Raw genomic sequence first — 47732 nt, forward strand, 5'->3', positions numbered from 1 at the left:
ACAAAGTTACAAAGTTACAAAGTTACAAAGGGTTACGATGATATTGAAGCAGCGTAACCTAACAAAATGAATTAAAAAACTTGTCTATCGGCGAAAAAAACGCTGATCTGACAAGTTTTTTTCGTGTCAAGGACAAAAAATATTTGTCAAAGGAATTTCCGTCTGTTACAATAAATCTAGATTTATTACAACTTTGTCATGAAAGCGGCACTAACTCTTGCAAAATTGTTACTATCGCACGCAGCAATACATAATCCCAAAACCAGAATGCCGAGTTTCCGGGCGGACCGGAAAGCGGGGGAACCAGTTTTTACGGGTGAATTGATCTTGGAACACAGGGATCATAGGGGTCCTTCAACCGAACCCTCCAGCTAACCTCGCAGGCACGGAAGGAGCTTTCCCTTTGAAGAAGAAGCTAGTTACAGCGGTGCTCGGACTGAGCGTTCTGTTTACTTCGTTCAGTGCAGGCAGCACATTCGCAGCATCCAAAATGGACAACACGATTGAAGGTTTGCTTGGCATTTCGTACAAGTATGGTGGTACAACAACGAAAGGCTTTGACTGCTCCGGATTTACGAAGTACGTGTTCAACAAGTTCGAAATTGATCTTCCTCGCACATCTTCGTCGCAATTTGACTCTGGTGAGAAAGTTAGCAAAGACGAGCTTCGTCCAGGAGACCTGGTCTTCTTTGACACAAGCGGCGGCAACGGTGTATCGCATGTCGGCATTTACGTAGGCGACAACAAATTCGCACACGCTTCGACAAGCAAGGGTACACGCATCGACAGCCTTAGCATGGACTACTACGAGAAGCGCTATGTAGGTGCTCGTCGTGTAATGAACGAGAATGATTTTTCTTCTATCGCTACTGAAAATCAATAATATCAATAGTTTGATTGTTTACTGCACTCTTATAATGATATGAACGACTACATAACCCGATGAGAAGCGCTACGCGCCTTTTCGTCGGGTTGTTTCATGTTACCCTCATTATCCGCGCAAATCCAACTTCTTTATCCTATGCATCTCTGCATGTCAACGATTCGTGCTTTTATCTATCTTTACGAAATATTTCTTTTTCGGTTTCAACCTTTCTCATCGCCATTAACGACACAAGGACATGCGCTTGTGCGCATGTCCCGATATCTTGTCTGGATATTCACTATTTTCGCATAGACGCTTCTGATTTACTTGACTGACCCATTCGATTCTTGGAATTTCGCCTTAATCTCTTCTGGTGTGAGCCCATCCGCCTCCGCTCGATGCTTTTCTTCCTCGTGCTGAAGCTGAGTCTGACGATCCTCGACATGCTTCCCATTATTATGATGTTTCTCGTGGAACAGTCGTCCTTTTATGCCTAATTTCTCGCGTAATTCCTGGTGAATTTGCTTGTTGCTCTTGCCTTCTGTCGAAATTCCATGTTTCTTAGCGAGCAATTGAAGTTTCTTCTCGCGCAGCTGCTTCATTTCTGCACGAAGCTCCTTCATTTGTGCCTGTACTTGTTCTAATTGCTTATCCGTCTCCGTGCTCTGCTGATTCGGCTGTACAGCCTGAGATGAAGTGACCACTCGTACAGCAGCTTGCTCTTTGCTCTTATCTGCCGCAGCATCTAGCGAAGTTCTGCTTTGCGCTGCTGCAGGTGAAGCCATCAAGAGAAGCATTAGGCACGTCCACGCTGCTACGGTTGAATTGCGTTTCATAGGTTCCACCTCCTTATGTAAGGGATGGCTATAGTATGTTCGTAATTCCTGAAATGAAACTGAAAATAAGCTAAATATTCACTTAGAGAGTATGGAGCACTTACCCATTTATTTTCTGGATGCTAATTGATCCGACAATTCTCCATCAAGTATCTTCTGCATATATTCCAGCAGCAGTTCTTAATCCAGCCAGCCCTTCTCCCTGGCAGTTCGAATCGCCTCAATGCGCGTACCCGCTCCTACTTTGCTAATCGCATCCGACATATAGTTGCGCACCGTTCCATAGGATAAGAACAATTTGGCGCTAATATCCTGCATGGACAGTCCGTTCTCAGCAAGCAACAGCACTTCCTTCTCCCTCGGGGATAACGGACAAGGGTCTTCCCACGCAGCCAACGTTAATTCGGGACTCATCACCCGCTTGCCTGCATATACCTGGCGAATGGCATCCGACAATTCGTCGCTTGGGCTGTCCTTGAGTAAATAACCGCCTACACTGGATGCCATTGCACGCTGGAGATAGCCTGAGCGAGCAAAGGTCGTCAGCATAATAATCCGACAGTCCAGCCCCTTCTTCTTGACTGCATCCGCGACATCCAGCCCCGTCATAAGCGGCATCTCAATATCCAATACCGCGATATCCGGCTGAAGTTCCTCTATAAGCGACAGCGCTACACTGCCATTCTCGGCCTGTCCAATCACTTCGATATCATCCTCAAGCGACAACAAGGTGGCGAGTGCACTTCGCAGCATCTGTTGGTCCTCTCCTAATATCACTCGAATCATGATGTACCTTTCCCCTTCCCATCGCGGATTACACGCGGAATGATTAACGATAATGCCGTTCCCTTGTGGGCACCAGACTCTATAGCAAGCGTCCCATCCACAAGCTGAAGCCGCTGTTTCAGTCCAGCCATGCCCGTCCCACTTGATTGCTTAAGCTGGTGCTCATCAATTCCGATCCCATCATCTGCAATCTCCAATCGAACCCTTGCCTCTTCCACCTCAACCCGAACCGTGCAATGCTTCGCTCGGCTGTGCCTGACAACATTCGTTAAGGTCTCCCGGAAGCACATGGCGAGAATTGTCTCCTGCAATGCTGATAACGGCAATCGGTTCACAATGCTTGGGCCTGCTGCTGAAGGGCTAATTCCCTCGCTGCGTTCCTGAAATTCCAGCTCAATTCCTGCGGCAGCGCATAGCTGCCTTCCATGCTCATATTCCTCTGCAAGCTTGACGATCTTCATTTCAGTTACGAGTTGACGCATCTGCTTCAGCGCAGCACGCGAGGTTTCCCGAATTTCCCTCGCTTCAGCAATTGCCCGTTCCGGATTACGTGTAATCAGCTTTTCTGTCACTTCACTCTTAAGCGTGATCAAAGACAATGTATGTCCAAGCGTATCATGCAATTCACGTGCAATGCGCTGGCGCTCTTCCTGCTGGGCCATCCGCTCAAGCTGAGAGGTCGCTGCCTGCAATCGTTCCGCCATCTGCTTGTACTGCCCAGCAGCACGCATGATGAATGGCATGACGAGCACACCGAATAATGGAGGGAGAAGCAGCGTATGAAGGGATGACCATACGGTTACTGTATCCAAGCGTTGAGACAATCCAATTACGATACCTACCGCCATAACGGCAGCTGTTCCTAAAATGATTGAGGTCTTCTGCCTGCTTATCATCTGCGCGATCATGAACACCATATAAGCATACATAGGGTGATAGAAAAGGATGAATACGAGAATAATTACAGCCTGAGCAGCCAACCACAGCAATGCCTGCTTCTCGTGCCGATACTGCATCCAAAATGCAATCACTAGAAACAGAAGCAGCGTGAACCCCACCAATAACTTGGTCGGAGTCTCACGCAGCAGGAAAAAGATAGGCACGCATAAGTTGACGAGGGAGATGTAAGGCTCAGCTCCCTCTTTTTCGGGAAATAATCTCTTCTTGACTACGTTCACTTACATCGCTTCCCGTCTGTTAAAGATATAACTCGATATTACCATGAAGATCATGCCACAGCCCAGAAGAATTACCCAATCCAGCAGGGCAGGACTTCCCCCAGCGAGCATATTCCATGCACCATGTGCATAGCGGTAGGATGGCAGCCATTCTCCAATAACTTGCATCCAGCTTGGCAATGTCTTCAGCGGCATCCACAAGCCTCCCATGATGGCAAATCCCATGAGCAAAATGTTCGCGACCGCAATGGAGGCATCCGCGCTCTTCATCGTTCCTAAAATAGAGCCAATCGCTAGGAATGGAATGCTTCCAAGCCACAGCCACAATCCGCATGTCACCCATTGTACAGCCGTCAGCTCAATGTGATAGGCAAAGTAGGCTGCAGGGAAAATGATGAGAATGACAAGCAAATGAACCAACATATGCGATACGATCTTAGCGCCAATCCATACCGACGGAGATAGTGGTGTCAGGCGAAGCAGACGTGTCCATCCATCACGACGCTCGTAAGCAAGGCGAATACCGAACTGGCTCATTGCCGTGCCGATCAGGCTGAAAGCTGTCATAGACATAAGTGAGAAGGCGCCATAGGTGGTCGATTCAATTGACTTAGATGCGCCATTTAAACTAGCGAATAAGAAATAGAAAGCGATTGGCATGACGAGTGAGAACAACAAGAAGAAAGGACTGCGCATAATTCGTAAACTTTCTGCTTTGATTTGTGCTTGTAACATCGATCAGTTCCCCCTAATATGTGATGATTAAGGCACTCTCTGCCTCTATCTTTTATTTTCAGTCCTCAACTATACGCTTGCTTGAGTACGTGCAGCTTCATGAGATTTTGTTATTGATCGGAAAGCATCCTCAAGCCTAGCGGATTGGATATCAATATCGCTGACTCCCCAACCAGATTGCAAGAGTACGGACAACACTTCGTCTGTACTGCGGACGTGAAGTCGAATCCGACCTGATGCACGTTCGACCTTTACGACTCCCGGAAGCTGCATCAGCGCTTCGTCCTGCTGTTCGACTTGAAGACGGAAGGACACCGTCCGCAGCGCTGTTTGTGACTTGAGCTCCTGTGAGGTTCCACTGGCCGCTACCGTACCTGCCGCAATGATCGCGATATAATCCGCCACTGCATCTGCTTCCTCCAAGTCATGTGTCGTAAGCACAACCGTCCGTCCATCGTTCGACAGAGCGCGAACCGTATCCCAGAAGCGACCACGCGCTTCCACATCCATGCCGACCGTCGGCTCATCAAGCAGGACAAGCTCTGGATTGCCAGCTAAGCTCTGCGCGAAGGCCAATCTGCGCCGTTGTCCACCGGATAACGATGTTGCGCGCCGCTTCGCTTCTCCGTGCAGACCTGATAGGTCAAGCAGTCTGGACAGTGGGAGTGGGTTGCGATAGTAGCTGCGGAACAGATTCAATACCTCTGCAACATTCAAGCCATCAGGAGCTTTCACATCCTGCATGAGCGCCCCTACTCTGTGCCGCAGTTCCCTTGTGCCTGCGGGCTGGCCAAGCACCTTAATCTCGCCTGATGTCGGCTTTTGCAACCCAAGGATCATGGAAATCGTCGTTGTCTTACCCGCACCGTTCGGGCCGAGCAGCGCGCTGATCTGTCCGCGCTCGAAGCGAAGATCGATATGGTTCACGGCGTGGAAGTTGCCGAATTGCTTGACTAGGTTCGTACATTCGATTGCGTATGTCATCTATAATCATCCTTCGTCATTAAATTAGGAATCGTATGTGGTTCTGTGATGTGGTCATTCTGTTATGTACAGCTTTCGGCTAATTAGTTCAATCTTTCGAGATAAGCTGAACGATGCTGCGCTGCTCAATCTCGGTTGTCCGTTGCCGTATCGCTTATGTTTGTATTGTACGGCAGGCACGCTTGAGCCAGTTAGTGTACGATGTCACCAACTACATATGACAAATGTCAGAAATGAGGTGGCAGTATTCGAATTGCTGCGAGCCTCATTTTCTTCAAGGCCACTTTATAAAGCAACCATTTATCCTGTGCCATAATTTTTGCAGCCCCGTCACAAAACGGCATGTCTGTCCGTTGTATAGGCAGAAAAGGAGAGATAGCATGAAAAAGATGTGGAAGCTAGGAATTACACTGATACTGATCATTCCTTTGCTTAGCGGTTGTTACGGGGAACAACAACAAAATGAGAACTTGGAAAGTGGAAAAATCAAAGTCATGTACCATGATGAACCGTCGTTCTATAACGATTACGGGAATCTCTTCAAGATGAAGAACCCAAAAATCGAATTCGATATCATTAGCATGAATAACGTGCTCGCAAATCGCGAGCAAAATGGCGCTTGGGACGATCATGCAGAATTGAAAAAATTAATTGAGACATACAAACCTGATGTGCTGCTGCTAAACGAGAATTTGTTCGAAGATTATGCGCGGCAGGGACGGCTGTACGACATCGAAACTATGATTGCGAAGGACAAATTCGATATCGACGCAATTTCTCCCGGACTTATCGAAATGATTAGAGGGAAAGGAGATGGCAAGTTATACGGATTAGCTCCGTCTTTTTATGCGGATGTCCTATATTTCAACCGCGATTTGTTCAAGCAGCATCATATTGATATGCCGACGAACAAGATGACCTGGAAGCAATTGTTTGAACTGTCGAGAAGATTCACCAACACGGGCACTGGCGAAAAGAAAATAGTTGGATTATATCAGGACTACGGTGTGGAGCAGATGTTACAGGAGATCGCGTCTTCCTCCGGGTTACGATTACTCGATGCAAAGGCAGACAGGCTGCTTATCAACTCAAACGGTTGGAAAGAAGCAATCAAACTCGTAACAAATGCCGTACGCGATAAATTTATCTACCTGCAGGCTTCAAATCAAAATAGTGAGGAGATGGCTGAAGCCTTTTATAGAGATCAGGCTACGATGACAATCAATGGGCCTTGGCTTACAAAAGAATTGAAAGCACGAGCTCTCTTCGACAGTGCATCGAAATCGTTCGAATGGGATATCGTCACAATGCCTGTTGACCCTTCCTCCCCAGATGAATCGGCAAATGTACATGTCTCGGAAATTTATGCGGTATCCGAAGACTCACCAAATAAGCAGGCGGCCTGGGAGTTCGTCAAGTTCGTAAATAGCGCGGACATGGCTTCGGCCGCTTCACGGACGGCAAATGGAAAATTGCCTGCACGCCCTGGTGTGCTCAAAGATATTGAAGGCAAAAGCACAGAACCTTTCTATCTGCTTACGCCCAAAACAACGCCTTCTTTTGAGGAATCTCTAGGCAGTACAGCCGCTTCTAAAGAGTTCAATCAATTATTCCAACCTGTCTTATCAGAGGAACTGCAAGCGATTATTGATGATAAGCAGACCGTCGAGGAAGCGATAGCCGTGTTGGAAGTGAAGGGACAAGAAGCACTGCAGAAAGCAAAAAGCAAAAAAGCCGAAAAATAATGTACTGAAAAAGTGCTCTTATCACCCGAAAGTGAAGTTATACAATAAAAAGGTGTTATTAAGCCGGGCTGTATGAAAGGAGGATCCATACGGCTATGCCATCCAGCTCAGAATATCAAACTGTTGGGACTTTAGAACATGCCATTGCTCAAGTCAAGTGCGGAGATAAAGAAGCGTACACCTTTATCATCCATCGATTTCAGAAACAAATTTATTTATATTGCTACTATTTGTTGGGCAGCAAGGAAGAAGCCGAGGACGCTGTTCAGGACATATTTATTAAAGGCTTTCAACGTATACACCTTTTCGAGCCTCAGGTATCTTTTTCAGCCTGGATATATAAGATCGCCTACAATCATTGCTTGGATATTTTGAACCGTAGAAGCAGGCTCCGAAAAATACTGTCCCTGCTGAAACGAGATCAAATCAATGATCAAGAACTTCCGTATGGAGATCTGGTTTATCAATTGCTGGACAAGCTTTCTGCAGAAGAGCGGCATATTTTGTTGTTAAGGGCCGTGGAAGAATATAGCTTCGATGAAATTAGCGAGATTATGGATTTAAAGCCATCGACAATTCGCAAAAAATATGAACGTTTGCGGAAAAAGCTGCTTCGCTATCAAGCCAATCCATTCACAGAGGAAGGAGGTCTTCATAAGCATGTCATCAAGCCATCGTAACGGTGTAGATAGTGAACAATTAGAGGCATGGATTCGCCAGACGCCGACAAATCCTGATTTTACGGGGCAAATTATGAGCCGATTGGACACTGGGTCTCTATTTGTTGATGCCTCACGTACAACACGTCGTAGTACAGCAGTTCGTTCCATTGTCACATCGATTGCTGCAGCAGCCGCAGCATTCGTCTTATTAATAGGGGGCTCCTTTCTGTCTCCCACGGTAGCCGAGTCAATGAGACATGTGCCGGGCGTGAGCAGTCTTTTTCGTTTTGCGGGAGATTTAGGTCTGCAGGCGGCCGACGAAAAAGGACTTGTCACCTCATCTGAGCAGAGCCTAACCCATCATGGTTTGACACTTTCGATTCCGGTAGCAGCCTATGACGGAGTACGAGTGGCAGTTGGTATTGAACGATCGAGCCTATCAGGGTTGCAGGAGAGCAGTAGCCGCAATACCTTGATGGAATCTTTGAGTGATATTCAACTCCTTATTGATGGAAAAAGTATTGCCGACTATGCATACAACCAGCACTCGGTTGGCATCATTACTGTCCCAGGGGAAAATGAAAATTCGGCAATCCTTATGTTCTCTGATATGCGAAATCAAGAAGGAATATCCTTGCCCGACAAGTTCGATTTAACGGTAAAGCTTACCGTGTCAGACATACAGGAGCCCTATCAAATGACGATTCCCGTTTCCATGCAAACAAATGATTCAGTCGTCATGAAGCCAAACATTTCGAAATCTAGCAGTCCATTCACCATTAAGTACAATAAAGTAGAATTGACGCCGGTTACGACGAGTCTTGCTGCAAGGCTGGAAATATCGAAAGACGATCCGCTTACGGCCAACGATCTACCGTTTGGATTCGAAATCTACGATGATAAGGGGCGCACAGTCAAATTGCTAAACGGTTCAGGACTGCATGAGGATAACGGGAAAACGATCCTGTTCAATTTGCTTTATCAGCCGTACGACCCTATTCCTACGTCTATTACGATCAAACCTTATATAAGTCTTATCAACCACCATGATAAACCCCAATTCAAGCTTGGAGCAGACGGCCAACCACTCATCAAATATATCCCCGAGCTCGAAGTTACATTACCCGTTGAAATTTCAAAATAAAAAAGGAGAGAGCCCCACTGCTCTCTCCTTCCATCCTTATTTCATCCATTTATTCGGATTTCGAGTTTTCATTCCAATAATGACTGTCTGGATAAATACGTTTGCCGAAAATTGCAGAGCCCACACGTACCAGCGTTGAACCTTCCTCGATTGCCGTCTCGAAGTCTCCGGACATCCCCATCGACATAACTTCCATGCTGACATTCGGCAATGCAAGCTCCTCTGCTTCACGACGGATATTTTGCAGCAGCTTGAAGCATTTGCGCACCTTGTCTTGATCGTCAGTGAACAGCCCAATTGTCATGAGCCCCTTAATGCGGAGCGTGTCCAACTTGGCTACCTCTTGAATTAATGCGAGTGCATCCTCTGGGGCAGCACCGAACTTGCTATCCTCATACGACGTATTCACTTGGATAAGGATATCTATCGTGCGGCCTTCCTTTTGCAGCCGCTCATGGAGTGCCGTAGCCAGCTTCATGCGGTCAACGGATTGAACGCATGTTGCGAATTTGAGCACATCCTTGACCTTGTTTGTTTGCAAATGGCCGATAAAGTGGAAGTCTAGCGACGGATTAGCCGAGGTAAGCGGCTCCCGCTTCTGCAGCCCTTCCTGCACTTTATTTTCCCCAATTAAGTTCTCCCCTGCATCCAATGCCATCTGAATTCGTTCAACCGGAACTGTCTTCGTAACGAGCATCAGCTTCACTTCCTCGGGATTGCGCCCACTGCGCTTGCACGCCTGCTCGATACGCTCACGAATCACTCGTATGTTATGTTCAATATCGTTTAGTTGCATCGTTATCACCACATTATTTTAGTATTTATGTCCATTCTAGCATACCTGTTCGGGTAAGGCTGTCACCTTCTGCACAATATAACGCTGAATCCGGCACCTCCCTTTCCATTTATTAGTTTCAACCTCTTGTGTTGATTTTATTTCCCTTATATATTAATATCGTAATATAACGATATAACGATTTATTAAGTGCATGAGGATTTATTAAGTGCATGAATTCATGCACAACATGAACCATTCCATCTGTTCACTTTCCTACAAATCAAAGGAGACATGATATGAATAACGACTATGAACGTTTTAATGATACTGCCGAGCTGTTAAAGGCTCTGGCACATCCTGTTCGCCTCTGTATCGTGAAGGGGCTGCTGGATAAGGGAAGCTGCAATGTATCCTTCATGCAGGACTGCCTAGGCTTGCCGCAATCGACGGTATCCCAACACCTGCAGAAGCTGCGCAGCATGGGCATTGTAACCACACATCGCAACGGCCTAGAAGTGAACTATCGGGTAGAGAACGAGAAGGTAAAACAGCTCGTTGAAGCTTTTTTCGGGGAGGAGACATCATGAGCAAAAAGGTACTGATCGTTGGAGGAGTAGCTGGAGGGGCTTCTGCCGCAGCACGTCTGCGCAGACTGGATGAGGATGCCCACATCGTCATGTTCGAGAGGGATGCTTATGTATCATTCGCCAACTGCGGGCTTCCCTACTATATCGGAGATACGATTCAAGACCGCAACAAGCTGTTCGTACAAACACCAGAAGCAATGCACCGCCGGTTCAATATCGATGTGCGCGTGCACAGCGAAGTCATCGGCATTGATACGCAAGCAAAAAAGGTACGGGTACGCAGCAAAGAGAAAGGGGAGTACGAAGAAACGTATGATTCCCTAATTCTGTCCCCTGGTGCGAAGCCGGTACGTCCGCCGCTTCCGGGTATTGAGAGCGAGCGAATTTATACGCTTCGCAACATTCCGGATACGGATCGCGTGAAGACGCGCGTCACAGAAGAAGGCGCACGTTCTGCTGTCGTCATTGGCGGTGGATTCATCGGGGTGGAGATGGCCGAGAATTTGCGCGAAATTGGGCTGGATGTCACGTTGGTGGAGGCTGGACCAGCGATTCTTGCTCCATTTGACACAGAAATGTCCGGTATTCTGTCTAAGGAGATGGAGCAGCACGGTACATCACTTATTGTGAATGACCGCGTTCAATCATTCCGTGATACGAACGGCGGGATTGAAACGCAGCTGGCCAGCGGCAAAGTGCTCACAAGCGACATGGTCATTCTTGCAATCGGGGTAGTGCCTGACACGGGCTTTATTCGGGACAGCGGCATTGAACTGGGACCACGAGGTCATATCATCGTGAATGATTTTTTGCAGACCAATGTAAAGGACATTTATGCCGTAGGAGACGCGGTTGAGGTTGTCGATTTCGTCAATGGGACGAAGACAGTGATCCCGCTCGCAGGGCCAGCCAACAAGCAAGGGCGCATCGCAGCAGACAATGTGAGCGGAATTGGCACTGCCTATAAAGGCTCGCAAGGCACATCTATCCTGAAGGTGTTCGGATTAACGGGTGCTGCAACAGGGAATAACGAAAAAACATTGCAACGATTAGGGTTGCCATACAAAGTTACCTATGTGCATCCAAATTCCCATGCCGGGTACTATCCAGGTGCCAAGCCAATGACAATAAAGCTGATCTTTAATGAGGAAGGCAACGTACTAGGCAGCCAGATTGTCGGCTATGACGGCGTTGACAAACGGATGGACGTCATTGCTACGGTTATACGCTTAGGCGGCACCGTCACCGATCTTACGGAGCTTGAATTGTCCTATGCACCACCGTATTCTTCCGCTAAAGATCCCGTGAACATGGCCGGGTATACTGCCGAGAATATATGGACAGGAGCTGTGAACGCGTTTACGCCTGCCGATCTGGAACAGCGCGACCCACAAACTACGATGCTTGTTGACGTGCGTACGGATATGGAGCATCAGAACGGTCATATTCCTAACTCCCTGTCTATTCCTGTAGATGAACTAAGAAGCCGTCTGAATGAGCTCGATCGGGAGAAAGAAATATGGGTCTACTGCCAAGTTGGTTTGCGCGGTTATACGGCGTCACGCATTCTAAGTCAGCATGGCTTCAAGGTGAAAAACTTAACGGGTGGATATAAGACATACCAGCATGCACAATATACCCCTGGACAGGTTATGCCGCCTGCCAGGCCAGACCAAGACACGACTGGCAATCCAGTAAAAGAGAGCAACGAACCGAAAGATGCGTATTATTCCTTCGATCGCACCCTGGACGCATGTGGATTATGCTGCCCGGGGCCGCTCATGCAAGTCAAGCAGCAGATGGATGTGATGCAGGAAGGTCAAGTGCTGAAAGTAAATGCATCCGATCCCGGCTTCTATGAGGATATTCAAGCTTGGGCGGGCATGAGCAAGCAGGAGCTGCTGCATGTTCAGAAACACACGGATGGGACGATTGAAGCCCATATACGCAAGCTGCCGCCTACCTCCCCCACGGAGGATTTGCAACAACCAGACAATCGCAGTGTGTCATCGGATCGCAGTACCATGGTCGTGTTCAGCGGCGATCTCGATAAAGCAATTGCTTCCTTCATTATTGCGAACGGAGCTGCTGCTTCGGGAAAGAAAGTGACTCTGTTCTTCACCTTCTGGGGTCTGAATATTTTGCGCAAGCCGAACAAGGTTCCCGTTAACAAGAGCTTCATCGGCAAAATGTTCGGTGCGATGATGCCACGAGGAAGCAAGAAGCTGGGCTTGTCGAAGATGAACATGATGGGCATCGGGCCAAAAATGATTCGCTCGGTGATGAACAATAACAATGTATCTTCGCTAGAAGAGTTGATTGAATCTGCGATCCAGCAGGGTGTCGAAATCGTCGCTTGCCAGATGTCGATGGATGTCATGGGCATCGCCCATGAGGAGCTTATCGACGGCGTTACCATCGGCGGCGTAGGCTACTATTTAGGCAAGGCTGATCAATCAGGCATTAATTTGTTTATTTAAAAATAAATACACAACATCAAAAAGCCATAGAGCGCTGCCTTCCCACAGGCAACCACTCTATGGCTTTCCTCATTTATCTTTAATCGTACCTATTCGGTGACCAGGTTCATCCCTGCATCGCATCGTATTCACTGCGCACTAAGCCATAAATGAGTTCATCGTGATACTTCCCCTTCGTAAAGACCATATCTCTCAGTCTTCCTTCCTGCTGGAACCCTAGGAGCTCGTGCAGCGCAATTGATGCCTCGTTGTACGCATATACATGCGCAATCACCTTGTGATAACGCAGCTCTTCGAAATAGTAACGCAGCAAAACCTGAACCGCATCCGATGCATAACCTTTGCGCCAATGCTCCCGGAAGATCGATACGCCGTACTTGAACGTGCCATTCCGCTTATCTACGCCATGCGTGTTCATTCCGCCTACCATTTCACCCGCAATCGTCTCAATGGCAAACCGAAACTGATCGCCTTCCGGCACTGCAGCCGCCCGCTGTTCCGTCCATATCCGCGCACCCTCTTCGGATCTTGGAAAATGAACCTCATCGCATAATCGTGCAGTTTCCGTATCATAGTCATTGTTGTGGAATTTCTCCCAATCGCTTGAGACTATGGCGCGCAATCTTACTTTTTTTCCTTCCCAAATATGAAATACCATATTCGCTCCCCCTCAATATGTGGTGTTCACTTACTCCCTCATACGAGGGCGGAGATCTTGAGCGCGGATCGACCGTATCCCTCTCGACAACTACATCGTTCTCATTCCTTTCTTAGTCATGGATTATATCATGCCCTTGCGTATTTGGTAAATTAATGAAATGTAATATCTTTGATATCTCATCCTTACAGTGGGATGTGAACAGCATCGCTTATCTAAGGGAGCGCCCATTACGGGAACTACCTCCTCATCATCTTGTTTTTGTACGTGCTGCTTCGGTCTGTCTTAGCCTCTCTCCAGTGTAAATTCCGGATTGTCCCCAAGATTTTGTTCCATCTTCTCGAAAGGTTGCCCCTTTAAGTAATGGTTAAAGAAATCAAGCGAGTATTCGTTAATGAGGCGATGTACAGGGCGTAAATTTACCCCTTCAGCCTTCTCGAGTAGAGGCGATAGCAGATAGAAGTCGCAGAAGGCTAAATGATCCATGTTTTTAATTTTCATCCAGTAGTTCCCGCCTGCTGCAACATGCTTGTATCGTTCAAATATGTCACCAAAGTACTTGTATAAAGCTTTTCTCGTTGTACCTTGGGCGGCTGCTAGCTGGTTTGCACCGGCAAGCGTTCTATCCGCACTCATCATCAACAGCGGCTTCTTCACCCCGCCTTCCGGAATCCGGAGCTGACCAAATAAGCCGCCGTCCAAATTAATAGCTGCCTTAATTCTTGCGTCTGACATCAGCATTTGAACACTCGTTGCTCCACCGTAGGAATGACCGAACATACCGACGTTCTTCATATCCATTCTTCCTGTAAAGCGATGGTCTGGATCACCTTTCGTCAGCTTCTCCACTTGATTGAGTACGAATTTGGCGTCCTCCACCCATACCTTGTTCAGTTCATCCAAGTGCTCAACTGACGGATCCTGGGGAATAAAATTCGCAACGCGGCCATCATCGAACACCGATGCAATGCTATTATATGTGTGATCAATACCCACAACGATATACCCATAACTGACTAATTGTTCGATCTGGAAGGTGTTATGGCTCTTGTGCCCACCCATTCCGTGAGAAAACAGAAGTACTGGATAAGCAGCTTCTTTACCAGATATCTCGGCATTTCCGATCGCATGTGTCCTGACGAATTTCATGCTTGTAAAAAACATTTTAGGCATATCGAAAGTTTGGCTGTACGCATTTACGAACACATCTGGATTAGGTACATAGGGTGCGGTTTTCCCCTGTGCACTCGAACTAGCTGGATACCAAATTTGCACCATCAGTTCGCGCTTGTCGCCCTTTGCTGGGGTAAGTGTTTCTTCACGCCGCTCATCCTTCCAATCATACGTTACTGTCCCAATCTTATACGGACCTGTAGGTTCTTCGAATGTGAACACCGGGAACAAGAGAGGCAGAAACACAGTGATGAGGGAATATAGCACTGCCAGCATAGTTAGAAGAATTTGCTGAACCTTGGATTTATCCCCCTTAACTTCCTTCGATCTGAAGAGATATCGTGCTGCAAGGATACAGATCGGCAGAAACGTTATCACATAGGCCGGAACCATCTGCCAACGCAGTCCCTCAACGAGTCCATGCAGCAGCACGAATACGGCAGATATGATGAAACTAATGAACAGCATTTGCTTTGTCTTGTTCCTTGCAAATAGCAGCCAACCAAGCAACAACATATTAATAACGACTGACAACAGTTCAAACGATCTCATAAGAATTGAACCTCCCCATTTATAGCTTACAGCGGTTAATTTCAACATTAGATCCGTCTGTAAGGAGACATTCAAAACTTATTAATTTATTCGTCATCCTTAACAAAATGAACTCTGCTCGGATTCTTAATGATACATAAATTTGAAATAATGGTGAATCTTATTTAATTTTCTGTCATGTTTGCCCTTCGGACTTTCCATATTCCCGAATTCAAAGAACTTCACTTTTTTGATACCCACATACTGAAACAAAGCCCTTTTCATCAACACTTTATGTACATTGCGATAAAAGAAAAACGGATACAGGGTAGGACCCTTCATTGTAGATATACAAACAACCGATTTCCCTTTCAGCAGCCCTTCAGGCAGTAAGCCCCCGTTGTCTCGATAGGCGAAGTCAGAAGCAAATAACTGATCAATGTAGCCGAGCAGCATCGCAGGCGGACGCAGCCACCAGATCGGATACACAAACACCAACTTATCCGCCCAGCGTATCTGCTCACGATACTTCTCCAGGGTCGGATCGAGGTGCATATCTCTCCTCCGCTTCGTCTTGTGGAACACAAGTACTGGATCAAAGTCCTCTTCATATAAATCAAGAACCTGAATTTCTTCCACGTTCTTATTCTCTGTACATCCTTGTATGACTTGTTGTAAAAAGGCGTAACTCAAACTACTATGATTCGGATGCGTATATACGATTAACACCTTCATCTTCCCACCACCATTTAGTTATCATTTGATAACTAAATGATACCAACCTGCCCATATAGTTGTCAAATGATAATTGTTTATTGATAATTGATTTGTTATCGTGTTCAGGTAAGAGGTGATTTTGTGGACAAGAAAGCTCTGTTTCATCAATTCGTGAGCTTTACAACCTCCGTGCACGAAGTGACGCATGAATTAACGAGGGACATTAAGCCAGAGGATATTACACCCGTTCAATATCGTATTTTGGAATATATCGCGGTCAGCCAACCTGTTACCTTAAGCCAAATTAGCGATTGCATGCACATGTCTATGCCAAATACGAGCCGAGAACTGAAGAAATTAACGGAAAAGAACCTATGTGAAAAGCTAGAGTCCACGGATGATCGACGCAAGCAGCTGATCCAACTTTCGGAAGCTGGACAAGCCATGATGGATGAGGCTTTTGGGCGGATTAGCGAGCGTTTCTTCGAGCGAATTAAGAATTCCTCAGAAGAAGACTTGAAGGACATACAGCGGGCATTAGAGATTCTCCAATCCCATGTGTTCGATGTCAAGATGTAAGCCACAACACAGCTTTTGTGAATAGGAGCAGATACAAACTTGGTTTCTAGTATAGAAAAAGACGAAGGAACACGCCATGTAGCGCCTGCCTTCGTCTTTTCCTTTTCAATCACCTAAAATTGTATCCTTGTACATATTCACCTGCTCGATCATATGACCGATATTGCCTTCTCCTGCATACAAGGTCATATCGAAGAAATCGTGGGTCAGCTCCGACCAGTACAATTCATTCTCATCGCCATGAATCGAGACGTCATGCTTCAACTTGCCCACATAGACTTCCACATAACATTTTTGATAGTGGTACGTGAAGTCCATCAGGTGGTGCAGCGTGATATCCCCTTTGGAAATGCTCGTCTCTTCCGCCAGCTCTCGATAAGCACTTTCGATCCCTGCTTCGCCAGCCTCTATTTTACCGCCGACTAGATTACTTAGTCCTTTGTACGGTTCTTTTAATCGTTTGCACATCAATAATTTGTCGAGTTCTTTATTGTAAACCATGATGACATTATAGCCCTGCATCTCTTCATCTCCCGATTCACAATTAACAAAAAATGGATCTCGAAAAGTATCGAGACCCTATTCAACATCATAGCAAACCGGTCATTATAAGTCTATATTTTTTTGGGTTTTCGTGTAAAATTCTCCTCTGTAAGATGAACCCAATCATGCAGGAGGATGCACATGATTCCAGAACGTCTATCTGCCTATACCAACAGAATCCCTTTGCTAGCTGAAGTAACCGAGTGGGCACTTTTACGAAAGTGGGCGCTATCCGAAGTGTATCGCATCACTTTACGTACAGGTGAAACTCGCATATTGAAATGGGGCGGCAAAGAAATGGCTCAAGAAGCCGCCAATTACCGTCGCCTCGTGAAACCTTTGCACATATCAGCCCCTCGCATTTTTGAATATTATGAATCGGAACGCAGTGCGGTCATGATTATGGAGGATGCTGGGCAGTACAATTTGGAGCAGCGTCCCAGCTCAGCGCTCTTTCTGGAAGCTGCAAGAGCGTTAGCCAGAATTCGGGATACAGCTGCAATGCATATCAAGCAGAATATTCCGAGCAGTCTCATTCATCAATGCACCGAGACAGCTGCCGATTTCCTGTCGCTTGCGAAGGATCTCCTTCACTCGCCTCGTCTAGCTAGCCATCCTGCCCTCGGCAAACTGCAGGACATATTGCCGCAACAGCTGGAGAGACTGTATCGCACTCAGCCCCTTACACTCGTACACCATGATTATCATGCAAAGAACTTGCTCATTCAGGGGACACAGATTATGCCGATTGACTGGTCGATTTCGTATCTAAGTCCCCATTTAGGCGACTTGCATTGTCTCATTGATGAAGCTCGAGAATATAGTCATGTCCCTAGGGAAGAGATGTTGTCCGCCTTCCATAGCGCAATGGAGCAGAATTGTTCGATGGATCAGCTTGAATGGCAGGTGAACGTCGGCGGGGTATGCTGGCTTGTAAAAACGCTGAAATGGCTTGTGTATGGCGGAACCGATACAATCCCAGGTTCAGATGCGTGGATTCCGGATTTGATGGATGAGCTAGAGCTTCTCGTGAATAGAATAGAGCAGCCTCCTGGGCGCTTAGTCTAAAACATATAGCCTAAAACCTGCGTCTCAGGCTATACTGTACTCATTCATATGGAATAAACGGAATCTATAGTTATGAAGGGGGAACCAATATGAAAATCGGCATGATCGGTATCGGTGATATCGCACGCAAAGCATACTTGCCTGTACTAGGAACCCGATCGGATATTGAACTGTCCATTGCCAGCCGCAATCTAGAAGTGGTCGATGAAGTTGGTCGGCAATATCGTATTCGCAACCAATTCTCTACCGTGCAGGAATTGATCTCATCTAACATCGATGCCGCTTTCGTACATACTTCAACGGAATCACATGTAGATATGTTGCGTCAGCTTATCACTGCGGGAATTCATGTATTCGTAGACAAGCCCATCGCCTATACGCTGCATGAATCGGAGGAAATCGTTTCTCTGGCTCAACAGCATAACGTGCAGCTCATGGTCGGATTTAACCGTCGGTTCATGCCGATGTACAAAAGCGCAAAAGAAACCATTCCGGCAATCGAAACTGCCTTCATGCAAAAGAATCGGATCGGCCCCTTGTCGCCAATCCGGCAGACGGTTTTTGATGATTTCATCCACGTGGTAGACACGCTGCTGTACTATGTAGGCGAACCAGAGACGATTACGGTCAACGGCAAGGTCGAGGATGGCTTATTGCGTTACTTAGTCCTTAACTTGGTGGGCAAGAAGACGACCGGGCTCGCAATGATGCACCGACAAACGGGGGTAACGGAAGAACGACTGGAAGTCATGGGATGTCAGCAGAAGATCGTCGTCCATAATTGCGTTCATACGACAACGTATATAAACAACACCGAACAGCAGTCCTCATTCGGGGATTGGACTCCTGTTCTCTATCGCCGCGGGTTTGTTGATATGATCGACCATTTCATCAGCTGTGTGAAAAGCGGAGACGAGTTTCTATCCAGTGGAGCGAAGTCACTGCTGACTCATCGCATCTGTGAAGATATCACGCAACAATTAGAGATATTATGATTCCCCTTTGTACCTGTAGCATCAACTGACGCATGAACTTATATGTTGAGTGACAACAGGGAACCCGTTGGCCCCTTAGGTTAAAAACATACTATACGAAGCAGTAGCAAATCTGGTGTTGAGCCATTTCACATCCACCTTACTCGTGTGTAGTCTCGACAACTACATGTTATGTAAGAGATATGAACATGGCTCTTTTCGCTGCCTTCCTTCCTATTCTTATTCATACTGCAATACATCCATCATTTAGTAGGAATATGACCAGACGCCAGATTCACGTACCTCAAATCAGCTTTGCAAGCCCAACCGCAACTTAAAGGTCACCCAATTTCCAATCCAATAATGGAATTAATACCTATTTATGAACCTGATGTTGAAAAGAATTTATCTAAACTTCTTTGAAAATTGTCCTGTATGGAAATTATGGTAATAAATGGCTTCATTTCAATCGCCGACTGTAATATATTTGGTTATAACTGCCGATAGACGATGTAGATAATGGACAATTCATCCTCCATGGCAGCTCCATCTCTTCTGAACAATAATCGGGGAAATCGAAAGATGGCATACCTTTGTATGCGGGACTAGGGTAGCAGAATGGCTTTAAAAAAGAAAAGATATGAAATGGGGTCATGAGAAGTGAACGCTGTCAAAGTAATCGTCGCCCTGGTCGCAAGTATTGTGGCTGGAGGCGCTTATGCCTGGGTAACTAACCAATGGTCAGATCTTGTCCCGGTATACCCGTTAATTCTAGCTGGATTGCTGTATCTGCTTATGATATGGGTGTCCAAAAAGAAAAGCACCGCTGTCTTGCTCGGTGTCCTGCTCGGCATTGCAGCCATTGCTGCTAATCTGTTCACTGGCATGGAGCTATTGAAAAAAGATCTCCAGACCGATCTGACAGAAGCAGGCATCCTCACTGGTAGCGATGCGGAGATTAAGAGTGCGGTCAATGAATTCCTTGATAAACACTTGATGGAAACGACTGGATACAAAGGCATCGTCGGGTATACCATCAACCTGACGAGTGGCGAGATCACAACCAAGACCGGAAAGACCGTCGGTGATGAGGATGAGTCGTCTCCAGCCGGAGTAGTCTTCCAGGTAGCTAAGTTCGGGATTATACTGCTAGGGCCGGCCATTATGGGCTGGAGAAGAAAAGAAGAAAATCAAGAAGAGATTGCCGGCGCTGAGGTATCCAACAACGCCTAATCGTTCCGACAGCCCTATTGACCAGAGCGTCTATCCAATATAACGCTCTGGCCGATTCCCCTACACCTGAATAAGGTGCGAGACGGCCTTACACATGAGGCGAGATTTGTCATGTCTATCATAGCGAGCTGCCTCGGCAGCGCGGCAGCAATACGTTTAGCGGTGGAGCTATATACTTCACCGCTGCTTCGTATGCCGGTTACACCCATCTCTCCCGATATGTAATTTTGACTTACTCCGTCGTCATCATACTATTCGCTCGCTCCAAAATATCAAATAACGCCTCGTTGAATATCTCCTTTCGTTCAAGCATGGCAATATGCCCCGCATCCGGAATGGAGTAAAATTGCTTGAGCGGTGCTTTAATGGTCGAATAGAATTCCCGTGCCAGCGGATAAGGTGTTTGCCAGTCCCGCTCGCCATGTATATAAAAAACAGGGACTTGGAATGCAGCACCCATCGACGCCAAATCGAACGACTCCATTAAATACTTCCAAATATGACGTTGTCCATCTCCAAATGCCCCAGAGATAAAGAAATAGCGCATATCCTTGAATGTATAAAATGGAGAGCTTAAAGCATTGCCAATCAACTCAATTGTTGGGCCAGCCGCTAACTTATATTTACTTTGAAATTTACGAACCTTTTTAAGCTTCCTAATTATTTCACCATCAAATGTATTTGGAGGGTAGGGCTTCAAACGAAGTAGAGCTCGAACATCGTTTTCGTTGCCCGCTTCTTTTGCCGACTCTAGTACTTTTTCGTAACCGACACGTTCATTATCAATCATATTAACAATCTGCCCGACACCGATATAAGCCTGTACAAGCTCAGGGTATTTTTTAGTGAACAGGCTACCTAGTACCGATCCCCATGAATGTCCCAAAATGATAATCTTCTCTTTGCTGTACTTATTTTTTAAATACTGTACAACCTCATAAGTGTCCTGAACGATACGATCAACCGTGGTTGTCGGCGTGACTTGTTTCGGATCATTGTTGAAATAGGTTTTGCCACAGTTTCTCTGATCCCAATGCACAACTGTAACGTGCTTCTCCCATGGGATCTGAAACTCTTGGGCGAATGGCAATATCGTCTCCCCCGGGCCGCCATGCAAAAATAGAAGTACAGGATTGTCAATGTCCTGGCCTCGATGGTACAAATATTGTGAAATGCCGCCGATCGTTACGAACTCCCTACAATCAATGCCATTGCTCGTGGGAGCAATCCGAATTTGATTTGCCTTCTTCTTTTTCTGATACTGGACAAACAAAACCAAGCAAGCCATTCCTAACATAATAAGCAGTCCACCTAAAATAACGATCCATAATATGATCATAGCTGCCTCCAATAATCGATATAACCTCGCCTCTGCTCAAGCAAACCTTTGCAACCAATCCCCTATGACGGTCTACAGTCTATTAGGAATTCTCTCAACGCCGGACTCCCCCTGCCATATAGTCGGCAATAGAATGGACGAGTATATCCAGGGCCTTCTCTTTCCCCCGCTCACCAAAAGTTATATCTGCCGAACCGATATAATGGAGTGCATTCATTAAATAAGCTAGCACATCCATCTCGCATTCTGATTCATCAATGCCGCAAAGCGATAGTGTCCTGCTAAAATAGTCATTTGATTTCAATGCCTCCCAGTCGGACACCTCATCCGGAAGCTTGCGAAGCAGATACTCGAAATCCGATGGAGACACGTAGTGAACAATACTATCCGCTGCCAGATAAATCTCCTTCAATGCCTTTACAATCTTCTCTTTCACATTTACTTTTTCAGATAGAATGGATTCTACTCTCTCAAACATTCGACTCTCGTTCTGTTTGATAATCGTATAAAGGAGTTCTTCTTTGGAATGGTAGTAGGAATAAAAGGATCCTTTACCGATGTTGGCCGCTGTGGTGATGTCCTCCACCGTCACTCGCTTTATCCCCTTTTTGCGAATCAGCTCGATCCCTTTTGTATACATCGCTTCCCTAACCATTTGTTTTTCATGCTCGGTGACAATCTTAGGCATAATCCCCCTCCTTTTTAATGACTATTAATTTATTATTCGGTCAATAAAACATTAAACTATCTTCCCAATTTTTACAAGGTGTTTACTTTATTTATTTTAAGTTTCTTTGAAAAGTCTCGCGTTATACGCCCAACAAAAAAGAACCCTCGTTAACCGCGGGCTCTTCTATGACTACCAGTCCAAGTACTTCGAGTACTTCGATCGCTCCAGCTCTCTAATTTCCCTAACAGATTGATAACTTTCCCACAATATTTCCATGGTATATTTGGTAAAAACGTTCTACGGGGATGTGTATGTCTCAATTTAAGGGGGATTCGTATGGATGAAGATAAGTTGTGAATATCGTAGAGGTCCATAAACGACTTCGCGAAAGCGGAGTCTACGTCGAACCGCTAAGCGACCAAGGAAGCTGTGGTTTGCAATTCAAATTCAAAGATCCGGACGGAAACAAGTTCAATGTGTGGCAGGATACGGAATAGACTGTCCATAAGGCCGAATTCCCTTTGTGTGGGGTTTCGGCCTTTTCGCTTTTATTTAATGAATACACACGACGCTCGGGTGCCTCATCGTAAAATTATTTCAGTAGCCACCAATGTACCATAACGCCTTCCTCATTTGGGTATTGAATGATTGTCTCGTGTAATTGATTTAAAGCTTCATTTTTAACCCTTCATGAGTCGCTTCAAATCCTATCCGCTCATAAAAGCGAAATGCATCTTCTCGCTTTTTGTCAGTTGTTAGCTGAATAATATGGCATCCTCGCTCTTTAGCGCGTTCAATTGCCCATAGAATTAACTTGCTCCCAATACCTTTCCCTCTTTCTGAAGATGCCGTCCGAACCCCTTCAATCGTAGCTCTCCAACTACCTTGATGTGTAATATGAGGAGTAAAGGTAATTTGTAGAACACCAATAATTTCTTCACCGAGGCACGAAACAATCAGTTCATTGTTTGGGTCTGAATCAATTGCTTCAAACGCTTTTAAATAGCTCTCAGGAAGGGGAATCTCGTATCGTTCTCTTATTCTGCCCAATTCATCGTCGGCAAGCATTTGAACTATTTTATTCAAATCTTTTACTGTAGCAGTTCTAAAGATAACCATAGTACTCACCCCACTTAATGTCGCTGGTACTCCCCTAAATGTTTATTTTCTACAATACGACTAGCGGTAGATTCATCCGTTATCAGCATATTTGTGCATCTCCCTCGTAGAGCTGCTAGGATGCAATCTTGTAGTTGTACAGAACATTTGTAAACGGAAAACAGAACAAGACTGACAGAGGTCCGATCTGGGCGTTCTTCAATATGCGGCAGAAGGTGCTATTCGAAATGGACGAATGTCGAAACAAGCTGAATTTATTTGCCCCAGATCATCCAATAGATATCCTAAAATAGTCTCTATGGTGAACATACCGAGGTGGTGAGAAATAGAACTACTCTGGTTTAACAAAGCTGAAAGACCTCCTCCGCTTGTAAAGAGGATTTTTCTTTACTTTATTTCCACGAATGAGATGAAGTATGAATCAGTTACTGCGCCTCCTTAGCCTTGGTAACGCTTGAGAGGACTTGTGAAGCAATAAAACCGTGGAGGGCGGGGCTGGGTTGGATACAACGCTGTTGTTTGCAGCTTGTTGACGGCTTGTTTGCAAAAATCAAAACTTATCATGAGCTATAATTGATAATTGTCCGCAAGACAAAATCAGCGTTAGGAATCCGATAACCTTACAGTTCATCTTTCGTTTTAAAATAGTGGTAAACCAGACCGTGACTGACCCCGGCTTCAGCAGCGATCATACTCATCTTCGTTCCGATAATCCCCCGCCTGGAAAATACGTTAACGGCTGCTTGAATAATTTGTCCTCTGCGCTCATCGCGTATTTGATGCAACTGCTCTCCACTTAAAGGTGACAATCATCTTCACTCCCTTTTTCAGTTTTGCTTAAGAAGAACTCCTAACTGGCTGTGCCACTTGAATGGCCGAATAACCGTTCTCTGGAGATAGATGGTACAATCTTGGAATCGCCAACATTTGTGACCCCATTATCGTCTGATTCCATTCACGGATCATTTGATGCACGGACTCCGAGCTCTTATAGCCAGACATTAAGAGTACGTCCGCATGAACTGCCGCGTATTTACGGTAAGTGGACGCCAGACGTTGCACTTCCCTATGCTCATTCAGATTTTCAGGTAAAAGGTGCAAAATTCGATTCCAATGCTCCCCGCGTATTCCTATGCGTAAATTACGTTTAGCAAACCATTTGGGTACTCGCGATAAGAATGTTTGGCCCGCTCCCCCCGCTCCCCCGGCGGTCCAGGATATGCACCGTTAAAGAATCTGAACAATGACGTGCGAATGTTTTGAATTCTTCCGAAGTCGTAAGCGCTCCGGGAACTACAATAAGTCCTGGGCCACGGCCAATGCTCTGGTAACCAAGCTTTGTTCCGTCATGCGAAATAACTGTCGAACGAGTAATTGAACCCTTAAGATCCAGCCCCCCCCTTTTGAATGACTTTAATATATTTCTTTGATTGATTGGATCAGTCAATTTCAGAATAAAACAACACCCATTTTTTTTAAATGGACCTTGGGGCAATCCTTCAACAACCACCAGACCCGACTGCTCTGCTGTGACTGGCTCCGGGGTTTCTGGAACGGCTTTCGATGGGTTCTGTTTGCAAGCAGTACCTCGGAAAATCAAAATAGGGCTACAACGGTTTCTTGCCTAAAACCTGTCGCAGCCCCAAAACCTACGTCCGACGCGGCCCCCAGCTCTTACTCCTCCACCGTTGCAATCGGATTGTCCGCGTAAGAACTCCAATCGCTCCAGCTTCCTGCATACAGCTTCGCACCCTTAATTCCCGATTGCCACAAGGACAAGAGGTTCGGGCATGCCGTTACGCCAGATCCGCAATAGACGATGACTTCCTCCGCACCCTGCACGATCGGCTCCCACTGCTCGCGCTGTGCTTGCACAGGCAGCCACTGTCCTACTTCATCGAGGTGATTGCGCCAGAAGTGGTTCACCGCGCCTGGGATATGCCCCGCCTTCGCATCAATAGGTTCAATGCGTCCCGCATAGCGGTCAGCCTCACGAGAGTCAACCATGACGACACCCGGTCTTCCGAGTCGCTCCCGAATATCATCAACATGTAGAACAAGCTCCGGACGAACCTGTGGTTCATAGCTGCGTGTTGCAATTTCAGGGACTTCTGCCGACACAGAGTGTCCCGCTTCCACCCATGCACTGTATCCGCCGTCCATTACATAAACATAGCCTTCATGACCGATATATTGCAGCAGCCACCACAGGCGGCTAGCCATGGCTCCACCTTGATCATCATAAGCAATTATCGTCGTAGTACGGTCAATGCCGCTTGCACCAAGCTTCTGTGCCAATTCGCTAATCTCTGGCAATGGGTGACGTCCGCCATGTACCCCACGTGGTGATGACAGATCCCGATCCAAATCAAAATAAACGGCCCCCGGAAGATGTCCTTCCTCATACGCTGCCTGTCCACGCTCCGGCTCTGTTAGCCAAAACCGGCAGTCCGCTACTGCCGCTTGCCCTTCTTCAATCAGCTTCGCTGCTTCTTCCACAGATACAATTACCGTATACTCCTGCATGTCCCTATACCTCCCGAATCCATTTGTACTTTGCTTATGTAATCCAGCCATTGTCGTTCAAATCGTAAGACACCCGTTTGCCAAACTCTCCTTCCCATGTCACAATGGGAGGAAATCCACGCGATAACGTCTTGTATCGCCGCGAAGGAGGAGAACAGACCAATGAGTTCGCCTCATGATCCATCATCATCACCTAATCATAATCATTCGATGTCCGGCCATCACCATCCTGCACAGCCAGAACCATTATTTCACGTCCACCCCATGACCGAGGAAGAGGCGCAGGATATCTGCACCTGGAAATACGAACCGCCGTATCAGCTATATGGATTCCTTCCGTGGGAACAGATGAAGGCGCTGGGGATTGAGATGGGTGATTCCGACATTCGCCGCAAGCAATATGTATCCGTCAAGAACCGGAACGAGGAACTTATCGGCTTCGCACAGTATTTTCCGCTGGTCGGAGTAACACGCATCGGATTAGGCATGCGCCCTGATCTGCTTGGTCATGGAAAGGGGGCTGCGTTCGTACAAGCCATCGTGAGTGATGCCGCACGCCGTCACCCCGAGGATGAAATCGACCTCGAGGTGCTTACCTGGAACCATCGCGCAATTTGCGCCTATCAAACAGCTGGATTCCTCATTACAGATACGTATGAACGGCCTACGCCAGAAGGAATGGGGGAATTCCACTGCATGGTGTATCAGCCCGAAGCGAATCCAGCAGAGTAGTCTACCTATATGATGCTTGGCTGTTCCATGAGCAATCCTTTACCTATGAACAATAAGAGCTGCCCGGTACGGGCAGCTCTTCGTTTTTTTGCGAAATTTTAGATTAGAGAAATCGTGGCCACCGTATCGCTCTCCACCACAATCTCGATGTTGTGGAACTGGGGATCATACTGTACGCTGCCGCTTCCGATGAACAACAGCCGATCCTCTCCCAGCCCATAGAACACATCATCTGCGAGCGCTTCCAACACTTCTTGGCGTTCTGCTTGTCCAAGCTCAGCCCAGTCTTCTTCGGTCATTTCGAAAAACGTATACCCGTCCGGAATCAGTCCTATTGCGTTCGTCAATTCTTTTAAAATATCTTCATATGGTCTCCCGAATGAAACGCCCATCTACGCTGCCCCTCTCGAATCAACTATGTATTCCGTATTGTAGCATAGAACGTCCGTTCACTCGAATAGCGATTGCACCAGAAACTTAATTATTCCCCCACGAACTGGCTACTGCTTCAATCAGTTCTTCCGCTGTCAGAGCGGTATGCGGAAGCTTCAACTGCTGGCCTAATTAAGTAATACATGGCGTATCCAAGAACGCTTGTCTCGGCAATTCTGCTGCAAGAACACATTCCTCCTCCCCCCAATCAGCAACAGAACAAGGAGCAGACCTATTCGATCTGCTCCTGCCGATACTGATGCATATCTCAATGGCAATCACCTCTCCTTGCTCAAAAAGTCATCACCGTTCACGTTCATATCGTGATCCATTCAGCGGTTCAGCTAAGACTGATTTCTCGCTTGCCATTGTTGAACCGATGCACGCGCAAGCTGGGTCAATGCGACATCCTCCATCGGGGGATTATGGAGTCCGAATCGTACATCGCGGTACATCCGCTGCAGCGGATGATCCAATCGGAGGCTATGTGCACCGACGATTCGCATCGCCTTATCGACAATCGATTGTGCAGCCTGCACGACGAATACCTTGGCAGCCGCAAGGTCGGCAGCTCGCAATTCCGCTCTCTCAGTTCCGCCCGACTCCCATGACTTCGCAACGCTATATAGCAATCTTCTGGCTGCAATCCATTCAAGCTCTATCTCGCCTAAATGCCGTTCCACGTTCGGCGTACTCACAATAGGCTCCGACAACGACGGAGGCGTATACGAGGTAGCGAAGGCAATCGTCTCGTCACGGGCAGCTGTCGCAATGCCCAGGTAGCAAGCTGGGATATGAAGCAAATAAGGGTTCAGCAGCGAACGATCTCGCTGATTATGCTTATATAGGAACGCATCCTTTGATACTCTCACCTGTTCCAGCACAAGATCATGACTTGCTGTTCCCCGCATACCCGCCATATTCCATGTCCATTCAATGGACACACCCGGACTGTCGTGTGGGATAAGCAGTTCAATGACTTCCTCACTGTCCTCAAGTGTTGCCGTCACAATAAACCATTCCAGCAGCGGCGCGAAAGTTGTGAACGTCTTGCGTCCGTCCACCACATAACCACCACCAGGGATTGGCTTGACTGTTGTGCGCGTCTTGCCCCCACGGGAAGGACTGCCTCCCCCCACCTCCATGACGGCGCGATTCAACAGCCCTCCCTCAAGAGCAATGCGGCGGCATACGTCTGCAAAGGTTACCTCCGGCCAAGTTCGGCGCTCTGCCAACTCATGCACAATACTCATATGCCATCCCATGCCAAGCGCTACAGAAGGATTTGCCTGAGCAAGCAGCTCCTGAGCCTTCAGCCATGCGGTAAGCGGCATGGCCTGACCGCCATACTCTTCCGGCACATTCCAAGCTGGATAGCCGATTTCCTTCAGCTTCGCTACATGATGCGCAGGCAGCCCGTGCTTCGCATCCAGCTCTGCTGCATCCTCATGCATATGCTTCACAATTTGTTCCACCTGCAGCAAACCACGCTTTACTTTGCAATCCGGAGCCACCGTCTGCTTCTGGAGATGTTGTTGCTCCGTTTCCACGCCATTTTGTTCATCTCCCCGTTCTCTTAGCGTATGTCCTGCACCTTGTGCCACACTTGTTCCCCCTCCGTCACCTTATCTCTAACTCCCTCATAAACAATTGCCAGCAAAAATCCGTTCCAATACTCGCCGCTCCAATGCTCCAAACTCCTGATCGGTTACCTGTCGCGGTCTTGCGCATGGATTGGCAACATCCAGCGTAATCCTCCCCTGATCAATAAGCACGATACGATCTGCAAGCCGTACAGCCTCATTCACATCATGCGTCACAAGCAGAGTTGTGAACCGCTGGGTTCCCCAGAGGGAAGCAATCAGCTGCTGCATCTCCAGCTTCGTCAACGCATCAAGTGCACTTAGCGGTTCATCGAGCAGCAGCAGCCTTGGCTTCCGTACCAGCGCTCTTGCCAGCGCTACACGCTGCTTCTGCCCACCAGAGAGAGTGCTAGGCCAATCGTTCTGGCGATTGTCGAGTCCGACCTGCTGCAGCGCTTGCTCCGCTCTTCCTTTCCAATCCCCCTGTAAGCCAATTCCAACATTATCGATCACCGTCTTCCACGGAATGAGCCTGCTCTCTTGGAACATCACCGTAGTGCTGCCCTGAATGCCATGGATTGGCTCACCATTAATCAGTAGTTCGCCCTCCGTCACTGTCTCCAACCCTGCCAGGAGACGAAGCAGCGTACTCTTTCCACAGCCACTGCGACCAACAACTGCAACGAACTGCCCCTCCGTAATTGTTACATCGATATGATCAAGAACCTGATGTTCTCCAAAAAATTTACTGACCCCACTAATCCTAATCTCTGCCCCTACTGCAACAGCCTGATCAGGTGCGGTCTCATTCGCTTGGAGCGGCCATCCTGTTTGCGCTAACGGGCGCATGGCTTGATATCCTCCCATTTCTCAAACGCCTCCTTCTCTCCACATTCAAGCATGCTCCACACCTAATGAATCTCATCAGCCTTACTTCCGATACCTACTGCAAGCGGGGCTGCTTCGTTCAACCTCACGTTCGTTGCTCTGCATTCCAACGAAGCGACTTGCGCTCCAACAGCTTCGTAATCACATCGGCTGCTTTGCCGAATGCCGCATACAGCATGATGCTCAGAATAATGATGTCTGTCTGCATGAACTCTCGTGCGTTGAGCGCCAGATAACCTATACCAGCATCCGTAGCTATCGTCTCTGCGACAATTAACGTCAACCACATTACGCCAAGCGCATACCGCAAGCCGACAAATATGGATGGCAGTGCACCGGGCAGTATAATATGCCGAAATAATGAGCCAGATCGCAGCCCATACACTTTCGCCATTTCCACAACGCCTGGATCAACACTGCGAATGCCATGGTACGTATTCACATAAATCGGGAACATGACGCCTAGAGAGACGAGAAAGATCTTAGCCCCTTCATCAATACCGAGCCAAATGATAACGAGTGGGACAAGTGCCAAATGAGGAATATTGCGCAGCATCTGTATCGATGTATCGAATAATCGATAGAAAGCCAAATACCTGCCGCTAAGTACGCCAAATAGAAAACCAATCCCTCCCCCAATAAGGAAGCCTATAAGTGCCCGCTGTAAACTAACACCAATATGATAGGCAAGTGTTCCATTTGAGGTCAGCTCCCATAAGGTATTCAGCACCTTCATGGGTGTAGGCAGCAGCTGCGCCGACACGATCGCTGACGAGGCTGCCCATTGCCAGAGCGCTAGGCATAATAGGGGCAGCAGCCATGGCACAATGGCAGAGGCGAGCTTACTCCCCCATCTCCCTCCACGCCGCTGATCCGCTCCATCCAAGTGGCTCACCCGCTTCGTATCCGCTGTGCCCCGCACATCAGGGGATATTGATCGAACGGTACGTGAAGACTGTTCACGTCTTGTTGAACCCCACTGACCGAGCAGAATCGGTGCCAACAATATTCGTCCCTAAAGGTTCTGTCTTCCGATTGGTCAGACTACCGGGTGGAGCCGTATCTGTCGTGCGCATTGTAATTTCCTCCTCATCACTTGCTGGCAACAGGGCCTTTCACAGCCCACGGTGCATCCAGTGGCATCCGTTCCGCCACCTTGATCGGACTCGGTATCAATCCAATCCGATAATACGTATCCGCCAGCTGCTGCTGTGCGTCGATAATAGCAGAATTGAACAGTTCCACTCCGTACGTGCGGCGCTTAACGGCAAGTTCGATAGCCTCTTTGTCAATTCCCTGTGTTTCCGACAATAGCTTAATCACTTCGTCCTTGTGTGAGTTCGCCCATTCATCAGACACTTGGATCTCCTCAAGAATGGTACGGATTAGTTCAGGCTTCTCCTTGGCAAAGTGTTCATTGGCATAATAGAAAGTACGATTCGGAGAGTAACCTTGGCCATCCGTGAGCGTGAGCGGCTTCAGATCCGTCTGTACTGCTGCAAAAAAGGGATCCCAGGAGCCAAGTGCATCCACCTGCTTCGTCTCAAATACAGCTCGCCCTTCAGAGGCATCCTTGACGTATACGAATTGGACATCCTCCAATTTCAGCCCCGCCCTCTCTATCGCCAGCACTGCCAAGTAGTGATGATTGCCTCCCTTGGCTACTGCGAGCTTCTTCCCCTTCAAGTCGGCAATCGACTTGATTCCTGACTCCGGATGCACCATGATGCCTATCCCTTCAGGATTCGGAAGATCATTGCCTACATACACAAATGGTTTATTGCCCGCTTGAGCGAAGACACCAGAGCCATCCGCTGCATGCCCGAAGTCAATGCTGCCGCTGCTCAATGCCTCAAGCAAGAAGTTCCCTCCTGCAAATACCTTCCACTCGACATCATAGCCATCTGCCTTTAGCCGCTTTTCTAGATTGCCGTTCACCTTGAGTACGTTCAGCGTGTTGCCCTTCTGATAGCCGATGCGAATTACTTGATGAGATTTCCCCTTATCGCCGACAGGACCATTGGCTTCTGATCCATTGCTGCCTGCTGTCCCAGCTCCACCCGAAGCGCATCCTGCCAGTATCGCCATCAGGCAGAACCATGAAATAAGAAATTGAATTCCTCGTAAGCGAGGGTGCCCATTCGCATGATATTCAGATGACTTCACTTCAATCTCCATAATGAAGTTATCCAATGCATATAATTGGTTTTTAGTCATCGTAAGTCCCCATTTCACAATGAAATTCAGCAAGCAACAGTTCCCTCTCGACGAATATCACTTCAATGATGTTTGAATGAACAGGCTGTATCATGAACCACACACCATCTCTTCCCCGCTATACCGAGCGCTCGCTATGGTAGACTACCTCCTTCCACCCCCAATAACCATATATCCGATTAACTTACTAAGTATTTAGAAGACATTTTATTCCTCGCGCCTCTTTCCTGTCAATCCTATTTTTCCTCAATCATTTGAACTAGAGATATATCGTTTCATTAAATAAAATGGCCTCTTTTGCCGATAAAAAGAATATTGCATCTTTTTTTCACGTATTTCGGCTCACGCTGTCGAATACGCACGCAGGAAGCACCATTATACTCATGGATGAGGTGTGTATGGAATTATGGAAAAATCTACGATCATTGGTCTCGTGCTCGGCCTTGCTGCCGTCACGCTAGGGATGTACTTTAAGGGCGCGCCTATCTCCAATCTCGCCAACCCAGCAGCCATTATGATTATTTTCGTTGGTACTGCGGGCTCCCTGTTCATTGCCTTTCCGATGAAGGAACTGAAGAAATTTCCGAAGCTAATCGGCCTTCTCTTCAAGAAGCAAGATTTAGTTGACCGTGTCGAATTGATCTCGCTCTTCATGGAGTGGGCGTCGATTACACGTCGCGAAGGCTTGCTTGCCTTGGAAACGCGCATTGACGAAATTGAAGACGAATTCCTCCGCAACGGAATGCGGATGATTATTGATGGTAATGATCAGGACTTCGTTCGTGACGTACTCATGGAAGACATTCACGCAACTGAGGAAAGACACCATTCTGGCGCTCTTATTTTCTCCCAAGCCGGCATGTATGCTCCAACGCTGGGGGTATTAGGTGCCGTTATCGGTCTGATTGCTGCCTTATCGCAAATGTCTGAGATGGAACATCTGGCAAAAGCGATTGCTGCGGCCTTCGTTGCTACTCTGATGGGTATTTTCTCTGGTTATGTGCTGTGGCATCCAATTGCCAATAAGCTGAAGCGCTTGTCGCACAGCGAAATTGAAATCCGTCTCATGATGGTTGAAGGGCTCTTGTCCATCCAATCGGGTGTATCCACGATTGCAATTAATCAGAAGCTCTCTGTCTTCTTGACTCCACAAGAGCGTTCTCTTATGAGTACTAAGGAGGGGGCAAGCGTTGAGTAAGAAACTGCGTACCCCGCCGAAGGAAGAGCATACCGATGAGACATGGCTCATTCCTTATGCCGATATATTGACACTGCTGCTCGCCCTTTTCATTGTGTTGTACGCCATGCAAGCCGTTGACGCGAAGAAGTTTGAGCAAATGAGCCAAGCCTTCAGCGCAGCGCTGAACTCTGGCGGTGGGGGGGCTGGAATCTTAAATGAGTCAGCAGTCATTCGATCAGATGGATCAAAATCCAGCATGGTCGATGCGACGCCTAATAATTACACGAAATCTCGCAATCGTGAACGAGATGAGTATATGCTGCATGCCAAGCAGGAGCAGCAGCAGCTTGAACAGCTTCAGAACAAGATGAACCAGTATATCGCCAACAATGGCTTAACGGATCAGCTGAACACGAAGCTCAATCACTCTGAATTGAAGATTACGATCAAAGACAGCGCACTCTTCGATTCCGGTAAAGCGGACTTAAAACCAGATTCCAAACAGCTGGCGGCTACTGTCGGCGACATGATGAAGCAGTATCAAGGCTTCTCCGTCGTCATTAGTGGGCATACAGACAATCGCCCTATCCGCAACAGCCGGTTCGATTCCAACTGGGACTTGAGCTCGGCACGGGCACTCAGCTTCATGAAGGTTGTTCTTGAGCGTTCTGGAATCGATCCAAAGCAATTCCAGGCAGTTGGGATGGGTGAATACCACCCTGTAGCCGACAATGATAGTGCCGAAGGTCAAGCGAAGAATCGCCGTGTAGAGGTATCTATTCTTCGCAAGTATACAGACAAAAATAATGCTGCTGCAAACGCAAATGAACTTACCGATCAAAACTGATCGGTGGAAGATAGGATAACGCAGGCTGCAAATAGGGGTGCCCTGATCTAGACGTAAATGTCACTGATCAAGGCACCCCTTACTATTATAATCCTTATGAGGAGATTGCGGTTAGTGCTGGCTGTGACGCAGCATCATCTCCGCCACCTGCGTCCTCCATCCCAATGGCGGGTAGCGAGATGGTTACTTCTGTTCCACAGTTCTGCTCACTTGCAATGTCTATCAACCCCCGGTGATTGTGAATAATTCGTTGACTCACCATCAGTCCAAGACCTGTTCCGCATTCCTTGCTCGTGAAGAATGGATCACCTAGCTGCGACAAGTGCTCCGCTGGTATACCGATGCCATGATCCCGAATCACCACGACGACCTGCCCCTTGTACCGCGATTGCACAGCAATTTCGACCATGCCGCCTTCCGGCATTGCTTCCATTGCATTCTTCATCACATTGATGAATACCTGCTTCAACTGGTTCTCTTCACAGTTCACTAAGGGCACGAACTCATCGAACGGGGTTGCAAAATACACATTATTCAACTTCGCTTGACTGTCCAATAAAGCGACGACGTCCGTAACAATTCGGCGTACATCTTTCGGCTGAAACTGAATTGCCTGTGGCTTAGCCAATACGAGAAACTCGCTTACAATTAAGTTGATGCGCTCCAGCTCCGCCAGCATCATATCCATGTGATTGTCATTCAGAGCTCTTGTACGCTGCTGCAGCTGTAAGAATCCCTTCAACGTCGTTAGTGGATTGCGAATCTCATGCGCAACACCTGCCGCCAATTGACCGACCGTCGTCAGCTTCTCAGAACGTCGCAACAGCTCTTCCATCCGCTTGCGGCTGGTCATATCTCGCGTAATGCTTGCCCAAGCAATGCAATCCCCGCCCTCGTTGTACATTGGTGAGGTACTGACACTAACATCCAGGATTCGCCCGTCCTTCGTTAGACGCGTCGTCTCCCAGTTGCTCACATATTCGCCATGACGCTGTGCTTCATGAATTTGGTGCTCTTCATCCACCTTGTCCTCTGGAATATTGCATAGCTGCTTGCCTAGCACCTCTTCCGAGGTCCAGCCAAACATATCAACGAACGCTTGGTTCACTCGCTCAATTTGTCCCTTCAGATCTGTCACATGAATAGCATCATTCGATTGGTTAATGAATGATTCCAGATGCTCTTTCATGGCGCGGTTCTCCAGATACGACATGCGCAGCCGCTCTGTTGAAGCATCCAAATTCCGCGCCATCGTATTAATTCGCTGAGCCAGTATTCCAAGCTCATCCTTACGATCAATATTCAATTGCGTATTGAAATGGCCTACCGAAATCATATTGATTTTGTTCAGTATCGATTGAAGTGGACGTATCAATATGCCGGACAGCATATAGCTTCCGATAAGAACAATCTCCAATAGCACAATGCCTACCGCGACATTGCGCATCAACTGGTCATGGAGTGCCTCTACGACCGCTCTTGCATCCATGGATATGTTCAATACATAGGAAGTCGCCCCGATGATTGGAATGAACCCTTTAATGATGGTTCTACTGCCAAAATCACTTTCATAGAACAGAGGCTTTCTCCGCTCCAGCGCATTTCGAATATATTCTTCATCACGCTCATGATTCAAGGTGTATTCACCGTATAAGACACGGCTCTTGCTCTCGTCAACCACCTGTACACCATCGCTGCGAACTTTGAATGTGGGTTCATCTTTAAAATTGTTAATATTAAGAGCTGCGATTTCCACAATATTGGATTGAGCACTCAATGTCTGCTCAATTAAGATATTCGGCTTTGTCAGTTCGAAGAAGGTTTCAACCTTATCATCGCGAATAAACGGATTAATTATATAATCCCGCTTGCCATCGTAATAATATCCCCATTTATCAAGATGTTCAGGGTTGGATGAAGACACATCAAACGGACCTGACCAAAAATACTTGCGCTTCTGCCCTTCCGCAATCCATACTTGCTTATCCTCAAATAATTGAATGAAAGCTTGATACCAATACCCCCACTGTCTCGTCGACATGCCGATTTCTTTCGGATCAGAGGATCGATTAATCGTGATATCGTCACCGTTCGGCGTCTTGTGCAAGAGGGAAATGTGGGATATTCCAATATCAGCGCTTATTTGCTGCAGTTGCTCGTTCGTTATGCTATCAATTCGAGGCGGGAGCTTATCCGCAGCATACATAGACGCAATGTGCAGCTTCTCTGCCAACTGCTCTTCGAATGAATTCGCCGCCATGCGGGATTGCTGTACGGACACGTTGATCTGCTGAGCAATCGCATTCATTCGCTGCTGAATTTCCTCAACAAGCTTATCCTTGGTTATGTTGTAAGTGAGGATCATATGAAGCAGAAGGACGACAAACACGATACAAGCTATAGAAATAGATAATTTCGCTTTGATGGAAAGTCTCATGCTTCACCTCTATCAGGCCTATCCATCAGTATCAGAGTAAACATACGGAGATAATGTCGGATATCCTGACAAATGTTGGATTTCGTTGGAGTATCTCTTCGAATCATATCGTAATATAGGGCGATTTGTCCATTGTTTTGGCGATTATTGTGGGAAGAAGGTATAATAATATCGATTAAGTTCGGACCCCTGCTTCATGTGTATAACATATGGTTATCAACAGGTTATGCACATAATGTGAACAGTTTTGGATAAGATGTGTATAATACTGTGTACATCCATATAGTTATCCACAATTTTATACACACACTGTTAACAACGAATATTTGTTCGATGAATAACGACTAGACTTTTACACATATTTGCGTCTAATACAAGATCGCTGGATACCATAGAGGCAGGGATACGAGAAAGGAAGCTGAAGTTGGAAATACAATCGATTGAACCTGAACAAATCAGCCAGCACGAATACTGGATGCGTAGGGCCATTGAAGAGGCCCTCAAGGCCGAGGCAATTGGAGAGGTTCCCATTGGCGCTATTGTCGTCCATCAGAATGAGATTATTGGACGCGGCTACAATTTGCGAGAGACATCGCTTGACTCTACTGCACATGCCGAGATGATCGCGATTCGAGAGGCGAGTGAGCATCTTCAAGCTTGGCGGCTGCTTGATTGCACTTTATATGTTACTTTGGAGCCTTGCCCGATGTGTGCCGGGGCAATCGTTCAATCCCGAGTGCCTACCGTTGTATACGGCACGACCGACCCGAAGGCAGGCTGCGCAGGCACACTGATGAACCTGCTTCAAGAGCCCCGCTTCAACCATCGTGCAGAAGTCATTGAGGGCGTGCTGCAAGAAGAATGTGCATCAATGTTAACGCAATTCTTCCGCCGTCTGCGCGGCAAAGCTTAATCAATACGCATAAAGAAGCCGCAGAATCAACGAAGTTGAGCAATGCGGCTTCACTGCTTCCGTTCTAGAATGAAATCTGCACGGTTGATAAAGCTCCTATTGCTCACGATTATAAGTCCTTTCTAACAAATTCTATTTGTTGTCACTCTCTCCTTTACAATTCAATCACTCTCCTCATAGACCAATCGAATATGCTCCATTAATTCAGACAAGGATACGTTCAGTGCCTTAGCGTCCTTCACCGCTTCTTCGATCATCATCTCCATCTGATGCAGACGCTGCTCACGTATCAGCTGTGGATTTGCGCCCGAGATGAAGGATCCCTTGCCAACCATGCTGTCAATAAACCCTTCCCTCTCCAGTTCCTCATAAGCACGCTTCGTTGTAATGACACTAATTTGCAAATCCTTAGCCAGTTGTCGTATAGAAGGGAGCGCATCTCCAGGCTTAAAATCACCACTGAATATACCCGTTCGTATTTGTCTTGCAATCTGCTCGTATATCGGCTCGTCAGTCGATGATTCGATACGAATGTGAATCATTGTGGCCACACACCTTATATATTGTATATGTAAACCATATACATTACAGAATGAAGCGTCAAGTCATGTCTTGCCCATAATAGATCCCATTTGCATACCTCCTCCGCTTCTTCTAACTATTCCGCGCATAACAAAAGACCGCCACTCTCTAGGAGCGGCGGTCTTGCAAATGACTATATCTTAATATCCACCGAACATTTGCTGCAATTGTTCCATTGTCAGAACATCGGTTGGTACAGGCTTGAATTCAACCTTCTCGTTGATCTTGCTCAACTCAGTCGTAACGCGAGCGGCAACCTTCGATTTCACACCATCGTCGCCAGTCACATCCAAGTTAGCTACAATTACTTGATATGCAGGATATTGATCTTTGTTGATCGCAGTAGTGACGCTCAGTTCGTTAATCTTCAGCGACTTTTTCATTTCTTCGATATCCTTTTTCAGTTCGCTGTCATCTGTTTTCATTTCTTGCTTCATTTTCTCAACTTGGTCTTTTTCCAATTTAAACAGCTTGCTGTACTCTTCCTTACCCATTACATCTGCTAGTGCAGGCAATGCCTCTTTAACAAGGGTTGTAACGAATTGCTCCAAGTTCTCATTGGTAACATTGAACTTCACAATTTGCTTTGCATCTACATTTTCAGGAAGACCAGCGTCTTTTTTCTCTACTGTAGAGAAATACATTTTCTCATCGAACTTGCCGAGGAATACTTTGAACATATCATTCGAGAGGTTCTGCATTGCCTTCATATCCTTCGCGGAAGGAAGCTCTTGGCCGGATTGCTCTGCCATTTTCTTTAAATCGATCTCAATTGTTTTGCCGATCAACTCATCTGGAATTTGGCCAGCCAACATCGGAATATTCGGGATTTTTACCCACATTTTATTTTCATCCATAGTCAATGGGAGAGAAAATTTCATTTCCATATCGCCTTTAAGGCTGATTTCGAGATTCGCTTCCATCTTCATAGGCTCTTGTTGAACTACACCATTTACACTAAGCTCAGCATTTTTCAGCATGTTCAAGACCATCTGTGCATTTGGATCCATTGCTCCACCATTATCCATTTGAAGATCTTCAAGCTTAATCGATGTATTGAATGCATAGGACTTCATATCGAAGGACTTGCCTAGAGAACCTTCAATTAATTCCTTCGGACTAGACTTGGCTCCACAACCCGTAATAATTAGTGCTAAAGCAAATATGAGTGCTAATGCCCCTTTTAAACCTCTCTTCAATCTCTTCAACCCCTATTCATCATAATAAGTGAGCTAAAATTACCCAGTATATATTAACTTATACGTATGATAATGAAAATAGTTCCTTTGAAACATATTTCGCGACCCTGTACATAGAATTATGAACTTCGTCCTATCTTTCACTGCTTAATGAATGTCCTTTTTCTTAAATCTGCCACCCTTAACGTCATGAATGTTGCCGATTGCAAGAAACGCATGCTCATCATGCTCCTCTACGATCCCCTTGAGCTTCGCTTCCTCCAATCGGGTAATGACGGTGAAAATCACTTTCTTCTCATCTCCGGAGAAGCCGCCCTCGCCTTTCATATACGTAACGCCCCGACCGAGACGTCTAAGCAGCGCATCGCCGATTTCCTTGTGATTGTCACTAATAATCCATACCGCCTTCGAATCGTTCAATCCCTCAACGGTAATATCGATCATTTTATATGCAATGTAATAGGCAATGAGGGAATACATCGCACGATCCCAGCCAAATACGAAGCCCGCACTCGTGAGTATGAACAAGTTGAAGAACATAATGATCTCGCCGACGGAGAAGGGAGAACGTTTGTTAAGCAAAATTGCTATAATCTCTGTACCGTCCAAAGAACCACCATAGCGAATGACGAGCCCCACGCCAATACCGAGAATAATCCCGCCAAATACGGCAGCCAGGAACGTATTTTCTGTAAATGCACTTACATCGTGAAGCAGCGTCGTGCTGAGCGACATCACTAGGACGCCGAGTAATGTGGATAGGGCAAAGGTTTTGCCAATTTGTTTGTAGCCGATAATCAGGAAGGGCAAGTTAAGTAGAAATAGAAAAACACCGAGTGGCACTGAGGTTACATAAGACAAAATAATCGAAATGCCGGTTACTCCACCGTCTGTAATTTGATTCGGAACAAGAAATAGCTCAAGTCCGACACCCATTAAGACTGACCCAATGACAATAAAGATAATTCGCTTGAGAAGCTTGATTAGGCCGATCTTCGTGTGCTGATACTGCTGCACACTGGCAATAGCTGCAGAATCGAGTGCTCCCAATTGGACAATTGCCTCAAACTGATCCATATCCTGCGAAGCCGATGCATGATTCCCCTTAGAACTGTTGCTGTCTGCACTGGTGTTCGTTGTCAGATGCTCCACCGCGTTCACCTCTCTATATAAGCCTTAAATACACTACACTCATTATTATATCGGAATTCACTTCCTTGTTGGACCCTATTGGTAAATATTAATAATAATAGTACTAATTCGAACTTCAACATACCCTATTTATTTGCATAAAAAAACACAGACTCTCCTCACTCTTGCAAGGAAAATCCGTGTTGCTTGTACCCGGTTATCTTATCCCTCAGGATTGTTGTGGCTGACGTGATTCGCCATCTTCGTCTTCTTAGACCCTGACAATGGCTCTTGCATCGCATTCCGTTCATTACCTGCTTGATGCCGGCTGGATTGCTCCTGGTTAGGTACAGGGACTGCTCTTGGCTTGCTCATTGCACGCACACTCCTCCGTCATTATAAGTGTTCTAAGTCCGTCGGCTTATCATGATTCAGTGCATCCTGATGGCGTCGATCATTGTGATCCTGCTGTAACTGCTGGGCATGATGACTATTGACCGGTGCCTGCTCCAAGTCCTTGACGACATTGCTCAAATTTTTGTCCAGACCATCCTTTGCTTTCGTCACCTTCATCCCTCCTACTGTAAGCCGTGATGGGTTACATCATGCAGCGCTTGCGCGCATTCATGAATATGACGCACATAATTCTGTACAAGCTCCTGCACAACCTCAGTCCGCTCATCGATATGAACCCCACTCTTCTCGACATCGATGAGATTGAGCTCTACCTCGCGCGAATCCACATAAGCGCAATGGAAATCGAATGAGTACATTTGGCGGCCGGCTGTATCGATATGAATAACGAGTGCCTGTGGATTGGCGCCGTCAGGCAGTACTGTGGCTTTATCGCCAGGCTCAAGCTTCGCCGGCAACGTTTGCTGCCATGCATCCACAAGCCTCGATTGATCGACTTGCGGTTGTTCTTCCTGATTCATAAGAGCTACACCTCCACTATTCAATTACAGTTTGCGGCCAGCAGAGGCATTTTATACAGCAAAAAACCCACATCACCAAGGATGCGGGTTCTACATGTAAAAGTTATGGCGGAGAGGGTGGGATTCGAACCCACGTGAGCTTGCACCCTAACGGTTTTCAAGACCGCCCCGTTATGACCACTTCGGTACCTCTCCATATTCGACTGCCCGATTCGAGTCGGACAGTCTTTATTATATCATAGGCATTACAACAATGCAACTATGATCTTTCAATTATTTGCGGCGAATGGATTCCAATCCGCCCATATAAGGACGCAATGCTTCCGGAATCACAATGGAACCGTCTTCTTGTTGGTAATTCTCCATAATCGCAGCGACAGTACGTCCAATCGCAAGGCCAGAGCCATTCAGCGTATGCACGAACTCAGGCTTGGATTTCGTATCGCGGCGGAAGCGAATGTTCGCACGACGCGCCTGGAAGTCCTCAAAGTTCGAGCAGGACGAAATCTCACGGTACGTACCGCTGCTCGGCAGCCATACTTCTAAATCATACGTCTTCGCAGAGCTGAATCCAATGTCTCCTGTGCACAATGCCATCACACGATACGGTAAGCCAAGCAGCTGTAGAATCTTCTCTGCTTGGTTCGTCAGTGATTCCAGTTCAGCATAAGAATCCTCTGGCTTAACCATCTTCACCAGCTCAACCTTATTGAATTGATGCTGACGGATAAGTCCGCGTGTATCACGGCCAGATGCGCCTGCTTCAGAACGGAAGCAAGAGCTGTAAGCTGTATAATAACGAGGAACTTGCTCGTCCGTCAGAATCTCATCGCGGTGGAGGTTCGTTACAGGAACTTCTGCCGTGGGGATGAGGTAATACTCCGTACCTTCCAGCTTGAATAGATCTTCCTCGAACTTCGGCAGTTGACCTGTACCGATCAAGCTGTCACGGTTCACGATAAGCGGAGTGAGCACTTCTTCATATCCATGCTGCATCGTATGCACGTCCAGCATAAAGCTGATTAGGGCACGCTCCAAGCGAGCTCCTGCCCCCTTGTAGAATACGAAGCGAGAGCCTGTTACCTTCGCAGCTGATTCGAAGTCCAAGATGCCGAGATCCTGCGCGATATCCCAATGCGCCTTTGCTTCGAAGGAGAATGCGGTAGGCTCGCTCCAACGGCGAACTTCTACGTTATCCTCCTCTGATTTACCTACTGGTGTACTTTCATGAGGTACATTTGGAATGGATAATGTAATCTGCTCCATTTGTACTTCAATACCACGAATCTCTTCATCGAGCTCCTTAATCCGATCGCCTACTTCACGCATTTGCGCAATAAGTTCGTCGGCTGACTCGCCTGCTTTTTTCTTCTTCGCTACATCTTGAGACACGACATTGCGTTGATTTTTCAACTGCTCGGTCTCTTGCAGCATTTCGCGGCGACGTGCGTCAAGCTCCGGGAAGTCCGCGATCATCTCTTCCGATTTGCCTCGATTTTGGAGTGCTGTTACTACACGTCCATAATCACTTCTTAACAATTTGATATCTAGCACCGATTGACCCTCCTGCCAGAAACGGATGAACACCCCTCACGATATACGCTGGGCTGATTTGATTCGATCCGTATCATACTATTTCACTATTATACCGTATATCCGAGAAAAACACCTTAACTCTCCTAGCATCAGGAGAGTCAAAGTGTTTGTTATTCTTTATCCTGCTACATTTGCAGCCTGTTTAACCATATCAACGAAATAGCTGTGCAGGCTAACATCTGATGTCAGCTCCGGATGGAACGAGCAAGCTAGAAGCGAGCCTTGTCTTGCTGTTACAATCTCACCGTTCACCTCGCAGAGTACATCAACACACTCACCGACCGATTGGATAAGCGGTGCGCGAATGAAAACCGCACGTACAGGCTGCTCGATCCCTTTCACATCTAAATCTGCCTCGAAGCTTTCACGCTGCCGTCCGAATGCGTTGCGCATTACCGTCATATCCATCAGCTGCAAATGCGGCTCCTCTGAGCCTTGATGACCTTCCACTCGTTCCGCCAAGCAAATCAGTCCCGCACATGTGCCGAAGATCGGCTTGCCAGCTGCTGCAAATGCCTGAATCGCCTCGATAAAGCCATACTTCCGCATCAACTTGCCAATGGTTGTACTCTCTCCACCGGGAATGACAAGCCCCTGAAGCTCATCAATCTGTTCTGGCCGCTTCACGGCTACCGCATGGGCTCCTGCCGCCTCCAAGCTGCGCATATGTTCTGCTACCGCGCCTTGCAGCGCCAATACTCCGATGTTCATCCGTGAAGTCCCTTCTTTCCCCTGAGGCTATACTAACACCTATAGATAGGATACAGAGCGCTTAACGCCGACTAGGAAGCACCGTCACGGTGCTTCCTCAGCTGCCCTGCTTCTATAATTACCAGCCGCGATCCTGCATACGCTCAGATGGCGCAAGCTTGGAGATTTCAATCCCCTTCATCGGTGTACCCAGGTTCTTGGATACGTTCGCAATTAGAGCATAATCTTCATAATGAGTTGTCGCTTCCACAATCGCACGAGCGAACTTCTCAGGACTGTCGGATTTGAAAATACCAGAGCCAACGAATACGCCGTCAGCGCCCAGATGCATCATCAATGCTGCATCTGCTGGTGTTGCAACGCCGCCTGCAGCGAAGTTCACGACTGGCAACTTACCTGTCTCATGAACATGTAACAGCAAGTCATACGCTACACCCAAGTTTTTCGCTTCTGCATACAGCTCGTCCTTCGACAAGCTCTGAACTTTGCGAACTTGGCTAGTGATCAAGCGCATGTGGCGAACAGCCTCAACAATATTGCCTGTTCCCGGTTCACCCTTCGTACGAAGCATTGCTGCTCCTTCGCTAATACGGCGAAGTGCTTCACCCAAGTCTTTAGCGCCGCATACGAATGGGATGGTAAATGTATTTTTGTCAATATGGAATACTTCGTCTGCTGGAGTCAGTACTTCCGATTCATCGATGTAATCTACGCCAAGGGATTCCAATACTTTGGCTTCTACGTAATGACCAATGCGTGCCTTCGCCATAACTGGAATCGATACAACCTTCATAACCTCTTCTACGATTGTTGGATCTGCCATACGAGCTACGCCACCAGCTGCACGAATATCAGATGGGACACGTTCAAGCGCCATAACTGCTGTTGCGCCTGCTGCTTCAGCAATTTTCGCTTGCTCTGCATTCATGACGTCCATAATGACGCCGCCCTTTTGCATCTCTGCCATACCACGTTTTACTCGAGCTGTACCTGTTTCCATTTTCGATTGCCCCCCGCCACTAGTCAGTCATTTTCGATTGTTACAGTTTCATCCCTCTATTTTACATGATCGTCATTCGAATAGACAATTGATTTTGTCACAGACGAAAGCCAATTCCTATGACCAATACTGCGAAACTAGAACAAATTCTTGATAGATTTGAACAAATCTGCAAAGAATTCCCCAATTGCACGGAAGAATAGACGCCACCAGCTGCCCTTCTCCACTTCTTCTGTTGCAATCATGTTCACAGTCTTCTTCTGCTCGGCACCATTGTCCTTGTAAGTGAACGTCACTGTTCCCACTTGCTGACCCTTCTTAATAGGGGCAACAAGCTCATTTGCCGGCTTCAGATTCACTTCTTGTGTAATTTTTCCTTCTGTGGTCGCTCCTTTTGGAATTACGAACGAAACGCCTGTTTCAGCAACAATTGGCACTTCCGTATCTACACCTTTTTTGATTGGAGCTGTCTCTACACCTGCTACAGTCTTCTTCGGTGCAATCTCATTCTTTATTTCAAAATGCTCGAAACCGTGATTAAGCAGCTTCGCTGTTTCTTCGAACCGTGCTCCTTTATCTTTCGCGCCCATTACAACCGAGATCAGTCGCATATTATCGCGTACTGCCGTACCTGCGAAGCAATATTGCGCAATATCAGTAAATCCTGTTTTCATTCCATCCAAGCCTTGATAAGCATAACGCTTGAAGTTCACGACATCTTTATTGGCTTCAAGCATCCAGTTCAAGTTGGAGATTGGCGTTTTGTCACGTTCTCTAAACTTATAGGATTGAATCTTCGTATACTCACTGAATTCAGGGTGATCATTAACGATTGCACGCACCAGCTTGGCCACATCCATTGCTGACATCATCGTCTCTGCCTTTTCAGCTGGGCGGAAGCCTTCAGGCATGCTTGCCCAATCCAATCCAGTAGAGTTGATATAGTGTGTCTTCGTCATACCAAGACGCTTTGCTGTCTCGTTCATGATTTTTACAAACTCAGCCTCAGAGCCAGCAATATGCTCCGCTAGAGCTACCGTTGCATCGTTGGCAGAACCGATTGCCATCGCAATATACAAATCGCGAACCTTATGCGTATCCCCTTCTGCCAAGAAGATGCGGGATCCTTCTGTTTCGGACGCATTCTTCTTCGTTACAATCTCGTCGTCGAAGCTCAAGTCGCCATTCTTCACTTTCTCCATGACAATGTACTCTGTCATCATCTTCGTCATGCTTGCTGGAGGATACGAGATCTCCGAGTCAATATCGACTAATATCTTACCCGTTGAGGCTTCCATAAGAACCGCGGAGCGAAGCTTCAAATCAAGCTTAGACTTATCCGTAATAACTTGATTGCTGTTCCCCTTCGTTGCCGCTACTTGATTCGTTTGCGTTTGAGTTTGAGCAGCTGCCTCAGCTGCCACCATTCCTGCTGATGGCAATAAGGCGAAGCTTAATATTTGACATGCGGTAACCAGAGCGACCGCTCGTTTCCATTTGTTATGTTTCAATGTTGTATGTTGCTTAGACACTACGTACAACTCCTCTCCTGTTGAGTCCCATAGCTATTCTAACATAGCCAGACACGCAAAAAAAAGACAGGGTTGTAATACCCTGTCTTTCCTTGTCGGCATTTTCCGTAAATGCAACACAATTACATGGAATAGTTAGGAGCTTCCTTCGTAATTTGTACATCATGCGGATGACTTTCACGCAATCCTGCGCCAGATATCTTCACAAAATGAGTATCATTCTGAAGCTCTTTCAGAGTGTTCGTACCACAGTAACCCATACCTGCTCTCAATCCGCCAAGCAATTGATGGATCGTATCAGCCAAAGGCCCCTTGTAAGCTACACGGCCTTCAATACCTTCTGGAACCAGCTTCTTCTCATTGCTGCTGTCTTGGAAGTAACGATCCTTACTGCCTTGCTTCATTGCGCCTAGCGAGCCCATACCGCGGTATACCTTGAAGCTGCGGCCTTGATAAATTTCAGATTCACCAGGGCTTTCTTCTGTACCTGCAAACAAGCTTCCGAGCATAACCGCACTTGCACCTGCAGCGATTGCTTTTGTAATATCACCAGAGTACTTAATACCGCCATCCGCAATAACAGGAATGCCGTACTCACGAGCTACGCTCGCACAGTCGTATACAGCTGTAATTTGTGGTACGCCAATACCAGCAATAACCCGAGTCGTACAGATGGAACCTGGTCCAATACCAACCTTAACTACAGAAGCTCCTGCCTCAATCAAATCACGAGTTGCTTCACCAGTAGCTACGTTCCCTGCTACGATAGTCAACTCAGGGTACAAGCCGCGTAGCTTGCGTACTGCTTCAATAATATTGATATGATGGCCATGAGCGGAGTCAACAACGATTAAGTCAACACCAGCTTGTACAAGCAGTTCAGCACGTTCGAATGAATCTTGGGAAATACCGATTGCTGCACCACACAGAAGACGTCCTTGAGCATCCTTCGCAGCTTTCGGATATTGGATTGCCTTCTCAATATCCTTAATCGTGATAAGTCCCTTCAACGTGTTGCTTTCATCAACCAATGGAAGCTTCTCGATCTTGTGCTGCTGCAAAATCACTTCTGCTTCTTGAAGCGTAGTGCCGACAGGAGCTGTTACCAAGTTCTCATGTGTCATCACTTCTTTAATCTGAATGCTGTAGTCATGAACAAAACGAAGATCCCGGTTCGTCAAAATACCTATAAGCTTATTTTCTGCATCCACAATAGGGACACCAGAAATGCGATACTTCGCCATTACACGATCCGCGTCTTCTACAGTATGATCTGGAGAAAGCGAAAATGGATTAGTAATAACGCCGCTCTCTGAACGCTTTACGCGATCCACTTCTTCGGCTTGTTGCTCAGCCGACATATTTTTATGAATAACACCGATACCGCCTTCGCGAGCAATTGCAATTGCCAATGGAGCCTCGGTAACTGTGTCCATACCTGCACTCATAAATGGAATGTTCAATTTAACCTTATCGCTCAAAATTGTCGATACGTCTGTTTCCCGTGGCAGTACACTCGATTTACGAGGTACTAACAGCACATCGTCAAAAGTTAAGCCTTCCTTCACAAACTTAGATTCCCACACCAGAAAGTTCCTCCCTTGATTGTATTGGCGCATTCATTGTCCAAACTCCTTATCATACAGGGCTTGTCCTCTGATTAACGTCGTCTCTAAAAATATATTATTGCAATCTTAGCAAAGCGGTATGAGGCTGTCAAGGATAAGCGTCTTGTTTTGGTAATTCGTAATTCATTTGATTCCTATTCATGTACAAACAAATAAATGTCCACTCCAGGCGAACAATTTTATTACTATTATGGATAGTATGAGATTGTTTGTTATTCTCCATTCATCACCTAATCAGCAAGAAATATAAAAAAAGACCACCGTCGAGATGTCTCAACA

Annotated in this window: 47 protein-coding genes, 1 tRNA gene, 1 pseudogene and 1 riboswitch; of the genes and pseudogenes, 15 read left to right on the forward strand and 34 right to left on the reverse strand. The window is 46.9% G+C overall.

Translation table 11 applies throughout. The annotated features are described in order from the left end of the window. The first annotated feature begins 258 nt into the window (after positions 1–258). A riboswitch (cyclic di-AMP (ydaO/yuaA leader) is annotated at positions 259–400 on the forward strand. A 3-nt stretch (positions 401–403) separates the two neighbouring features. Then, positions 404–883 carry a C40 family peptidase gene (locus BBG47_RS15885; protein ID WP_065292498.1) on the forward strand — a complete coding sequence of 160 codons (480 nt, stop codon included), beginning with the start codon at positions 404–406 and terminating at the stop codon, positions 881–883. Positions 884–1188: 305 nt separating this feature from the next. On the opposite strand, the gene BBG47_RS15890 is transcribed toward BBG47_RS15885, so the two are convergent. The 5 genes from BBG47_RS15890 to BBG47_RS15910 form a co-directional block, all read right to left on the reverse strand. Then, entirely contained in the window at positions 1189–1701 is a 513-nt protein-coding gene (locus BBG47_RS15890; RefSeq protein WP_065292499.1) for a serine protease, read from the reverse strand. Positions 1702–1881: 180 nt separating this feature from the next. Beyond that, positions 1882–2487, reverse strand: a complete 606-nt coding sequence (locus BBG47_RS15895) for a response regulator transcription factor (RefSeq protein ID WP_065292500.1) — start codon at positions 2485–2487, stop codon at positions 1882–1884. Then, complete coding sequence (locus BBG47_RS15900; RefSeq protein ID WP_065292501.1) at positions 2484–3665, reverse strand: sensor histidine kinase; 1182 nt, start codon at positions 3663–3665, stop codon at positions 2484–2486. Before BBG47_RS15900 ends, BBG47_RS15895 begins: the two co-directional genes overlap by 4 nt. Next, positions 3666–4400 (reverse strand): ABC transporter permease, encoded by a 735-nt coding sequence (locus tag BBG47_RS15905; protein ID WP_021253461.1) that lies wholly within the window; start codon positions 4398–4400, stop codon positions 3666–3668. It abuts the gene before it with no gap. Positions 4401–4469: 69 nt separating this feature from the next. After that, on the reverse strand, positions 4470–5384 hold the full coding sequence (locus BBG47_RS15910) for an ABC transporter ATP-binding protein (protein WP_065292502.1): 915 nt from the start codon (positions 5382–5384) through the stop codon (positions 4470–4472). Positions 5385–5764: 380 nt separating this feature from the next. On the opposite strand from BBG47_RS15910, the gene BBG47_RS15915 reads away from it, so the two are divergent. The 3 genes from BBG47_RS15915 to BBG47_RS15925 all read left to right on the forward strand — a co-directional run bounded on the left by BBG47_RS15915 (position 5765) and on the right by BBG47_RS15925 (position 8935). Further along, entirely contained in the window at positions 5765–7129 is a 1365-nt protein-coding gene (locus tag BBG47_RS15915) for an ABC transporter substrate-binding protein (RefSeq protein WP_065292503.1), read from the forward strand. Positions 7130–7224: 95 nt separating this feature from the next. Next, positions 7225–7809 (forward strand): RNA polymerase sigma factor, encoded by a 585-nt coding sequence (locus tag BBG47_RS15920; protein WP_065292504.1) that lies wholly within the window; start codon positions 7225–7227, stop codon positions 7807–7809. Further along, the gene (locus tag BBG47_RS15925) at positions 7790–8935 is read left to right on the forward strand and encodes a DUF4179 domain-containing protein (protein ID WP_065292505.1); all 1146 of its coding nucleotides are present in this window, start codon (positions 7790–7792) and stop codon (positions 8933–8935) included. The genes BBG47_RS15920 and BBG47_RS15925 overlap by 20 nt, the downstream gene beginning before the upstream one ends. A gap of 49 nt (positions 8936–8984) precedes the next feature. Here the strand turns inward: BBG47_RS15925 and BBG47_RS15930 are convergent, their stop codons facing one another. Next, positions 8985–9731, reverse strand: a complete 747-nt coding sequence (locus BBG47_RS15930) for a YggS family pyridoxal phosphate-dependent enzyme (RefSeq protein ID WP_065292506.1) — start codon at positions 9729–9731, stop codon at positions 8985–8987. A gap of 278 nt (positions 9732–10009) precedes the next feature. On the opposite strand from BBG47_RS15930, the gene BBG47_RS15935 reads away from it, so the two are divergent. Together BBG47_RS15935 and BBG47_RS15940 are read left to right on the forward strand one after the other, a co-directional pair. Further along, positions 10010–10300, forward strand: coding sequence for an ArsR/SmtB family transcription factor (locus tag BBG47_RS15935; protein WP_021253467.1), 291 nt, complete (start codon positions 10010–10012; stop codon positions 10298–10300). Continuing rightward, positions 10297–12780: a DsrE/DsrF/DrsH-like family protein gene (locus BBG47_RS15940; RefSeq protein WP_065292507.1), complete on the forward strand. Its 2484-nt coding sequence runs from the start codon at positions 10297–10299 to the stop codon at positions 12778–12780. The genes BBG47_RS15935 and BBG47_RS15940 overlap by 4 nt, the downstream gene beginning before the upstream one ends. A 106-nt stretch (positions 12781–12886) precedes the next feature. Here BBG47_RS15940 and BBG47_RS15945 read toward each other — a convergent pair whose 3' ends face one another. The 3 genes from BBG47_RS15945 to BBG47_RS15955 all read right to left on the reverse strand — a co-directional run bounded on the left by BBG47_RS15945 (position 12887) and on the right by BBG47_RS15955 (position 15877). Continuing rightward, complete coding sequence (locus BBG47_RS15945; protein ID WP_065292508.1) at positions 12887–13438, reverse strand: GNAT family N-acetyltransferase; 552 nt, start codon at positions 13436–13438, stop codon at positions 12887–12889. A gap of 285 nt (positions 13439–13723) precedes the next feature. Next, entirely contained in the window at positions 13724–15163 is a 1440-nt protein-coding gene (locus BBG47_RS15950) for an alpha/beta hydrolase family protein (RefSeq protein ID WP_065292509.1), read from the reverse strand. A 126-nt stretch (positions 15164–15289) separates the two neighbouring features. After that, a complete protein-coding gene (locus BBG47_RS15955) occupies positions 15290–15877 on the reverse strand; it encodes an NAD(P)H-dependent oxidoreductase (protein ID WP_065292510.1) in 588 nt (195 codons plus the stop codon). A 123-nt stretch (positions 15878–16000) separates the two neighbouring features. On the opposite strand from BBG47_RS15955, the gene BBG47_RS15960 reads away from it, so the two are divergent. Beyond that, positions 16001–16438 carry a MarR family winged helix-turn-helix transcriptional regulator gene (locus tag BBG47_RS15960; protein ID WP_065292511.1) on the forward strand — a complete coding sequence of 146 codons (438 nt, stop codon included), beginning with the start codon at positions 16001–16003 and terminating at the stop codon, positions 16436–16438. 105 nt (positions 16439–16543) lie between these two features. Here the strand turns inward: BBG47_RS15960 and BBG47_RS15965 are convergent, their stop codons facing one another. Then, a complete protein-coding gene (locus BBG47_RS15965; RefSeq protein ID WP_065292512.1) occupies positions 16544–16960 on the reverse strand; it encodes an NUDIX hydrolase in 417 nt (138 codons plus the stop codon). A gap of 162 nt (positions 16961–17122) precedes the next feature. On the opposite strand from BBG47_RS15965, the gene BBG47_RS15970 reads away from it, so the two are divergent. The 3 genes from BBG47_RS15970 to BBG47_RS15980 all read left to right on the forward strand — a co-directional run bounded on the left by BBG47_RS15970 (position 17123) and on the right by BBG47_RS15980 (position 20256). Next, on the forward strand, positions 17123–18049 hold the full coding sequence (locus BBG47_RS15970) for a phosphotransferase family protein (RefSeq protein ID WP_065292513.1): 927 nt from the start codon (positions 17123–17125) through the stop codon (positions 18047–18049). Between the two features lie 89 nt (positions 18050–18138). Further along, entirely contained in the window at positions 18139–19044 is a 906-nt protein-coding gene (locus BBG47_RS15975) for a Gfo/Idh/MocA family protein (RefSeq protein ID WP_065292514.1), read from the forward strand. A gap of 639 nt (positions 19045–19683) precedes the next feature. Beyond that, positions 19684–20256: a hypothetical protein gene (locus tag BBG47_RS15980; RefSeq protein WP_065292515.1), complete on the forward strand. Its 573-nt coding sequence runs from the start codon at positions 19684–19686 to the stop codon at positions 20254–20256. Positions 20257–20488: 232 nt separating this feature from the next. Here the strand turns inward: BBG47_RS15980 and BBG47_RS15985 are convergent, their stop codons facing one another. Beyond that, the gene (locus tag BBG47_RS15985; RefSeq protein ID WP_083189348.1) at positions 20489–21595 is read right to left on the reverse strand and encodes an alpha/beta fold hydrolase; all 1107 of its coding nucleotides are present in this window, start codon (positions 21593–21595) and stop codon (positions 20489–20491) included. A gap of 94 nt (positions 21596–21689) precedes the next feature. Then, on the reverse strand, positions 21690–22283 hold the full coding sequence (locus BBG47_RS15990) for a TetR/AcrR family transcriptional regulator (protein ID WP_065292516.1): 594 nt from the start codon (positions 22281–22283) through the stop codon (positions 21690–21692). Between the two features lie 335 nt (positions 22284–22618). Here BBG47_RS15990 and BBG47_RS29010 point away from each other — a divergent pair, with 335 nt between their 5' ends. Further along, positions 22619–22762: a VOC family protein gene (locus BBG47_RS29010; RefSeq protein WP_254659836.1), complete on the forward strand. Its 144-nt coding sequence runs from the start codon at positions 22619–22621 to the stop codon at positions 22760–22762. Positions 22763–22931: 169 nt separating this feature from the next. Here the strand turns inward: BBG47_RS29010 and BBG47_RS15995 are convergent, their stop codons facing one another. The 4 genes and pseudogenes from BBG47_RS15995 to BBG47_RS16005 form a co-directional block, all read right to left on the reverse strand. Further along, entirely contained in the window at positions 22932–23384 is a 453-nt protein-coding gene (locus tag BBG47_RS15995; RefSeq protein ID WP_065292517.1) for a GNAT family N-acetyltransferase, read from the reverse strand. A gap of 623 nt (positions 23385–24007) precedes the next feature. Continuing rightward, positions 24008–24193 (reverse strand): annotated as a pseudogene (locus BBG47_RS16000) (TetR/AcrR family transcriptional regulator); the annotation flags it as partial. A 28-nt stretch (positions 24194–24221) separates the two neighbouring features. After that, the gene (locus BBG47_RS29475; protein ID WP_139070709.1) at positions 24222–24446 is read right to left on the reverse strand and encodes a hypothetical protein; all 225 of its coding nucleotides are present in this window, start codon (positions 24444–24446) and stop codon (positions 24222–24224) included. A 612-nt stretch (positions 24447–25058) separates the two neighbouring features. Further along, entirely contained in the window at positions 25059–25910 is an 852-nt protein-coding gene (locus BBG47_RS16005; RefSeq protein WP_065292519.1) for a sulfurtransferase, read from the reverse strand. Between the two features lie 210 nt (positions 25911–26120). Between BBG47_RS16005 and BBG47_RS16010 the strand changes: the two genes are divergently transcribed. Further along, entirely contained in the window at positions 26121–26642 is a 522-nt protein-coding gene (locus tag BBG47_RS16010; protein ID WP_065292529.1) for a GNAT family N-acetyltransferase, read from the forward strand. A gap of 98 nt (positions 26643–26740) precedes the next feature. On the opposite strand, the gene BBG47_RS16015 is transcribed toward BBG47_RS16010, so the two are convergent. The 5 genes from BBG47_RS16015 to BBG47_RS16035 form a co-directional block, all read right to left on the reverse strand. Beyond that, positions 26741–27034 carry a hypothetical protein gene (locus BBG47_RS16015; protein ID WP_021253487.1) on the reverse strand — a complete coding sequence of 98 codons (294 nt, stop codon included), beginning with the start codon at positions 27032–27034 and terminating at the stop codon, positions 26741–26743. 384 nt (positions 27035–27418) lie between these two features. Then, positions 27419–28678, reverse strand: a complete 1260-nt coding sequence (locus BBG47_RS16020) for an acyl-CoA dehydrogenase family protein (protein ID WP_065292520.1) — start codon at positions 28676–28678, stop codon at positions 27419–27421. 36 nt (positions 28679–28714) lie between these two features. After that, positions 28715–29524, reverse strand: coding sequence for an ATP-binding cassette domain-containing protein (locus BBG47_RS16025; protein ID WP_065292521.1), 810 nt, complete (start codon positions 29522–29524; stop codon positions 28715–28717). Positions 29525–29630: 106 nt separating this feature from the next. Then, positions 29631–30431: an ABC transporter permease subunit gene (locus BBG47_RS16030; protein WP_094183173.1), complete on the reverse strand. Its 801-nt coding sequence runs from the start codon at positions 30429–30431 to the stop codon at positions 29631–29633. A 206-nt stretch (positions 30432–30637) separates the two neighbouring features. Beyond that, complete coding sequence (locus BBG47_RS16035) at positions 30638–31762, reverse strand: sulfonate ABC transporter substrate-binding protein (protein WP_083189351.1); 1125 nt, start codon at positions 31760–31762, stop codon at positions 30638–30640. A 406-nt stretch (positions 31763–32168) separates the two neighbouring features. On the opposite strand from BBG47_RS16035, the gene motA reads away from it, so the two are divergent. Both motA and BBG47_RS16045 read left to right on the forward strand, forming a co-directional pair. Then, positions 32169–32960 (forward strand): flagellar motor stator protein MotA, encoded by a 792-nt coding sequence (gene motA / locus BBG47_RS16040; protein ID WP_021253492.1) that lies wholly within the window; start codon positions 32169–32171, stop codon positions 32958–32960. Then, positions 32953–33789, forward strand: coding sequence for a flagellar motor protein MotB (locus BBG47_RS16045; RefSeq protein ID WP_065292522.1), 837 nt, complete (start codon positions 32953–32955; stop codon positions 33787–33789). Before motA ends, BBG47_RS16045 begins: the two co-directional genes overlap by 8 nt. Positions 33790–33883: 94 nt before the next feature. Here BBG47_RS16045 and BBG47_RS16050 read toward each other — a convergent pair whose 3' ends face one another. Beyond that, positions 33884–36226 (reverse strand): PAS domain S-box protein, encoded by a 2343-nt coding sequence (locus BBG47_RS16050; protein WP_065292523.1) that lies wholly within the window; start codon positions 36224–36226, stop codon positions 33884–33886. A 424-nt stretch (positions 36227–36650) separates the two neighbouring features. Here BBG47_RS16050 and tadA point away from each other — a divergent pair, with 424 nt between their 5' ends. Next, the gene (gene tadA, locus BBG47_RS16055) at positions 36651–37139 is read left to right on the forward strand and encodes a tRNA adenosine(34) deaminase TadA (RefSeq protein WP_072731789.1); all 489 of its coding nucleotides are present in this window, start codon (positions 36651–36653) and stop codon (positions 37137–37139) included. Positions 37140–37300: 161 nt separating this feature from the next. On the opposite strand, the gene BBG47_RS16060 is transcribed toward tadA, so the two are convergent. The 12 genes from BBG47_RS16060 to guaB all read right to left on the reverse strand — a co-directional run bounded on the left by BBG47_RS16060 (position 37301) and on the right by guaB (position 47411). Further along, positions 37301–37678, reverse strand: a complete 378-nt coding sequence (locus tag BBG47_RS16060; RefSeq protein WP_028532406.1) for a GntR family transcriptional regulator — start codon at positions 37676–37678, stop codon at positions 37301–37303. 183 nt (positions 37679–37861) lie between these two features. Continuing rightward, positions 37862–38920, reverse strand: coding sequence for a hypothetical protein (locus BBG47_RS16065; RefSeq protein ID WP_065292524.1), 1059 nt, complete (start codon positions 38918–38920; stop codon positions 37862–37864). Between the two features lie 147 nt (positions 38921–39067). Continuing rightward, the gene (locus BBG47_RS16070; protein ID WP_254659837.1) at positions 39068–40072 is read right to left on the reverse strand and encodes a YitT family protein; all 1005 of its coding nucleotides are present in this window, start codon (positions 40070–40072) and stop codon (positions 39068–39070) included. A 201-nt stretch (positions 40073–40273) separates the two neighbouring features. After that, complete coding sequence (locus tag BBG47_RS16075; RefSeq protein WP_028532403.1) at positions 40274–40426, reverse strand: small acid-soluble spore protein P; 153 nt, start codon at positions 40424–40426, stop codon at positions 40274–40276. Positions 40427–40447: 21 nt separating this feature from the next. Then, positions 40448–40618, reverse strand: coding sequence for a hypothetical protein (locus tag BBG47_RS29945; protein ID WP_162833944.1), 171 nt, complete (start codon positions 40616–40618; stop codon positions 40448–40450). A gap of 11 nt (positions 40619–40629) precedes the next feature. Then, positions 40630–40986, reverse strand: coding sequence for a hypothetical protein (locus BBG47_RS16080; protein WP_021253500.1), 357 nt, complete (start codon positions 40984–40986; stop codon positions 40630–40632). 106 nt (positions 40987–41092) lie between these two features. Continuing rightward, positions 41093–41181: transfer RNA gene (locus tag BBG47_RS16085), tRNA-Ser, on the reverse strand. Positions 41182–41259: 78 nt separating this feature from the next. Then, positions 41260–42540, reverse strand: coding sequence for a serine--tRNA ligase (gene serS / locus BBG47_RS16090; protein ID WP_065292525.1), 1281 nt, complete (start codon positions 42538–42540; stop codon positions 41260–41262). Between the two features lie 159 nt (positions 42541–42699). Beyond that, on the reverse strand, positions 42700–43293 hold the full coding sequence (pdxT, locus tag BBG47_RS16095; RefSeq protein WP_065292526.1) for a pyridoxal 5'-phosphate synthase glutaminase subunit PdxT: 594 nt from the start codon (positions 43291–43293) through the stop codon (positions 42700–42702). A gap of 118 nt (positions 43294–43411) precedes the next feature. Next, positions 43412–44293, reverse strand: a complete 882-nt coding sequence (pdxS, locus tag BBG47_RS16100; protein WP_021253503.1) for a pyridoxal 5'-phosphate synthase lyase subunit PdxS — start codon at positions 44291–44293, stop codon at positions 43412–43414. A gap of 137 nt (positions 44294–44430) precedes the next feature. Further along, the gene (locus BBG47_RS16105; protein ID WP_065292527.1) at positions 44431–45825 is read right to left on the reverse strand and encodes a D-alanyl-D-alanine carboxypeptidase family protein; all 1395 of its coding nucleotides are present in this window, start codon (positions 45823–45825) and stop codon (positions 44431–44433) included. Between the two features lie 122 nt (positions 45826–45947). After that, positions 45948–47411, reverse strand: coding sequence for an IMP dehydrogenase (gene guaB, locus BBG47_RS16110; RefSeq protein ID WP_021253505.1), 1464 nt, complete (start codon positions 47409–47411; stop codon positions 45948–45950). Positions 47412–47732 lie beyond the last annotated feature (321 nt).

The sequence above is a fragment of the Paenibacillus sp. KS1 genome (assembly GCF_001680695.1).
GTDB lineage: Bacteria > Bacillota > Bacilli > Paenibacillales > Paenibacillaceae > Paenibacillus_B > Paenibacillus_B suaedae.

Excerpts from the sequence above, each read along its gene's own strand:
- BBG47_RS16005 (WP_065292519.1), bottom strand. The coding sequence starts at position 25,910 with ATGCAGGAGTATACGGTAATTGTATCTGTGGAAGAAGCAGCGAAGCTG.
- BBG47_RS15995 (WP_065292517.1), bottom strand. The coding sequence starts at position 23,384 with ATGGTTATCTTTAGAACTGCTACAGTAAAAGATTTGAATAAAATAGTT.
- BBG47_RS15915 (WP_065292503.1), top strand. The coding sequence starts at position 5,765 with ATGAAAAAGATGTGGAAGCTAGGAATTACACTGATACTGATCATTCCT.
- BBG47_RS15890 (WP_065292499.1), bottom strand. The coding sequence starts at position 1,701 with ATGAAACGCAATTCAACCGTAGCAGCGTGGACGTGCCTAATGCTTCTC.
- BBG47_RS15920 (WP_065292504.1), top strand. The coding sequence starts at position 7,225 with ATGCCATCCAGCTCAGAATATCAAACTGTTGGGACTTTAGAACATGCC.
- BBG47_RS15955 (WP_065292510.1), bottom strand. The coding sequence starts at position 15,877 with ATGAAGGTGTTAATCGTATATACGCATCCGAATCATAGTAGTTTGAGT.
- BBG47_RS15910 (WP_065292502.1), bottom strand. The coding sequence starts at position 5,384 with ATGACATACGCAATCGAATGTACGAACCTAGTCAAGCAATTCGGCAAC.
- BBG47_RS16010 (WP_065292529.1), top strand. The coding sequence starts at position 26,121 with ATGTCCGGCCATCACCATCCTGCACAGCCAGAACCATTATTTCACGTC.
- BBG47_RS15985 (WP_083189348.1), bottom strand. The coding sequence starts at position 21,595 with ATGATCATATTATGGATCGTTATTTTAGGTGGACTGCTTATTATGTTA.
- BBG47_RS15965 (WP_065292512.1), bottom strand. The coding sequence starts at position 16,960 with ATGCAGGGCTATAATGTCATCATGGTTTACAATAAAGAACTCGACAAA.
- motA (WP_021253492.1), top strand. The coding sequence starts at position 32,169 with ATGGAAAAATCTACGATCATTGGTCTCGTGCTCGGCCTTGCTGCCGTC.
- BBG47_RS15935 (WP_021253467.1), top strand. The coding sequence starts at position 10,010 with ATGAATAACGACTATGAACGTTTTAATGATACTGCCGAGCTGTTAAAG.
- BBG47_RS15945 (WP_065292508.1), bottom strand. The coding sequence starts at position 13,438 with ATGGTATTTCATATTTGGGAAGGAAAAAAAGTAAGATTGCGCGCCATA.
- BBG47_RS15950 (WP_065292509.1), bottom strand. The coding sequence starts at position 15,163 with ATGAGATCGTTTGAACTGTTGTCAGTCGTTATTAATATGTTGTTGCTT.
- BBG47_RS15930 (WP_065292506.1), bottom strand. The coding sequence starts at position 9,731 with ATGCAACTAAACGATATTGAACATAACATACGAGTGATTCGTGAGCGT.
- BBG47_RS15925 (WP_065292505.1), top strand. The coding sequence starts at position 7,790 with ATGTCATCAAGCCATCGTAACGGTGTAGATAGTGAACAATTAGAGGCA.
- BBG47_RS16050 (WP_065292523.1), bottom strand. The coding sequence starts at position 36,226 with ATGAGACTTTCCATCAAAGCGAAATTATCTATTTCTATAGCTTGTATC.
- BBG47_RS16035 (WP_083189351.1), bottom strand. The coding sequence starts at position 31,762 with ATGACTAAAAACCAATTATATGCATTGGATAACTTCATTATGGAGATT.
- BBG47_RS15895 (WP_065292500.1), bottom strand. The coding sequence starts at position 2,487 with ATGATTCGAGTGATATTAGGAGAGGACCAACAGATGCTGCGAAGTGCA.
- pdxT (WP_065292526.1), bottom strand. The coding sequence starts at position 43,293 with ATGAACATCGGAGTATTGGCGCTGCAAGGCGCGGTAGCAGAACATATG.
- BBG47_RS15975 (WP_065292514.1), top strand. The coding sequence starts at position 18,139 with ATGAAAATCGGCATGATCGGTATCGGTGATATCGCACGCAAAGCATAC.
- BBG47_RS15970 (WP_065292513.1), top strand. The coding sequence starts at position 17,123 with ATGATTCCAGAACGTCTATCTGCCTATACCAACAGAATCCCTTTGCTA.
- pdxS (WP_021253503.1), bottom strand. The coding sequence starts at position 44,293 with ATGGAAACAGGTACAGCTCGAGTAAAACGTGGTATGGCAGAGATGCAA.
- BBG47_RS15905 (WP_021253461.1), bottom strand. The coding sequence starts at position 4,400 with ATGTTACAAGCACAAATCAAAGCAGAAAGTTTACGAATTATGCGCAGT.
- BBG47_RS16075 (WP_028532403.1), bottom strand. The coding sequence starts at position 40,426 with ATGAGCAAGCCAAGAGCAGTCCCTGTACCTAACCAGGAGCAATCCAGC.
- BBG47_RS15940 (WP_065292507.1), top strand. The coding sequence starts at position 10,297 with ATGAGCAAAAAGGTACTGATCGTTGGAGGAGTAGCTGGAGGGGCTTCT.
- BBG47_RS16080 (WP_021253500.1), bottom strand. The coding sequence starts at position 40,986 with ATGAATCAGGAAGAACAACCGCAAGTCGATCAATCGAGGCTTGTGGAT.
- BBG47_RS16015 (WP_021253487.1), bottom strand. The coding sequence starts at position 27,034 with ATGGGCGTTTCATTCGGGAGACCATATGAAGATATTTTAAAAGAATTG.
- BBG47_RS16025 (WP_065292521.1), bottom strand. The coding sequence starts at position 29,524 with ATGGGAGGATATCAAGCCATGCGCCCGTTAGCGCAAACAGGATGGCCG.
- BBG47_RS15990 (WP_065292516.1), bottom strand. The coding sequence starts at position 22,283 with ATGCCTAAGATTGTCACCGAGCATGAAAAACAAATGGTTAGGGAAGCG.